Source organism: Streptomyces sp. GL_140 (assembly GCF_057834465.1).
The window spans coordinates 4,733,120-4,790,371 of record NZ_CM174404.1 but is presented as its reverse complement, the minus strand read 5'-3'; the positions used below and the strand labels follow the sequence as shown (position 1 = coordinate 4,790,371).

Here is a 57,252-nt window from a genome sequence, read left to right as displayed (position 1 = left end):
GGCGGGCTGCTCACCCTGCGGCGGCTGCTGCTGGTGCTGTGGACGGGACTGTTCACCCTGGTGACGGCCCTGGTGCTGGGGCTGGTGGCGGGTCCGGTCTGGGCCGCGGCCGGGGGGTTGTGGCTGCTGGTCCTGGTCTGGGGCTGGTGGCTGCTCGGCCGGAACTGGCGTTCCTGGCGCTACGCCGAACGCGCCGACGACCTGCTGATCACCCGGGGCGTGATGTGGCACGCCCAGACGGTGGTCCCCTACGGGCGGATGCAGCTGGTCGAGGTGACCTCGGGGCCGCTGGAGCGGCGCTTCAAGCTGGCTTCCCTCCAGCTGCACACGGCCGCCGCCGCGACCGACGCGAAGATCCCCGGGCTCGCGCCCGAGGAGGCCGAGCGGCTGCGCGACCGGCTGACCGAGCTCGGCGAGGCAAGGTCGGCGGGCCTGTGACCTCGGAGTCCGGAGCACCTGCGACGCCGCCCGCGGGGCTGGCGCCCGACAAAGCGGCCGAAGCGGCCGAAGCCGCCGCGTCGCCCGTCGAGCGGCGGCTGCACTTCCTCACGCCGCTGCGCCGCGCCTGGGTGCCGATCGCCGCGATACTCGGCGTCGCCGTCCAGCAGGGCGAGAACGTCACCGAGTGGGTCACCGCCCTCTCCCTGGCCCTGCGGGCCGTCGCACTGGTCTCGCTGATCCTCGTCTTCGGCGTGTACGGGTTCCTCAGCTGGTGGTTCACGCACTACGCCGTCACCGACACCGAACTGCGCATCCGCAGCGGGCTCCTCTTCCGCCGGACCGCGCACATCCGCCTGGACCGGATCCAGGCGATCGACGTCACCCGCCCGCTGCTGGCCCGCGTGGCCGGCGTGGCCAAGCTCCGCCTCGACGTCATCGGCACCGACGAGAAGGACGAGCTGTCCTTCCTGGGCGAGGACGACGCCGTCGCCCTGCGCGCCGAGCTGCTGGCCCGCGCGGCCGGTTTCACCCCGGCCGAGGCCGTGGTGCTGGGCGAGGCCCCCGAGCGGGAGCTGCTGCGCGTGACCCCGCGCGACCTCGCGGTGTCGATGACGCTCACCCTCTCCGCCTGGGCGGCCGTGCTCGGCGGACTCGCCGCCCCGGTCGCGGTGTGGTGGTTCAGCTCCAACCCCTGGGCCGCGGCCGCCGCCCTGCTGCCGATCCTGGGCGCGGTCTGGTCGGGCAGCGCGGGCCGTTTCCTCACGGAGTACGACTGGACCGTCGCCGAGTCCCCGGACGGGCTGCGCCTGGACCACGGGCTGCTGGACCGGGCCCACGAGACGGTCCCGCCGGGCCGCGTGCAGACCGTACGGATCGTCGAGCCGCTGCTGTGGCGGCGGCGCGGCTGGGTCCGGGTGGAGCTGGCGGTGGCCGGCTCGAAGAACGACGTCCTGGTCCCGATCGCCACCCGGGCCACCGCCCACGCCGTCGTCGCCCGCGTCCTGCCCGGCGTGGACCTCGCCGGGCTGGTCTTCACCCCGTCGCCCCGGCAGGGATCGCGCTGGGTGGTGCCGGTGTGGTGGAAGGGGTACGGCCTGGCCGTCTCCGAGGACGTGTTCGCGACCCGCCGGGGCCGCCTGTGCCGGCGTACGGAGATCGTCCCGCACGCCAAGGTGCAGAGCGTGCGCTACTCCCAGGGGCCGTGGGAGCGGGCCTGCGGCGTGGCCGACGTGCACGTGGACACCGGCGCGAACGGGACCGTCACGGCCCGCCTGCGCGGGGCGGCCGAGGCCGCCGGGCTGCTGCACGCCCAGGCGGCCCGCTCCCGTACCTCCAGGGCCGCGGCACGGCCGGACCGCTGGATGACCTGATGCGACCTGATGCCGTGACCTGATGCCGTGACCCGAATCCGTGCGGCCAGGGCCACGGCCAGGGCTACGGCTCTGGGCTACAGCGACCCGCCGCCGCCCGCGCGGACCAGGCCCGTCTCGTAGGCAAGGACCACGACCTGGACGCGGTCGCGCAGGCTCAGCTTGGTCAGGATGCGGCCCACGTGGGTCTTCACCGTGGCCTCCGACAGGACCAGCCGGGCGGCGATCTCGCCGTTCGACAGCCCCTGGGCGACCAGCAGCATGACCTCGCGCTCGCGCTCCGTCAGCCGCTCGACCTCCTTGTTCTGCGGCTCCGAGGAGGTCGAGGGCAGCATCGGCGCGAAGCGGTCCAGCAGCCGGCGCGTCGTGGACGGGGCCACGACCGCGTCCCCGCTGTGCACCGAGCGGATCGCGGCGAGCAGCTCGCCCGGCGGGACGTCCTTGAGCATGAACCCGCTCGCACCCGCCTTCAGACCCGAGAACGCGTACTCGTCGAGGTCGAAGGTGGTCAGGATGATGACCTTGGGATGCTCCTCGGGCTCACAGATGCGGCGCGTGGCCTCGACCCCGTCGAGCCGGGGCATGCGGACGTCCATCAGCACCACGTCCACCTTGGTGGCCCGCAGCACTTCCAGCGCCTCCAGGCCGTCGCCCGCCTCCGCGACGACCTCCATGTCGGGCTGTGCCGCGAGGACCATCCTGAAGCCGGTGCGCAGCAGCACCTGGTCGTCGACCAGCATCACGCGGATGGAGGGGCTGGAGGGGTAGGACATGATCACCTTTTCTTGAGCGGGAGCAGGGCACTGATCCGGAAGCCGCCACCGGGCCGGGGGCCCGTGTCCAGGGTCCCTCCGACCATACCGATGCGTTCCCGCATACCGATGAGTCCGTGTCCGGCGCCGTCCGCACCGCCGTCCTCGTACAGCTCGTGGGCCGCGCCCCGGCCGTCGTCCTCGACGAGCAGGCCGAGCCCGTCGTCGAAGTAGACGAGCCGCACGCTGGCCTTGGCGTCGGGGCCGCCGTGCTTGCGCGTGTTCGTCAGCGCCTCCTGCACGATGCGGTACGCCGTCAGCTCGACCCCGCTGGGCAGTTTGCGCGGGGCTCCCTCGACCTCGAAGTCCACCGTGAGCCCGGCCGCCCGCACCTGCTCCACCAGCACCTCGATCTGCTCGACGTCGGGCTGCGGCACGTAGTCCTCGGACTCCTGAGGCTCTCCGGTGCGCAGGACACCGAGCAGGCGGCGCATTTCGGCGAGCGCGAGGCGGCCGGTGGCGGAGATGGTCTGGAGGGCCTCCTTGGCCTGGTCCGGGGCCACGTCCATCACGTAGGCGGCGCCGTCGGCCTGGACCACCATCACGGAGACGTTGTGCGCGACGACGTCGTGCAGCTCGCGGGCGATCCGGGCGCGCTCGGCGGCGACGGCCACCTTGGCCTGGGCGGCGCGCTCGTTCTCCAGGCGCTGGTTCCGCTCGACGAGCTGGGCGTAGTAGGCGCGCCGGGTGCGCAGGGAGTCGCCCATCACCCAGGCGAGGGCGAAGGGGATCGCCAGGAACAGGACGAAGAAGACGCTGTTGGTGGCCGACTCGTCCTTGTCCACCCCGTGGATCAGGAAGTACAGGGGTGAGGCGAGCAGCCCCCAGCCGAGGGCGGTGCGCGAGACCCAGCGCGCCACGTCGGCGGCGGCGACCGTGAAGAGGATGACCAGCATCGCGAAGTCGTAGAGGCTCGCATCGGCTCCGATGGACAGCTGGAAGAGGCCTCCGGCAACCGTGAGCCAGAACATCGGCACGGTGTGCTTGCGGCGCAGGGCCACGGCGGTGCTCAGCGCGACCACGCACGGGACCACGATCAGGTTGTGGCGTCCGCTGTCGGGTTCCGAAGCCACGACAGCCATCGAGAACCCGAAGAGGATGACAGCCCAGAAGCTGTCGACGCCCGTCGGGTGTCTGCGGAGGAAATCGTAGAGGCGCTGCACGTAACCCAGAGTAGGGAAAGCCGATAGGTGCTGGAGTCAACCACAGGGGCGATCCGCATCCCGGACGAGTACTACCGGAGGTGGAGGCGACCATAACCTTTCTGCGATGAGCACTCAGGGTCAAGCCAGTGATTCGATGGATCCGGCACCGCGGCCCGTCCGCTGGCGGACGGCGATGGAGCGTGCGCTGTACGGGCCGGACGGGTTCTACGTACGCCCCGGCGAGCCCGGCCCCGCCGGGCATTTCCGCACCTCCGTGCACGCTTCGCCGCTCTACGCGCGGGCCGTTGCCCGGCTCCTGCTGTGGGTGGACAAGCAGCTCGGCCTTCCGGAGGAGCTGGACCTGGTCGACGTCGGGGCGGGCCGGGGAGAGCTGCTGACCGGGGTGCTGGCGGCGCTGCCGTCCGGGACGGCGGAGCGGGTGCGTCCGTACGGGGTGGAGCGCGCGGAACGGCCGGACGGGCTCGACCCGCGGATCCAATGGGTCCAGGAGCCGCCCGGCGGCACCAGGGGCCTGCTCTTCGCCAATGAATGGCTCGACAACGTACCGCTGGACCTCGCCGAGAACGGGCGTTACGTGGAGGTCGCGCGGGACGGTGCGCAGAGCGAGGGCGGCCCTGTGGACGGGCGGGACCTGGCCTGGCTGGAGCGGTGGTGGCCCGGCGCGGGCCCCGCCGAGATCGGCAGGCCGCGCGACGAGGCCTGGGCGGCGGCCGTCGCGACCGTGGAGCGGGGGCTCGCGGTGGCGGTGGACTACGCCCACACCCGGGACACCCGGCCCCCGTACGGCACGCTGACCGGGTTCCGGGCCGGCCGGGAGGTTCCGCCGGTCCCGGACGGCAGCTGCGACGTCACGGCCCACGTGGCACTGGATGCCTGCGCCGGCCCGGGCGCGGCCCTGCTGACGCAGCGCCAGGCCCTGTCCGCCCTGGGCGTCTCGGGGTCGCGCCCCCCGCTGGCCCTGGCTTCGACGGACCCGGCGGCCTACGTCCGCGCCCTGTCGGCGGCGGGCGAGGCGGCGGAACTCACCGCCCGCGGCGGCCTCGGCGACTTCGGCTGGCTGGTCCAGCCGGTCGGGATCGGGGCCTGGCCGCAGTGAGGCGGGGCGGCCCGACGGGGCTGCCGCGTAAGGGGGTTGGCCCCCGTAGCGGGGGTGGGGGCGGCCGGATGTCGGGGGCGCCGGGGCGACCGTAGCTTCGGAGCATGCCGAACACGACGCCGAGCAACCCGACGAACACCACGCCGAGCACCCCGCCGGGCACCCCGCAGGACAGGCAGCGGCACGGCCGTCGCCAGTGGCTGCGCCGCAGCGCCGCGGCCGTGGCCCTCACCGCCGTCCTCGGAGGCCTCGCCGCCCCGGCCTACGCCGCCACCGGCGCCCTCTCCGGCACCCACGCCGACGCCACCGCCTCCACCTCCGTCGGCACCGACGCCGCGCAGCGCGACCGCGGCCGCCTCATCTCCATCACCCCGGTGGAGACCCTGACCCGCGCCGAGGTCGTCTCCCGGCTCTCCGGGCTCGGCATCGACGGGTCCACCGTCCGCTACGGAATCACCGCCCACCGGCTGACGTACGCCACGGTGGACCCCCACGGCCGGCCCACCACCGCCACCGGGCTCCTGGTCCTGCCGCAGCGCGGGCCCGCCCGCCTCGACCTGGTCTCCGACACGCACGGCACGGTCGCGAGCCGTGCCTCCGCGCCCTCCGCCGGTCCCGGGGACAACCGGCTCACCCCGTACCTGCACGCCGCCTCGGGCCGTGCCGTCTCCGCCCCCGACTACCTCGGCCTGGGCGGCGGGCCCGGCAGCCACCCGTACATGGACACCGCGTCCGCCGTCACCGCGTCCGTGGACATGCTCAAGGCCACCCGCAGCGCCGCCGGGCGGCTCGGCAGGCCCGTCACCCGGGACGTGTACGCGACCGGCTTCTCCCAGGGCGGCCAGGTCGCCATGGCGCTGGGCCGCGAACTGTCCCGGGGCCGCGACGGCTTCCGGCTGCGCGCGCTCGCGCCCATGGCCGGGCCGTACGATCTGGCGGGCTCGGAGATCCCCGGAATCGTCGACGGCCGCGTAGAGCCGAGGACGGCCGTCTTCTACCTCTCCTACTTCCTCACCGCGCAGAACCGCCTGCACCCGCTCTACAAGGACCCGGCCGAGGTGTTCCGCGCACCGTATGCACAGGCTGTGGAAAACCTGTTCGACGGGAACCACACGGAGGAGGAGATCGTCGCGGGTCTCCCGGCCACCCCCGACGAGCTGCTCACCCCGCAGTGGGCCGCGAACCTCCGCGATCCGCGCGGAGCCTTCCGTACGGCCCTGACCGCGAACGACGGCAGCTGCGACTGGAAGCCCGCCGTCCCCGTGCGCCTCTACACGGGCGCGGGCGACACGGACGTCCCCATCGCCAACGCCCGCGCCTGCGCAGCCGATCTGGCCCGGCACGGGGTCCGCGCGACCGTCGTGGACCAGGGGGCCGACGCCACCCACGTGGTCACGGCCGTCCGCTCCGCCCCGCAGGCGGTCCGCTGGTTCGACAGCCTGCGCTGAGCCGACGGCCTAGGAGATCGCGGTCCGCAGCTGGACCACGTCGATCGGCTCCGTCTCGTCGTGGGCCGTCAGGTCGATGACCTGGCCCACGGCGCGGTGTTCGGCGGTGGCCGGCTTGAACTCCGGCTCCGCGCCCTGCGCGGACTCCGCCTTGTGCACCGCCAGGACCTCCGCGCCGACCACGTCGGCCAGGTCCTCGTTCTGTACGGACTCGATGACCGCGCGGGCCTGCGCCGCGGTCTTCGTGCCGAAGAAGTCGAAGCCGCCCTCGACGCGCGAGGCGGAGCGGCGCTGCTGGGAGTACGGGGCCACCGCGGCCGCGAGGCGCCGTGCGGGGACGGCGGCCGCCGGACCGGTGACCGCGGGCCGGGCGTGCGCCTCCGGAGAAGGCGCCGCGGAGGGCTCGGGCGCGGCGGAGCCCGCGGGGAGCTCCCGCGCCGACCCCTGCGTCCTGCGGTTCAGCGCCACCAGCGCGGCGTTGGCGCGGGCGAAGCCGACCGCGGTGGCCGCGCCGGCCGAGGTGCGCTCCTCGGAGACGGGGGGAAGTTCCTTGGGCGCCGCGGGGGCCGGTGCGGCGGCCTCGATGGCCAGCAGCCGGCGGCGCTCCAGGGCGCTCGCCCGCTCGGTCTCGGCGGTGGCGTACCGCCGCAACAGCGCCGCGTGCTCGCCGCGCAGACCGGCGAGTTCGACCCGCTTGGCCCGCAGCTTGGCGTCGAGCTTGCCGCGCAGCACCCGCGCCTCTTCGAGGTCGGACTCGAGCTCGGCTATCCGCTCCTCGGTGCGCCACTCGTCCTTGACCCGCTCGCGCCCGAGCTCCGCGACCCGGCGTCCGGCCGCGCGGTCCCAGGACCGCATGACGACGGCCCCGGCGACCCCGGCTGCCGCGGTGAACACGACGAGCAGCCGAAGCGCCATCGGTTCCGCGAGCAGCCAGGCCGCGCCCGCGCCGGCGGCGGACACACCGGCCACGGTCGTCGGCGTCAGCAGCCGGTGAAGAGGTTCGGGATTGCGGTGGCGTCCACGGGGCATGGCCTGAAATTTACAGGGCGTGGACAGGGTGTTGGGTAGCAGCCCGGCAATCTGTTTCCGAGCAGTTACCCGTTCCCCCTCTCGACTTTCCTCACCAAAGGCCCAACTCCTACTTCTTCACCAGTCCCTTGGAGTCCAGATAGGCCTTCGCGACATCCGCCGGCTTGGCGCGCTCGGCATCCACCTTCCGGTTCAACTCGACCAGGTCTGCGGTCGTCAGGGTCTTGGTGAGCTTTTCGAGGGCGGCCGCGAGCTCCGGGGTGCCGGCGTCCTTGGCATTGACGACCGGCAGGACGTTGTCGGCGTTCTGGAGCTTCTTGTCGTCCTCCAGCAGGACCAGGCCGAAGCTGTCGAGCGTGGCGTCCGTGGTGGTGGTGAGGACCAGTTGGTCCGCGCCGTCCTTGACCGCCTGCTTGGCCTGGGGGGTTCCGACGCCCTTCGGGTCAATACCGGAAACATCGATTCCGTATGTCTTCTGCAAGCCGGGTGCGCAGAAGGGCCGAACAGCGCATTCGTCGCCCGCCGCGATCTTCACCTTGAGACCCGACTTACCGAGGTCGGAAAGGGTCTTGAGATTGTTCTTCTGCGCGAATTCCTTGCTCACCGCGAAGGCGTTCTGGTCGACCGCCGGTCCGGCCGGCAGCGCCTTGAGGCCCAGCGGGGCCGCCAGCTTGTCCAGGGCCGCCACCGTGGCCGCCACGTCGCTCGACGCGACCGGCTTCTCGGTGGGCGCCTTGGCACCGTTCACCTTGGCGTTCAGGAACTCGGCGAGGGTGGCCGCGTACTCCGGGACCACGTCGATCTCGCCCTTCTCCAGCGAGGGCTCGTACAGCTCGCGGTTGTTGACCGTGGTGATCGAGGTCGAGTAACCGGCGTCCTTGAGGACCTGCGCGTACAGCTCGGCCAGGACGTTGGACTCGGTGAACCCGGCCGCGCCGATCACCAGCTTGCCGCCCTTGCCGGCCTCGGCCGAGGCGGCCGCGGAGGAACCGCCGTCCTTGGACTTCTCCAGGCTGTCACCGCCGCACGCGGTGAGCGAGGCGGTCAGGGCGACGGCCCCCAGGGCCGCGCCGAGGACGCGCGTGGACTTGCTCATATGTCTGCTCCTTCGAGGAAAACGGGGAAGTCGAGTCCGGTCGGCCGGCGGTCGGGGAGCCCGGGGTCGCAAAGCCGGCGGCCGGGAAGCCGGAGGTCGGGCACCGGACAGGGCGGGGGCACCGGGTCAGCGGGCGGCCGCGCCCGGCAGCAGCCGGTCCGCCGCCACCAGCGCGCCCTCCACCAGCAGCGCCAGCGCCGCGACCAGCAGGGCACCCGCGACGACCTGCGGGGTGTTGTACGTGTTGAAGCCGGCGGTGATGATCCGGCCGAGGCCGCCCTGGCCGACCATCGCGGCGATGGTGGCCGTGGCGATGACCTGGACGGCGCCCGAGCGCAGACCCGTCATCACCAGGGAGCGCGCGAGCGGCAGTTCCACCCGCCAGAAGAGCTGGCCGCCGGACATGCCCATGCCCCGTGCGGCCTCCACCACCGAGCGGTCGACCTCGCGCATGCCCACGTAGGCATTGGTCAGCAGCGGCGGGATCGCGAAGAGGACGAGCGCGGCGATGGTGGGCACGTACCCGGCGTTGCGCAGCGGGGAGACCATGAACAGGGCCAGCACCGCGAAGACCGGGACGGCCCGGCCGATGTTGGAGACGTTGACGGCGAGGCCGCCGCCCTTGCCGAGGTGCCCGAGCCACAGCCCCGTCGGGAGGGCCACCGCGCAGGCCAGGGCCAGGGCGATGCCGCTGACGTACACGTGCTCGCCCAGCCGGTGCCAGACCCCGCTCTCCCCGGCCCAGTTCGCGCCGTCCGCCAGCCAGTCCCAGGCCTGTCCCAGCACTCCCATCAGCCTTCCCCGTTCACGCGGGCCGCCCGCGTCCAGGGCGTGAGCAGCCGCTGGGCACCGAGCAGGGCCAGGTCGGCGACGAGCGCGAGCAGCACGCACAGCACCGAGGCGGTGAGCACCTGGGCCTTGAAGGAATTGTTCACGGCGGGTGCGATGAGATTGCCCAGGCCGCCCTTGCCCACGATGGAGCCGACGGTGGTCAGCGCGACCGTGGAGACGGTGGCGATCCGGACACCGGCCAGCAGCGCGGGCAGCGCCAGCGGCAGTTCAACCTGCCACAGCAGCCGGCCCGGCCCGTACCCCATCCCGCGCGCGGCTTCCCGTACCTCCTCGGGGACGGCTTCCAGGCCGGCCAGCACGTTGCGGACCAGGATGGTCAGCGAGTACAGGACCAGGCCGGTCACCACGAGGGCCGCCGAGAGGCCGAACACCGGCAGCAGCAGGGAGAACATGGCGAGCGAGGGGACCGTGTAGAGCAGGGTGGTGATGCCGAGGACGGGGGCCGCCCAGCGGCGGCCGCGGCGGGCCAGCAGGGCGAGCGGGACGGATACGGCCAGGCCGATCAGCACCGACACACCCGTGATCCAGACGTGTTCGAGGGTGGCGTCGGTGAGCTCCTGGGACCGGGAGGTGACGTACTCCCAGCAGATCCAGTCGTTCGCCACCAGGCAGCTCTGCCCGGCCATGCGCTCTTCACCCCCGGTCACCGAACGTACGTAGGAGCGACCATAACCCCCACCACCGTCAATGGCCGGAAACCTTCGCACTCGGGCAACACGCCCTTCACAAAGGGTCCGGGCGGGTAGGGAAGGATGGTGTTGTGATCCGATTCGAGCAAGTGACCAAGCGCTACCCAGACGGGACCACGGCCGTCGCGGACCTGTCCTTCGAGGTCGCGGAGGGCGAACTGGTCACCTTGGTGGGCCCGTCCGGCTGCGGCAAGACGACCACGATGAAAATGGTCAACCGGCTCATCGAGCCGACGTCCGGCCGGATCCTGCTGAACGGCGAGGACATCGCCGCCGCCGATCCGGTCGAGCTGCGCCGCCGCATCGGGTACGTCATCCAGCAGGTCGGGCTGTTCCCGCACAAGACGGTGCTGGAGAACACGGCCACCGTCCCGCAGCTGATCGGCACCCCCAAGGCCAAGGCCCGCGCGCGGGCGGCCGAGCTGCTCGAACTGGTGGGGCTGGATCCGGCCGTCTACGGGGGCCGCTACCCGGAGCAGCTGTCCGGCGGGCAGCGCCAGCGCGTCGGCGTGGCCCGGGCGCTCGCCGCGGATCCGCCGGTGCTGCTGATGGACGAGCCGTTCGGCGCGGTGGACCCGGTGGTGCGCGAACGGCTCCAGAACGAGTTCCTGACCCTCCAGAAGACGGTGCGCAAGACGATCCTGCTGGTCACGCACGATCTGGAGGAGGCGATCCGGCTCGGGGACCGCATCGCGGTCTACGGCTCGGGCACCATCGAGCAGTTCGCCCGCCCGGCGGAGGTGCTGGCCGCTCCGGCGACGGAGTACGTGGCCGGGTTCGTCGGCGCCGACCGGGGGCTCAAGCGGCTCTCCGTCACCCAGGTGGCGGCGGCCGACCTGAACTCCGCCGACGCCGGCCCCGACGCAAAGGCCCCCACCGCCGAAGTGGCGCTGGGGGCGACGCTGCGCGAGGCACTCGCGCTGCTGCTCCAGGAGGACTCGGGCCGGATCGGGGTCACGGATCCGGACTCCGGCGAGCTGATCGGCGTACTCACCCCGGAGGGGGTCCACCGGGCGCTGCGCCGGGCCGATCTGCAGGAGGCCTGAGAGCCGGGGCCGGGAGCGGGGCCGGGGCTGGGCCCGGCCCCCGGTCACGCCTCGATGCGGTTGCTCATCCACACCAGCATCGGCGGGATCTCGCGGCGCCACGTGTTGAAGTTGTGGCCGCCGCTGTCGAGGATGATCGACGAGACCCGGTCCGGGGACTTCACCAGCTTGACGAACTTCCTGGTGTCCGCCAGGTTCGGCTCGCCCTTCTCGCTGCTGGTGACGAGGAAGGACGTACCGGTCGGCTTCTTCGCCTTGATCGACTCCAGGACGTTCGCGCGCGCCTTCAGCTTCGCGTCCCCGAGGAACAGGTCACCGGTCGTCGCGTCGTCCGCGGCCTCGTAGTACGCGGACAGACCCGCGGCGGCGCCGAAGGTCTCCGGGTAGTGCGCGGCGATCTTCAGGGCGCAGTAGCCGCCGGTGGAGTTCCCGATGAAGCCCATGTTCTGCGGCTTCTTGCCGACCCGGAAGGTGTCCGTGATGGCCTGCGGGAGGTCCTGGGCGAAGAAGGTCTCCGTCTGCGGGCCGTCCGGGATGTCCACGCACTCGGTGTCGCGCGGCGGCGCCACCGTCGGACGGAGCATGACCAGGATCATCGGCTTCATCTTGCCCGCCTTGGCCTCCTTGAAGGCCGTCATCGGATAGTTCAGCCCTTTGATCAGGTTTTCGGCCGTTCCGGGGTAACCCGTGAGGACGATGGAGGCCGGGAAGTTCTGGTCCTTGTGCTGCGGCTGGAAGTACTCCGGCGGCAGCCACACGTACCCGGGGCTCGTTATCTTCGACTTCTGACCCGTTATGGCAACTTTGAGGATCTGCCCGGCGACCTGCGGCTTCGCGCCACCCGGGACGTCGAGCTTCTGCTTGTCGACGACCTTGATGTCGGCGCTGCTCATACCGCGGTCGACGACCTTGCCGATCGACGTCTCCTGGCCGAAGAGGTCGGCCCAGGACCCGTAGAACAGGAAGGACTTGTTGGCGGCGAGACCCACCGCCGAGAACAGCGCCAGCTGGGCCGCCAGCAGGAGGCCGATCCGGCCGAGGACCGCGCGCCAGGAGCGGCCCGCGAGCTTCGGCCAGAACCACACCGTGGCCGCGAAGAGCAGCACACCGGCGATGATGGCCAACGCCAGGACCGTATTACTGGTGAGACCCATGAGCAGTCAGTCGACTTTCTATGGCAGGACTAGTTTTTTTCTCGAGGATGAGTGAACCCGCTCCCCCTCGATGTCGTCCTAGGGGACGCACCACACTCCGGAGGCTGTCGCGGCCTTCGGCCACATGATCTCTCGCGGAGCAACGGGAAGCGATGTCTAGCAGGATAGATGGCGATAAGTCGGGACAGGTTCCGGAGCGGGTCCGCCGAATCTTCCAGGGGCCACGACCCGAGTCCGTCCCGGGTCTGGTGGGCACGGCCGTCATGGTCGTCGGCCTGCTCGACATCGCCGCGGGGGTCTTCCCCCGCTTCAGGCACAGCCGCATCCATGCCGTCACCGAGGTACTTCCGGGCTCCCTCGGCCCCTTCGCCGCGGCCCTGGCCATCAGCGCGGGCGTACTCATCCTGCTGCTGGCCCACGGCCTCAAGCGTCGCAAGCGCCGCGCCTGGAGGGCAGCAGTGGTGCTGCTCCCCGCCGGAGCCGCGGCACAGTTCGCGTACCGCCACTCCCTCATCGGCCTGGTCATCGCGGCCGTACTGCTGGCGCTCCTCCTGCGCCACCAGAATGAGTTCAAGGCGCTCCCGGACCCGCGCAGCCGCTGGAAGGCGCTCGCGAACTTCGTGCTGATGAGCGCGGGGTCCATCGGCCTCGGCCTGGTCATCGTCAACTCGCACCCCGGCAAGGTCGTCGGCAATCCGGGTGTTTATGAGCAGATCAGCCACGTCGTCTACGGGCTCTTCGGCTTCGAGGGTCCCGTCGACTACGCCGGCCGGGTCTCCTGGACCGTCGGCTACTCGCTCGGCGCCCTCGGCATGCTCACCGCCGTCACCACCATCTACCTGGCCTTCCGCCCCGAGCACCCGGCCGCCCGGCTCACCGCCGCCGACGAGACCAAGCTGCGCGAGCTGCTCGCCAAGCACGGCGGCCGCGACTCCCTGGGCCACTTCGCGCTCCGCCGCGACAAGGCCGTCGTCTTCTCTCCCAGCGGCAAGGCCGCCGTCACCTACCGCGTCGTGTCCGGCGTGATGCTCGCCTCCGGCGACCCCGTCGGCGACGTCGAGGCCTGGCCCGGCGCCATCGAGCGGTTCATGGAGGAGGCCAAGGCCCACTCCTGGACCCCCGCCGTCGTCGGCTGCAGCGAAACCGGCGGCGAGGTCTGGACCCGCGAGACCGGCCTGGACGCCCTGGAGCTCGGCGACGAGGCGATCGTCGACGTCAAAGACTTCTCCCTGGCCGGCCGACCCATGCGCAACGTCCGCCAGATGGTGAAGCGCATCGAGCGCAACGGCTACACCACCAAGGTCCGCCGGGTCAGCGAGCTCACCGAGGAGGAGCTGGAGCAGGTCCGCGGCGCGGCCGAGGCCTGGCGCGGCACCGACACCGAGCGCGGCTTCTCCATGGCCCTGGGCCGCGTCGGCGAGGAGGGCGACGGCGACTGCTTCATCGCCACCGCGCACCGCGTCGAGGAGGGCGACACCAGCCCGTACAAGGACCTCAAGGCCGTCCTGCACTTCGTCCCGTGGGGCAAGGACGGCATGTCGCTGGAGCTGATGCGCCGCGACCGCGCCGCCGACCCCGGCATGAACGAGCTGCTGATCGTCGCCTCCCTGGAGGCCTCCCCCGCGCTCGGCATCGAGAAGGTCTCGCTGAACTTCGCGATGTTCCGCGCGGCCCTGGCCCGCGGCGAGAAAATCGGCGCCGGCCCGGTGCTGCGGATGTGGCGCGGCCTGCTGGTCTTCCTGTCGCGCTGGTTCCAGATCGAGTCGCTGTACAAGTTCAACGAGAAGTTCCGCCCCCGCTGGGAGCCGCGCTTCATGGTCTACCGCAACAGCCGCGACCTGCCCCGCATCGGCTTCGCCGTGATGCAGGCCGAGGGCTTCGTCACGCTGGCCCTGCCCCGCCTGTTCGCCAGCCGCCGCCGGCCCAAGCCGGTCCGCACCTGCGCGCACGACCACCTGCACGCGGTGCCCGCCCAGACGGACCGCAAGGTCCGCGCCGCCTGAGCACCACCGGAGCCGTACCGAGCTCCCCGTACGGCGTAAAGGGCCCCCGCAGCCGCCCGGCTGCGGGGGCCCCGCCGCATCCAGGGCGGACGATCCAAGGCAAGCCATACCCTGGACCCATGAACACGAAGCACGCGGGCGACGGCCGGGGCCGGGTCCAAGGCCTGCCGGAATGGGACCGCTGCGGGGTCATGGGCGTGGTCAACGTCACCCCCGACTCCTTCTCCGACGGCGGCCGCTGGTTCGACACCACCGCGGCCGTCAAGCGCGGCCTCGACCTCGTCGCCCAGGGCGCCGACCTCGTGGACGTCGGCGGTGAATCCACCCGCCCCGGCGCCTCCCGCGTCGACGAGGAGGAGGAGCTGCGCCGGGTGGTCCCCGTCGTACGGGGCCTCGCCTCCGAGGGCGTCGCCGTCTCCGTGGACACCATGCGCGCCTCCGTCGCGGCCCAGGCCGTCGCCGCGGGCGCGGTCCTCGTCAACGACGTCAGCGGCGGGCTCGCCGACCCCGGCATGATCCCGGCCGTGGCCGCCGCCGAGGTGCCGTTCGTCGTCATGCACTGGCGCGGCTTCAGCGACGGCATGAACAGCCTCGCCGTCTACGAGGACGTCCTCGCCGAGGTCACCGCCGAGCTGCGCTCGCGCATCGACGCCGTGGTGTCCGGCGGGATCTCCCCCGGGCGGATCCTCGTCGACCCCGGTCTGGGCTTCGCCAAGAACGCCGAGCACGACCTGGCCCTCGTCGCCCACCTCGCCGAGCTGCGCGCGCTGGGCTTCCCGCTGCTCGTGGCCGCCTCGCGGAAGCGTTTCCTCGGCCGGGTCCTGGCCGGGACCGCCGACGCCTCCCCGCCGCCCGCCCGCGAGCGCGACGCCGCCACCGCGGCCATCACCGCGATCGCCGCCCACCAGGGCGCCTGGGCCGTACGGGTCCACGAGGTACGGGCGAGCGCCGACGCGGTTCGGGTGGCCCGCGCCGTGGAAGGGGCACTCCGTACGACCCGCGACACCGAGGAAGGGGAAAGGTGAGCCGCAGCGACATCGAAGCCGTCGAAGAGGTCAACACGGCCTTCTACGAGGCCATGGAACAGGGGGACTTCGACGCACTGTCGGCGCTCTGGCTCGAAGACGAGATCTCCTGCGTGCATCCGGGCTGGCCGGTGCTCTCGGGACGCGGCGAGGTGCTGCGCTCGTACGCGCTGATCATGTCCCACACCGAGTACATCCAGTTCTTCCTCACCGACACCAAGGTCGCCGTCATCGGCGACACCGCCCTGGTGACCTGCACGGAGAACATCCTCAGCGGCGGACCCGCCGAGGACAGCGGGGAACTGGGCCCGCTCGTCGGGCAGCTCGTCGTCGCCACGAATGTGTTCCGACGCACACCGGAGGGCTGGCGACTGTGGTCGCACCACGGTTCTCCCGTGCTCACGGACTCCGATGAGGACGACGAGGAGGAGTCCTCCTGACCCCTCCGTCGGGGGATCGGGTATTTCGCAGGTAAATTCGAAGATGGACGACGCCGACCGCACTCGGCGTAGGCCCATGGATCCGGGGAGTCCCGGACCGGAAGAACCTACGAAAAGCAGGAGTGATTCGCGTGGATCGTGTCGCGCTGCGCGGCCTCAAGGCTCGCGGGCACCACGGCGTCTTCCCCCGGGAGCGCGAGGAAGGCCAGACCTTCATCGTCGACCTGGTGCTGCACCTCGACACCCGCCCGGCGGCAGCCGGCGACGACCTGGCGAAGACCGTGCACTACGGGGTCGTCGCCGAAGAGGTGGTCCACGTGGTCCAGGGAGAGCCTGTCGACCTGATCGAGACCCTCGCCGAGCGGATCGCCCAGCAGTGCCTCAAGCACGAGGCCGTCGCACAGGTGGAGGTCGTCGTCCACAAACCGGACGCGCCGATCACCGTGCCCTTCGACGACGTGACCATCACGATCACCCGGAGCCGCGCATGAACAACGGAATGAACGCCCAGAGCGACCCCACCGTCCAGCCGGTACCCGCCTCCGTCGTCGAAGCCGTCGACGCCGCGGACATCACCCTGTCCAACCCCAAGTGGGCCGTCGTCGCGCTCGGCGCGAACCTCGGCAACCGGCTGGAGACCCTGCAGGGCGCCATCGACGCCCTCGGCGACACCCCGGGCCTGCGGGTCAAGGCCGTCTCCCCGGTCTACGAGACCGCGCCGTGGGGCGTGGCCCCGGACTCGCAGCCCTCGTACTTCAACGCCGTGATCTCGGTGAAGACCACCCTGCCGCCCAGCTCCCTGCTGGAGCGCGGCCACGCCATCGAAGAGGCCTTCGACCGCGTCCGCGAGGAGCGCTGGGGACCGCGCACGATCGACGTCGACATCATCGCGTACGCCGACGTCGTCTCCGGCGACCCGGTCCTCACCCTCCCGCACCCGCGCGCCCACCAGCGCGCCTTCGTGCTGGCCCCCTGGCACGACATCGACCCCGAGGCGCAGATCCCGGGCCACGGGCCGGTGGCGGAGCTCCTGGCCGCCGTGGGCCTGACCGGTGTCGCGCGCCGTCCGGACCTGGAACTGCGGCTCCCCGAGTAACCGGCCCCCGCAGGGCCGAACGCTTAAGATCGCCTGGTACGTACGGAGAGCGGGGAGAGGCGCACGTGAAGCAACTGAGGCCGGCGGTCCTGGCGGGAATCTTCGCGGTCGCCGGGGTTCTGTCGTGGGCCGGCGCACGATTGTGGAACTCCTACGGCTCTCTGCCCGGCGTCCCCCTCGCCGCGCCCATCGTGCTCGGCGCCATCGCGGTGGTCCTGCTGGCCACGGCCCTGTCCCTGCGCGCCCGCCTGAAGGCCCAGCGCGAGCGGGTGCCGGGCGCCAAGGGCGTGGATCCGCTGATGGCGGCCCGCGCGGTGGTCTTCGGCCAGTCCAGCGCCCTGGTCGCGGCCCTGGTCGCGGGCGGCTACGGCGGCGTCGGGGTCTTCCTCCTGACCGACGCCCTGGACGTCCCGGCCCGCCGCGACCAGGCCTGGTACGCGGGCTTCTCGGTCCTGACGGGCGCGGCGGTCATCGCCGCGGCCCTCTTCCTGGAACACGTCCTCAAACTCCCGGACGACGAAGACCCCACCAAGGCCACCGCAGGCGCCTGAGCCGAACGGAACATTGGCGCTGGAGGAAGCCCGACGGCCTCGTGACGGCCCCCAGCCGGGAGGGAAGGCCGGTCACCGCCGTCAGACGCTCCGCGTACCTGGCTGCGAAACCCTCCTCAGCCGGTCGCCCACGCCCACGGTTCTCGCCTGAGCCTGCCCGCCCACCCCGTTCACCATCTGCTTGCTCGGCAGCCCGCCCATCCCGCCCCCTGGCCAAGTGGGATCACCTGGCCAAGGACGTTATCGGGCGGGTCTGACAATCCGGCTAGCGCGCGATGATCAGCGACATCGCCTCGTTGCGGGTCGCAGGATCACGGAGCTGGCCGCGGACCGCGGACGTGATGGTCTTGGCTCCCGGCTTACGGATGCCACGGACCGACATGCACATGTGCTCCGCTTCGACCACGACGATGGCGCCCCGAGCATCAAGGATCTGCATCAAGGAGTCGGCTATCTGCGTAGTGAGACGTTCCTGCACCTGCGGGCGGCGGGCAAAGACGTCCACGAGGCGGGCCAGCTTCGACAGACCGGTGATCTTGCCGTTCTCCGACGGGATGTAGCCGACGTGGGCGACACCGTGGAACGGCAGCAGATGATGCTCGCACAAAGATACGATTTCGATGTCCTTCACGAGGACCAACTCATCGTGCCCCAGATCGAACACCGTCGTCAGGACGTCCTCGGGCTCCTGCCGCAGACCGGCCAGAATCTCCTTGTACGCCCGCGCCACGCGCCCCGGCGTCTCCCGCAGCCCCTCGCGGTCCGGGTCCTCGCCGACCGCGATCAGGAGCTCGCGAACGGCCGCCTCGGCGCGCTTCTCGTCGAACTCGCCGATCGTGCCCTCGCCACCGGTCAGGGTCACTGGGTCGGTCATCTCTTCCTCGTTCCTGTGTGCCTGCGCGCAGGCATATGAAAGTGCCGCGCCCCCAGGCTAGAACCTGGGGGGCGCGGCATCCATTCCGGGAGGGATCACGCCTCCGGGCGCTCCTCCGGGGAGGGCTCCGGGGACTTCTCCACCGACACGGCCGGTGCGGCCGAGGCGGCCGCCGTGCCGTTCGCCGAGTTCGTCAGCTGGAGCTCCTTGGGAGAGAGCACCGGCGGGCGGGTCGACGGGGTGCGGTGCGAGGAGCCGGTCCACGCCGGGCGGGCCGGGCGCTTGACGATCGTCGAGAAGACCTCGGCGATCTGCTCCTTGTTGAGCGTTTCCTTCTCGAGGAGCGCGAGGACCAGGTTGTCGAGGACGTCGCGGTTCTCGACCAGGATTTCCCAGGCCTCGTTGTGCGCGGTCTCGATGAGCTTCTTGACCTCTTCGTCGACCAGCGCCGCGACCTCTTCCGAGTAGTCCCGCGGGTGCGACATCTCGCGGCCCAGGAACGGCTCGGTGTTGTCCCCGCCGAACTTGATCGCGCCGAGGCGCTCGGTCATGCCGTACTGGGTGACCATCGCGCGGGCCGTTGCCGTGGCCTTCTCGATGTCGTTCGCGGCGCCCGTGGTCGGGTCGTGGAAGACCAGCTCCTCGGCCGCGCGCCCACCCAGCATGTACGCCAGCTGGTCGAGCATCTCGTTGCGCGTGGTCGAGTACTTGTCCTCGTCGGGCAGGACCATGGTGTAACCCAGGGCCCGACCGCGGGACAGGATCGTGATCTTGTGGACCGGGTCGGAATTCGGGGAAGCCGCCGCGACCAGGGCGTGGCCGCCCTCGTGGTACGCGGTGATCTTCTTTTCCCGGTCCGACATGATCCGGGTCCGCTTCTGCGGACCCGCCACGACGCGGTCGATCGCCTCGTCCAGCGCGTGGTTGTCGATCAGCTTCCCGTCGGAGCGGGCCGTGAGCAGCGCGGCCTCGTTCAGCACGTTGGCGAGATCGGCACCCGTGAAGCCGGGCGTACGACGGGCCACCGCACCCAGGTCGACGTCCGGGGCGACCGGCTTGCCCTTCTGGTGGACCTTGAGGATCTCCAGACGGCCCTGCATGTCCGGACGGTCGACCGCGATCTGGCGGTCGAAGCGGCCGGGGCGCAGGAGGGCCGGGTCGAGGATGTCGGGACGGTTCGTGGCGGCGATCAGGATGACCCCGCCCTTCACGTCGAAGCCGTCCATCTCGACGAGCAGCTGGTTGAGGGTCTGCTCGCGCTCGTCGTGACCGCCGCCGAGGCCCGCACCGCGGTGCCGGCCGACGGCGTCGATCTCGTCGACGAAGACGATCGCCGGCGCGTTGGCCTTGGCCTGCTCGAACAGGTCGCGGACACGCGAGGCACCGACACCGACGAACATCTCGACGAAGTCGGAACCGGAGATCGAGTAGAAGGGGACACCGGCCTCGCCCGCGACGGCACGCGCGAGCAGGGTCTTTCCGGTGCCGGGCGGGCCGTAGAGCAGCACGCCCTTGGGGATCTTGGCGCCGACGGCCTGGAACTTCGCCGGCTCCTGGAGGAACTCCTTGATCTCGTGGAGTTCCTCGACGGCCTCGTCCGAGCCCGCGACGTCCGCGAACGTCGTCTTCGGGGTGTCCTTGGTGATGAGCTTGGCCTTGGACTTCCCGAACTGCATGACCCGGGAGCCGCCACCCTGCATCTGGTTCATCAGGAACAGGAAGACGACGACGATGAGGACGAAGGGCAGCAGCGAGAGCAGCACGCTGAGGAACGGGCTGGTCTTGTCCGGAGTGACGGAGTACCCGTCAGGGATCTGACCGGCTTCGTACTTGGTCTGGAGGTTCTGGGCGAGCTGGACGCCCTGGTCCCCGATGTAGTTGGCCTGGAACTTGGAGCCGGAGTTGTCTCCGAGCTTCTGGTCCTTCTTGAGGTCGATCTTGACCATCTGGCTGTCGCCGGTGGTCAGGCGCGCCTGCTGCACCTGGCCGCTGTTGATCGCCTTGATGACCTCGCTCGTGTCCACCGACTTGTAGCCGCCGCCGGAGCCGACCACATTCATCAACACGACCACGGCGAGGACGGCCAGCACGATCCACATGACCGGCCCACGGAAGTATCGCTTCACGTCCATCCATACGGGGCGCCAGGCACCCCGTCCCTCCTGCCCGTAGGTAAATGCTGCTGTGAGTAAAGACTGTTCTTCGGAATGTACCCCTGTATTGTCACCCGCTGCCTCATGGGACGGCTGACAGACCCGCCTTTCCATGCTCCAACGGCGGGAATCGCTCCAGGGTTCCCCTGCCCGGACGTTTGGTCCGGGTCGGGGTCAGCCTCCGTAGACGTGCGGGGCGAGCGTGCCCACGAACGGCAGGTTGCGGTACTTCTCCGCGTAGTCCAGGCCGTAGCCCACGACGAACTCGTTCGGGATGTCGAAGCCGACCCACTTCACGTCGATCGCGACCTTCGCGGCGTCGGGCTTGCGCAGCAGCGTGACGACCTCGAGGGAGGCCGGCTCGCGCGAGCCCAGGTTCGACAGCAGCCACGACAGGGTCAGACCCGAGTCGATGATGTCCTCGACGATCAGGACGTGCTTGCCCTTGATGTCGGTGTCCAGGTCCTTGAGGATCCGGACCACGCCCGAGGACTGGGTCCCGGCGCCGTACGAGGACACCGCCATCCAGTCCATGGTGAGCGGGGTGGACAAGGCGCGTGCCAGGTCCGCCATCACCATCACCGCGCCCTTGAGGACGCCGACGATGAGCAGGTCCTTGCCCGCGTACTCCGCGTCGATCTTCGCGGCCAGCTCGGCCAGCTTCGCGTCGATCTCTTCTTTGGTGATGAGCACCGACTGGAGGTCGCTGCCCATGTCCTTCTCGTCCACCCGCATCACTTTCGTTTGCGGCCGGGGCTCCGGGGAGTGACCCCGGAGGACTCAGCCGTGTTTCAGCACCAATCAGCCCTGCCGGATGACCAGTCTGCCACCCTGCCGCTGGGCCTCGACCCGGCCGGGCAGGTTGATGGCTCCTTGACCGCGCCATCCGGTGATGAGCCGGTCGACTTCCTCGATGTGGCGGGCGAAGAGGGAACCGGCCGGAGAGCCGGCCGCGACGACGGCCCGGCGCAGTACCCGGCGGCGGACGGCCGGGGGCAGCGCGAACAGCTTGGCGCACTCCAGGCGGCCGTCCTCGTCCCGTACGCGGCCCTCCGCCTCGGCGGCCCAGGCGTCCAGGGCGTCGGCGTCGTCGCGGGAGAGCTGGGCGGTGCGGGCGAGCGCTTCCACGACTCCCTTGCCGAGCGCCTTCTCCAGGGCGGGCAGTCCCTCGTGGCGCAGCCGGGAGCGGGTGTAGGCGGGGTCCGCGTTGTGCGGGTCGTCCCAGACGGCGAGGGACTGGACCATGCAGGCCTTGCGGGCGGTCTGCCGGTCGACTTGCAGGAAGGGCCGGCGGTAGCGGTGGCGGCGGCCGCCGACGCCCGGTCCTCCGGAAACCTCGGGCATGCCGGAGAGCGAGCGGATTCCGGAGCCGCGGGCGAGGCCCAGCAGGACGGTTTCGGCTTGGTCGTCGCGGGTGTGGCCGAGCAGCACGGCGGCGGCGCCGAGACGGTCGGCGGCCTCGTCCAGGGCCGCGTAGCGGGCGTCGCGGGCGGCGGCCTCGGGTCCGCCTTCACGGCCGACGCGCACGGCGACGGCCTCGACCGGGTCGAGGCGCAGGGCGGCCATGCGGGTGACCACCTCGGCGGCGCGCAGGTCGGAGCCGGCCTGGAGCCCGTGGTCGACGGTGATGCCGCCGGCCCGGATGCCGAGTTTGGGGGCCTCGAAGGCGAGGGCGGAGGCGAGCGCCATGGAGTCGGCGCCGCCTGAGCAGGCGACGAGGACGAGCGGCGCGGTATCGGGGAGGCCGTACCCCTCTTCGGCCCCGAGGGGTCCGAGGGCGCCGAGCGGCCCGAAGGCCTCCAGGTCGCCGAGGGCGCGGCCGGGGCGGCCCGCACGGGACCGGGGAGGGGCCGCGGGGGCGGGACGGTCGGCGGGACGGTCGGTGAGGTCGGTGAGGACGTCGTGGAGTACGCGGCGGACCGCCAGGCGTATCGCCGCGACCGCAGGATGGGGACCCATGTCCGGTGCCCTTCGGTGGAGTTCGGATGCCTCGTCAGGCGCTGGGGAGGCGTTGGAGGGGGTGGTGCGCTGGGGTGCTGTCCGGCCACCCCCGCGAACGGGGGTTGTCACTCAGAGTGCGTTGATGGTGACAGAGCCGAGCCGTTCCCCGAGCATCGCACGCCCTTCCACGCCCCACGGTCCCTCGGACGGGTGACGCTGTTTCCCCCAGAGGGACATCTTCACGCCTCTTGAGCCACTCCTGTTGAGCCTTCCCTCCCGGGTCACGCGTCCCGGGTCACAGCTCCCAGGTCACGCCTCTTCTGCCGCCCCTCCCCGGTCGCGCGTCCGCGGTCACCGCTCCCCCGTCATGCCTCCCGTCGCTCGCTCGGTTCGCTCCCCTTGCGGTGCACCCGGGCCACCCAGTCCGACGGCTTGGCGATCTCCGCCTTGGTGGGGAGGGTGTTCGGCGAGGTCCACACCCGGTTGAAGCCCTCCATGCCGACCTGGCCGACGACTCCGCGCACGAACCGCTCGCCGTCGCGGTACTGGCGCATCTTCGCGTCGAGGCCGAGCAGCTTGCGCAGGGCGGCGTCGAGGCGGCCGGCGCCGCTGGCCCGGCGCTGCTGGAACTTCTCCCTGATCTCGGCGACCGAGGGCACCACCGCGGGCCCGACCCCGTCCATGACGAAGTCGGCGTGGCCCTCCAGCAGGGACATCACGGCCGTGAGCCGGGCCAGCACCTCGCGCTGTTCGGGGGTCTGGACGAGCTCGACCAGCGAGCGGCCCTCGTCGCCGCGCTCCGCTTCGGGCCGGGCCCCGGCGAAGGTCTGGGCGGCTTCGCGCAGCCGCTCCAGGACGGTCGTCGGGTCGATCTCGGTGGCGCCGAGGAACGTCTGGATCTCGCCCTCGATGTGTTCGCGGAGCCACGGGACGGCGGTGAACTGGGTACGGTGCGTCTCCTCGTGCAGGCAGACCCAGAGCCGGAAGTCGTGCGGGTCCACCTCCAGCTCCCGCTCCACGTGCACGATGTTCGGCGCGACGAGCAGCAGCCGGCCGCCGCCTGCCGGGCCCGGCAGGTCGAGGGTCGGGGGCGCGAAGGTCTCGTACTGGCCGAGCACGCGGGAGGCCAGGAAGCTCAGCAGCATGCCCAGTTCCACGCCGGTGACCTTGCCGCCGACGGCGCCGAGGACGGCGGAGCCGGGGGTGCCCGCGCGGCGGTCCTGCATCCTGGTGAGCAGCGGGGCCAGCAGCTCGCGGAAGCCGGCCACGTTGGCCTTGACCCAGCCGGCCCGGTCCACGACGAGGACGGGGGTGTCGGGCGGGGTCATGCCCTCCGGCATCATCCGGGTGAACTCGCGCACGTGCCGTTCGGAGGTCTTGGCGTGCCTGCGCAGTTCCGCGACCACGGCCCGCGCCTCGTCCCGGCTGACCTCCGGGCCGGGCCGCACCAGTCGGGTCGCGGTCGCCACCGCGAGGTTCCAGTCGACCATCTCCGCACCACCGATGCTCGTCATGCGTCAACCGTACGTGGACTCGCGCGTCGGCGGAGCCCCCGGGAGACGTCCGGGAAGCCGCGTCGAGGCCGCAGGGAAGCCCTCTCGACGCTGCCTCGATGCCGCTTCGAGGCCGTCGGAATCCCGCCGGGAGCCCGCCCGGGGCCCGTCGCGGTCCCGCTACGAGGCTTCGGCCACCGCCGCCGCGAGCCGGTCGAGGCCCTTCTCGGCGGCGCCCGGATCGGCGGCGTTCGCGGTCAGGAACGCGAAGGCCAGCAGTCGGCCGGAGGAGTCCACGACGGTCCCGGAGAGGGAGTTCACGCCGGTCAGGGTGCCCGTCTTGGCCCGGAGCAGGCCTGCCGCCGGGGAGGTTCCGGCGTTGCGGGTGCGCAGGGTCCCGGTGAATCCGGCGACGGGCAGTCCGGTGAGGACCGGCCGCAGCTGCGGCTGCCGCGGGTCGGCGGCCTTGGCGAGGAGGGCGGTCAGCAGCCCGGCGCTGACCTTGTCGGCGCGGTTCAGGCCGCTGCCGTCGGCGAAGCGGGAGCCCGAGGTGTCGATGCCGAGCGAGGCGAGCTTGGCGCCGAGGGCCTTCTCCACGCCTTCGAAGCTGGCGGGCTGCCCCGCGGCGAGCGCGGTGTGGCGGGCCAGGGCCTCGGCGATGTCGTTGTCGCTGTTGGTCAGCATCCGCTCGACGAGCCCGGCGAGCGGGGTCGAGAGGGTGACGGCGAGCGGGGCCGCGCCCGCCGGGGCCTTGGCCTTGGCGGGCTCGCCCGTCACCTGGATCCCGCGGTCCTTGAGGAGGGCGGCGAAGGCGCGGGCGGTGTCCCTGGAGGGGTCGTCGGAGCGTGGGACCGGTCCGGAGAAGGAGTCGTCGGAGCGGCCTTCGTCGGCGGTCAGGGCGGTGACCGGGGCGATGTTGTCGTTGGCGCCGATCGGGTGGCGGACCGGGCCGGTGTAGAGGGAGTCGTCGTAGCCGAGGACCACCGACTCGGTGCCTGCGGCCTTGAGCGCCTGGGCGGTGTCGGCCGCCAGGGCGACGAGGCTGCCGCCGGAGCCGGCGGGGGCCTTCTTCCTGACGGTGAGCGAGGGGTCTCCGCCGCCGACCAGGACGATCTGGCCGGGGCCCGCTCCGGAGGCCACGGTGGTGGGGATGCGGTGGTCGGGCCCGAGGGCGGCGAGTGCGGCCGAGGCCGTGGCGATCTTGATGGTGGAGGCGGGGGTCATTGCCTGCCCGGCTCCGGACTCGTACAGCACCCGGCCGGTGGCGGTGTCGATCACCGAGGCGGTGCGGACGGTCCCGAGCGCGGGGTCGGCGAGCAGCGGCCGCAGCACGGCGCCCAGCGGCCCGGGGTCGGCCGTCGCGGCCTGACCGTCGGAGCCGGCGCCGGAGCCGCTGTCGGAGCTGCCGGAGCGGACCGCGGGGAGCACTCCGGGGGCGCTGGGGGCGGCCTGCGGCAGGGCGCGGGCCCCGTCCCCACCGTGATCTGCACCACCCGTACGGCTCCAGGAGGCGGCTCTGTCCCGCTCGGCCTTACGCTGGCCGGAGTCCCAGGGACCGGCGGCGGCAACCGTCGCGGCCGACAGGGCCAGGCCGGTAACGGCCGACACCGCAATGAGCTGCCACGTCTTGACCAATGGCACCTCGGACCAGCCCCTTTCGCGATCACACATATGCGTGAGGGACACTTAACCACTGCGTCTTGCCGCGAGCATGGCACCCCACCCGACAGGGCTGGGCCTGACGCGCACGCGGTTGGATCAACTGAGTCAACGCAGTCCCGAAGCAATGAAGCTGATCATGGAGGAGCAGGACGTGGAGTTCGACGTCACCATCGAGATCCCCAAGGGTTCGCGGAACAAGTACGAGGTGGACCACGAGACCGGCCGGATCCGCCTGGACCGTCGCCTCTTCACCTCGACCAGCTACCCGGCCGACTACGGCTTCGTCGAGAACACCCTCGGCGAGGACGGCGACCCGCTGGACGCGCTGGTCATCCTTGACGAGCCGACCTTCCCCGGTTGCCTGATCAAGTGCCGCGCCATCGGCATGTTCAACATGACGGACGAGGCGGGCGGCGACGCCAAGCTGCTGTGCGTGCCGGCCTCCGACCCGCGTGTCGAGCACCTGCGCGACATCCACCACGTGTCCGAGTTCGACCGCCTGGAGATCCAGCACTTCTTCGAGGTCTACAAGGACCTGGAGCCGGGCAAGTCCGTCGAGGGCGCGAACTGGGTCGGCCGCACCGAGGCCGAGGCCGAGATCGAGGCCTCGTTCAAGCGCCTGGAGGCGCAGGGCGGCCACCACTGACCTCCGGGTCGGTGACGGGTGAGCGGGACTTCCCGCCGCCCCTGTGACACCACGGGCGGTATCCCTTCGGGGGTGCCGCCCGTTGTCGTGCGCGGTGCGGGTCCGTTGCACGGGGGCCAGCCCCCGGACCCCCGCGCCTCAATCGCCGGCGGGGCTGGATCTGACTTCGCCGTGGATCCGTGCGTTCCGCATACTGATACCCCGGGTGATCACGGACTGGAGGACGCGTGGCGGAGGCCGATGGGGCAGAGGACAGGAAGCCCCAGTCCGACGAGGCGCGCAGCGCCTTCACGCCACCGCCCGGGATGGAGCCCGACGTCCCCGAGGAGGATCAGCCCACCTCGGAATTCGCCCGTCCGGCAGGCGCGGAGCCGGTGCAGCCCGAGCCCGAGGGTTCCGCCTTCGCGACCCCGCACACCTACAGCGCCTCGCACTCCCCGCCGGCCTACACCGGCGCCGGGTTCCCCGTCACCCGGATGAAGGAGTCCCTGTGGCAGGACCGGATGCGCACCGTGCTGCGCATGCCGGTCGACGTCCGGCCGGTCCCGGAGGTCTCGCAGAAGCAGGCGGTGGAGACAGGGCCCGCCGTGGGCCGTGTGCTCGACCTGACGCTGCGCATCGGCGAGCTGCTGCTCGCGGGCGGTGAGGCGGCCGAGGACGTGGAGGCCGCGATGTTCGCGGTCTCGCGCAGCTACGGCCTGGACCGCTGCGAGCCGACCGTCACCTTCACCATGCTGTCGATCACCCACCAGCCCTCGCTGGTGGACGACCCGGTCTCGGCGAACCGCACGGTCCGCCGCCGGGGCACCGACTACAACCGGCTCTCGGCTGTCTTCCGGCTCGTCAACGACATCAGCGCGCACGAGGTCGACATCTCGCTGGAGGACGCGTACCGCCGCCTCGCCGAGATCCGCCGCAACCGGCACCCGTACCCCGGCTGGATGCTCACCGCCGCCGCCGGACTGCTCGCCGGGGCGGCCTCCACGCTGGTCGGCGGTGGGGTCCTCGTGTTCTTCGCAGCCGCACTCGGCGCGGTCCTCGGCGACCGGCTGGCCTGGCTCTGCGCGGGTCGCGGGCTGCCGGAGTTCTACCAGTTCGTGGTCGCGGCGATGCCGCCGGCCGCGATGGGCGTGGCCCTGAAGCTGACCGACCTCGACGTGCGCTCCTCCGCCGTGATCACCGGCGGACTGTTCGCGCTGCTGCCGGGGCGGGCCCTGGTCGCGGCCGTGCAGGACGGTCTGACCGGCTACTACATCACCGCTTCCGCCCGGCTGCTGGAGGTGATGTACCTCTTCATCGGCATCATCATGGGCGTGCTGGTGATGCTCTACATGGGTCTCCAGTTCGGCTCCAATCCGCAGCCGGAGGACGTGCTGCAGATCGAGCAGCGGCCGCTGCTCCAGATCGCCGCCTCGATGGTTCTGGTGTTCACGTTCGCGATCCTGCTCCAGCAGGAACGTTCCACCGTGTGGATCGTGACCCTCAACGGCGGGGTCGCCTGGGTGGTCTACGGGGCCCTGCACTACGCGGGCAACATCCCCCCGGTGCCCTCCACCGCGATCGCGGCCGGCCTGGTCGGCCTCTTCGGGCAGCTTCTCTCCCGCCACCGCATCTCCTCGGCCCTGCCCTTCGTCACGGCGGCCATCGGCCCGCTGCTCCCGGGCTCGGCGACGTACTACGGACTGCTGCTGATCGCCGAGAACCGGCTCAACGAGGGGCTGGCCTCGCTGACGAACGCCGCGGCCATCGCCCTGGCCATCGCCATCGGCGTCAACCTCGGCTCGGAGGTGTCCCGGCTGTTCATGCGGATCCCGGGCGCGGCCAGCTCCGCGAAGCGCCGCTCGGCGAAGCGCACCCGCGGCTTCTAGCACCCCCGGCCCGGCCGCAGGCGCCAACGCGGACGCCCCGCGGACCGGTCGGGTCCGCGGGGCGTCCGCGTCTGTACGGGGCCTACGGGGCTCCGTAGGCCGGCGGCTAGCGCTTCGCGTGGCGGCCGCCGCGCGGGCCCGGGGCCTGCGGGTCCTGGCCGGCGGCGGCCTCGGAGTGCTCCGCGGACCCGGTCGCCGACTTCTTCTCCTTGCGGGCCTTGAGGACCTCGAGGATGACCGGGATGACGGAGATCAGGACGATGCCGATGAAGATCGGTTCGACGTTGTTCTTGATGAACTCGAACTGGCCGAGCTGGTAGCCCAGGATCGTGACGCCCGCGCCCCACAGGACGCCGCCGATGATGTTGAACATCAGGAAGGTGCGGTACTTCATCGCGGTCGCGCCCGCGACCATCGGCGCGAAGGTGCGGATGATCGGCACGAAGCGGGCGAGCACGATGGCCTTGGGGCCGTGCTTCTCCATGAAGTCGTGCGCGGCGTCGAGGTTCTCGCGCTTGAAGAGCTTGGAGTTCGGCTTGTTGAAGATCTTCGGGCCGAAGACCTTGCCGATCATGTATCCGACCTGGTCACCGACGATCGCGGCGACCGCGATCAGGGTGCAGACCAGCCACAGCGGCTGCTTGATGGTGCCGCTCGCGACGAACAGGCCCGCCGTGAAGAGCAGCGAGTCGCCGGGCAGGAACGCGAAGAGGCCCGATTCCGCGAAGACGATGACCAGGATGCCGATGAGGCCGAAATGCCCGATCAGGTACTCCGGGGAAATCCACTCAGGGCCGAGCGCGAGCATGTTCACGAGTTCCGGGCTCTCCTGGATCTGGGGGGTGTCCGTCCAATTATGAACGCACACCACCCCCGCCTGGTTCCAGGGAATGTTCCGGGGAACAGCGGCTACGCCTTGCGCACCGCGTTGGCCGTGATCGAGTCCCGCAGGTGCTCGGCGAGGCCCGGGCGCATGGAGTCGTAGAACTCCTTGAACCTCTCGTCCGCGACGTACATCTCGCCGAGGCCCGTGTGCATCTCGTACGAGCAGTCGTAGTACCGCGTCACGATGTGCTGTCGGTGCTCCTCGGCCATGTCCATGGCCGCTTCGCCGTCGGCGGGCTCACCGGCCTCCATCAGGGCCGCGTAACGGGCGCTCCAGTCGGCGACCTCGTCCTGGATCTGCTTCCAGTCGTCCTTGGTGTAGCCGGCCACCCGCCGCTGCGACTGCGCGTAGGCCTCGGTGTTGCCCCAGCGCTGCTCCGCCTCCTGCGCGTACTTCTCGGGGTCCTTGTCCCCGAACACTTCGAACTTCTCCTCGGGCGTGAGGTTGATGCCCATCTTCTTGGCCTCCATGGCGTGCTCCACGGCCGCGGCCATCTGCTGGAGCCTTGCGATCCGGTCGGACAGGAGGGCGTGCTGCCTGCGCAGGTGCTCCCTCGGGTCCGATTCCGGGTCGTCCAGCAGGACCGCGACCTCGTCGAGCGGGAAGCCGAGCTCCCGGTAGAACAGGATCCGCTGCAGCCGGTCGAGGTCGGCGTCGTCGTACCGCCGGTGTCCCGCCCGGCTGCGGCCGCTCGGGGAGAGCAGCCCGATCTCGTCGTAGTGGTGCAGGGTGCGCACCGTGACTCCGGCGAAGGTGGCGACCTGGCCCACGGAGTAGCTCATCTTTCCCGCTCCTCTTGGTTGGGTACGCCCTTCACTGTGGTCCCTCACGTGGCGTGAGGTGCAAGCCCGCGGTGTCCGCCGGGCCCGCCGCCACCGCTATCCCATGGCCTTGGTGCCGTCCAGGGTCTCCCGGATGACGTCCGCGTGGCCCGCGTGCCGGGCGAACTCCTCCACCAGGTGCAGCAGCATCCAGCGCATCGAGACCTTGCCGTCCTTGGGGAACCAGGGGGCCTCGGGCAGCGGGAAGGTGTCGTCCAGGCTGGGGACGGCGGCGATGAGGGCCTCGGTCTGCGCCGCCACCTCGTCCCAGAGGGCCAGGACGGCCGGGATCGTCTCCCCGTCGGTCAGCCGGAAGGAGTCGCCCCAGGTCTCCATGGAGCGCTGGTACGGGTTCGGCTCCTGCCGGGCCATGTACTGCCAGTTGCGCTCGCACTCGGCAGCGTGCTTGAGCAGGCCCGACAGGGACAGCTCGCTCGCGCTCGGGCGGCTCGCGGCCTGCTCCTCGCTGAGGCCCTGCACCGTTTCGCGCAGCGCGGTGCGCTGGGCCTCGACGAAGGAGAGGAGCGTGCCGCGCTCGTCGCCGGGGACCTCTGTGGAAATCTGAGCCATGACCGACCGCCTGCTTTCGGTGGGGTTCTTCTCCTGCTGACGAGAACCACGTTACGGAGCCTTGCGGTCAGTTCCTGTCCGCAATCGCCGGGCGCCTACTGGTCTTCTTGGCGGGCCGGCGGCAGCTCCGTCTGCGGCTTGGGGAGGAGGGCCTTCGACAGGTCCTGGTTGCCCTTCTCGTCCAGGCCGTACATGGCCTCGTAGATCTTGCGGACGGCCGGGCCCGAGGCTCCGGAGCCGGTGCCGCCCTGGGAGATGGTCATGACGATCGAGTAGTCCTCGGTGTAGGAGGCGAACCACGAGGTGGTCTGCTTGCCCTGGACCTCGGCCGTACCGGTCTTCGCGTGCATCGGGATCTGCTTCTGCGGCCAGCCGCCGAAGCGCCAGGCCGCGCTGCCGGTGGTGGCCACGGCCGCGAGCGCGCCGTCGATGTCGTCGCGGAGCTCGGCGTCCATCGGGAGCTTGCCCTGCACCTTCGGCGCGATCTCCTTCACCGAGGAGCCGTCGGCGCTGACCACTGCCTTGCCGATGGCGGGCTGGTGGAGGGTGCCGCCGTTGGCGATGGCCGCGTAGATGGAGGCCATCTGGATCGGGGTGACGAGGGTGTCGCCCTGCCCGATGGAGTAGTTGATCGCGTCGCCCTCGCGCAGCTGGTTGCCCTGGCGGCAGTTCTCGTAGGCGATCTTCTCGGCGTACGAGCCGTCCTTCTTGCCGTCGCGGCACCAGGCGGCCTTGTTCGCCTCGAAGAAGTCCTTCTTCCACTGGCGGTCGGGGACCCGGCCCGGGACCTCGCTGGGCAGGTCGATGCCGGTGGGCTTGCCGAGGCCGAACTCGTGGGCGGTCTTGAAGAAGATGTCGCCCGGCTGCGCCTTGGGCTTGATCCCGCCGTCCTTCTTCCACTCCTTGTCGGCGATGCCGTAGTAGACGGTGTCGCAGGAGACTTCCAGGGCCTTGCCGATGGTGATGTCGCCGTAGCCCTGGGACTCGAAGTTGGTGAAGGTCTGGTTGCCCACCGAGTACGAGCTCGGGCAGCCGTAGCGGCCGTTGAAGGGGTAGCCGGCGTTGACCGCCGCCGTGGAGGAGACCACCTTGAAGATCGAGCCGGGGGCCGCCTGGCCCTGGATGGCCCGGTTCAGCAGCGGGTAGTTCGACTCCTTGTCGGTCAGGGAGGCGTAGTCCTTCGCGGAGATGCCGCCGACCCAGGCGTTCGGGTCGTAGGTCGGGTTGGAGGCCATGGCGACGACCCGGCCGGTCTTGGCCTCCATGACCACGACGGCGCCCGAGTCGGCCTCGTAGTTGCGGTGCGTGTTCTTGTCGAAGCCCTTGCGGGCCTCGATCATCGCGTTGTTCAGCTCGCGCTCGGCCACCGCCTGCACGCGCGAGTCGATCGAGGTCACGATGTTCGCGCCGGGCTGCGCCTTGTCGCTGACGCCCTCGCCGAGGATCCGGCCGAGGTTGTCCACCTCGTAGCGGGTGATGCCCGCCTTGCCGCGCAGCTCCTTGTCGTAGGTGCGCTCCAGGCCGCTGCGGCCCACCTGGTCGGAGCGCAGGTACGGGGAGTCGGAGCTCTTGGCCTTGGTGATCTCGGAGTCGGTCACCGGGGAGAGGTAGCCGAGCACCTGGGAGGTGTTGGCGCCGTCGGGGCCGGCGTAGCGGCGCACGGCGGTGGGCTCGGCGGTGATGCCGGGGAACTGCTCGGCGTGTTCCCGTATCTCCAGGACCTGGTCGGTGGTCGCCTCGTCGGTGATGGGGATCGGCTGGTACGGGGAGCCGTTCCAGCAGGGCTTGGGGGTCTTGGCGTCGCACAGCCGGACGCCGTTGACCACGTCCTCGGGCTTGAGGCCCAGCACCTCGGCGAGGTGCGTCAGGACGCCCTTGCCGCGGTCCTTCATCTTGGACAGGTCGGTGCGGCTGGCGGAGACCACCATGCGGGTCTCGTTGTCGGCGAGTGGGATCCCGCGGGAGTCGAGGATCGCGCCGCGCACGGCCGGCTGGACCACCTGCTGGGTGTTGTTGTTCTTCGCCTCGTCCGTGTATTCCTGGCCGTTGCGGATCTGGAGGTACCAGAGCCGGCCGCCGAGCGTGAGCAGCAGCGAGAACACCACGATCTGGATCATGATGAGCCGGTGCTGGACCCGGGGTGTGCGCCCGGTCTCCGGTATGTTGCTCAACTCGGCTCTCCCCCGGACGCGTCCTCGCCTGACGCGTCCGAGTCTAGGTCTCCCGGGCCACTAGAACGGGAACTGGGTCCGGCCGTGCTGGACCGAGATCCACTTCTGCGTGGTGAACGCCTCGATCGTGGCCTCGCCGTTCAGCCGTCCGAGCCCCGAGGCCTTCTCCCCGCCGAACGCGGCCAGCGGCTCGTCGCCGATGGTGGAGTCGTTGACGTGGATCATCCCGGTCTCGATGCGCTGCGCGAAGCGGACCCCGCGCTCGACGTCGCGGGTGTGGACGGCGCCGCTGAGTCCGTACGGGGTCGCGTTGGTGAGGCGGACCGCCTCGTCCTCGCCGTCGAAGACCACGAGCAGCGCGACGGGTCCGAAGATCTCCTGGCCGAGCAGCGGGGAGTCCTCGGGCAGCCCGGCCAGGACGGTCGGCTCGACCAGGTTGCCGCGCGTAGAGCCGCGTACGAGGGCCTGCGCGCCGGACTCGACGGCGCGGTCGACGAGCGCGGTGAGGGCGTCGGCCTGGAAGGAGTTGATCAGGGGGCCGATGTGGGTGTCGGCCTCGTGCGGGTCGCCGGTCTTCAGGCCGCGCACGCGGGTGGTGAACTTCTCGGTGAACTCCTCCGCGACCGAGGCGTCGACCAGGATCCGGTTGGCGGCCATGCAGACCTGGCCCTGGTAGACGAAGCGGCTGAAGACGGCCGCGTCCACCGCGTAGTCGAGGTCGGCGTCGTCGAGGACGACGAGCGCGCTGTTGCCGCTGAGTTCCAGGACCGTCCGCTTGAAGTGGCGGGCGGCGACGGCGCCGACGTGCCGGCCGACCCGGTCGGAACCGGCGAAGGAGATGACCTTGGGGACGGGGTGGGTCAGGAGCGCGTCGCCTATCTCGGCTATGTCCGTGACCAGGACGTTGAGCAGCCCGGCCGGGAGCCCGGCCTCCTCGAAGATCTTGGCGATGACCCCTCCGCCGACCACAGGCGCGTTCTGGTTCGGCTTGATCACGACCGCGTTGCCCAGTGCCAGGGCGGGAGCCACCGACTTGAGGGTGACGAGGAAGGGGAAGTTGAACGGGCTGATCACGGCGACGACCCCGACGGGCAGCCGCTGGACCCGGTTCTCCTTGCCCTCGACCGGCGAGGGCAGAATGCGGCCCTCGGGCCGGACGGCCAGCTGCATGGCCTCGCGGATGAACTCCTTGGCGAGGTGGACCTCGTACTCGGCCTTGGGACGGGTCCCGCCGAGCTCGTCGATCATCGCCTCGACGATCTCCTTCTCGCGCTCCTCGGTGATCCGCAGGGCGCGTTCCAGGACGGCGCGTCTGGCGTACGGGCTGGTGGCGGCCCATTCCTTCTGGGCACGCTCGGCGGCGCGGTAGGCGCGGTCGACCTGCTCGACGGTGGCCACGGTGATGGCCGCGAGCTTCTCCCCGTTGTACGGGTTGACGTCGATGATGTCCCACGAACCGGTACCGGCCAGCCATTCGCCGTCGATGTACTGGTGAGCCACGTCGTCGAATATGGACATGCCATCCCTTACTGCGAGCGCGCACCCTTGCGCTGCACCGGAGCCCGACCGGCCGCCATGCACCGATCGGTCGTCATACGCTGAGCCGCCGTCATACTACGTGCGGATTAAGACAGTTGGAGCAATCCACGAAGGAGATCCCTGGTCTGGCCGGGGTCGGGGCAGTCCGCCTGGAGCCGGAGCATCGCCCTTTCGTACTGCCGTACTTCCTCTTCCTTGTCGAGGTAGAGGGCGCTGGTGAGCTGTTCCAGGTAGACGACATCCTGGAGGTCGGACTCGGGGAAGCGCAGCAGGGTGAAGGCCCCGCTCTCGCCGGAGTGGCCGCCGAAGGAGAAGGGCATCACCTGGAGCTGCACGTTCGGGCGCTGCGAGATCTCGATGAGGTGCTCCAGCTGACCGCGCATCACGTCCCGGTCGCCGTACGGGCGGCGCAGGGCGGCCTCGTCGAGGACGGCGTGGAAGACGGGCGCGTTCTCGGAGACCAGGACCTTCTGGCGCTCCAGGCGCAGCGCGACGCGGCGGTCGATCTCGGCGCGCCCGGCGCCGGGCATGCCGCGGCTGACGACCGCCTGGGCGTAGGCCTCGGTCTGCAACAGGCCGTGCACGAACTGGACTTCGTAGATGCGGATGAGGGAGGCGGCGCCTTCCAGTCCGATGTACGTCTGGAACCAGCCCGGCAGGACGTCGCCGTAGCTGTGCCACCAGCCGGCCACATTGGCCTCGCGGACCAGCCCCAGGAGGGACTCCCGCTCGGCGCCGTCCGTGACCCCGTAGAGCGTGAGGAGGTCCTCGACGTCCCTGGCCTTGAAGCTCACCCTTCCCAACTCCAAGCGGCTGATCTTCGATTCGGATGCGCGGATCGAGTAGCCGGCCGCCTCACGGGTGATGCCGCGGGACTCTCGGAGCCTCCTGAGCTGTGAGCCCAGGAGTATGCGGCGCACCACAGAACCACTGGCTTCTGCGGTCACTAGTCCTGCCCTCCCCAGTCTGCGATGGGTACACGTTTCGGATGGCTGCGTCGCAGGGGCCCCCGCGCCCCTCAAGGGCCGCAGTCTGCCACCAAAACGCATCGGCCCGTACTCGTTCTGTAACGGAATCCGGCCCGCCGCAAAAGAAGTCCGTAAGTATGCGTAGGAAGAAATGAGCAAGAACCGTCACGGGAGGGGACAGGTCCGGCGCGTGCACGTGCATCTGCCCTTGCATCCGGCTTCTGCATTCGGAACCATGGTCCCGCGCACCTGCGTGCCCCGCAGTTCTTTCGAATCCCGGGAGTGCCTCGCATGGGGACGAATGGATCGACCATGCTCGAGCCGTTACGGCAGGGGCTTCCCCCGGTCGACCCCACGGCTGTCTCCGGGTCCGCGTCATGCGCGCTGCCCGCCCGGTACGACGCGGTACGCGGAGCACGCACCTTCACGCGTTCCACGCTCGCCCAGTGGGGCCTCGACGACCGCTTCGACGATGTCGCGCTGGTCGTCTCCGAACTGGTCACCAACGCGCTGCGCCATGCCCTCCCGGACGATTCCCGGCAGGGTGCGGGCGAGGCGGAGCCGCCGGTGCGGCTGCACCTGATGCGGTGGAGCACCCGGCTGGTGTGCGCGGTGCGGGACCCCAGCGAGGACCGGCCCGGCGGGAGTTTCGCGCCGGAGGCGACCGAGGCCAACTGCGACCTGGAGTCGGGGCGCGGGCTCTTCCTCGTCGACTCCTACAGCGACAGCTGGGGCTGGCACCCACTGGCGGGGCGACTGACCGGCAAAGTGGTCTGGGCGCTGTTCACGCTCCAGGACTGAACCGGCTCCCGTGCGGGAGCGAACCGGGACGAACACGGCAACTGGCCGGGATTGATCATTGCGATCAGTCCCGGCCAATGCACGTGCATGGCTTGAATCTCGGTGCCGCGCCGGTCGTTTGTGGGTTCAGCTGATCAGGTGATCGAACTCGCCGTCCTTGACGCCCAGCAGCAGCGCTTCTATCTCGGCCGGCGTGTACACCAGCGCCGGTCCGTCCGGAAACCGTGAGTTGCGCATGGCAACTTCACCTCCCGGCAGTTTGGCGAACTCCACACAGGAACCTTGAGAGTTGCTGTGTCTGCTCTTCTGCCAGGTCACTCCGTCAAGCTCTGCAGCTGCCATCCCGTTGTACGCGTGGTCCACAGGAAGCCCCCGATAGTGCAGATGTCAACTGCACTGGATCATAGCTGTGTTCAAGAGTGGCTGCATGGGCAGATGCACGTGCACGAGCGGAGCCCCGGGCGCCGCTAAGCGGTGAGCGCCTCGGAGACCTCGTCCAGCGAGTCCAGCAACTGCTCCGCCGCGCCCCTCAGCACCCCCGACTCCGGTGCGTCCCAGTCGGCCAGCACCGACCGGACCCCGTCCCATCGGGGCACCTTGCGTTCCCGGACCGCCTTGGCCCCCGCCTCCGTCGCCGTGCGCAGCTCCCGGGCCAGGGCGGCGGCTCCCGGGTCCGGGGGGTGTGTCCGGTCCGGGAAGTGCGCCTCCAGGAGCATCGCGTGGCGGCCCATCGCCGCCAGGGCGTGGCCCGCGTCCTCGGCCGCCGCGCGCGAGATCCCGCGGTGGCGCACCGGCTCCCCGGCGGCCCTGGCCACCGCGTCCTGCCAGGCCACCCGGGCGTCGCGGGCCGCCAGCAGCGCCTCGCGCACATCGCTGCGACGGGCTCCGGCCGGATCGGCGTACTGCCCGAGCACGGCTGCCGCGTACCGCCCGTCCGCCGCCACCCAGTCGGCCAGGCGGGTCCGCAGTCGTGGGGTCTCCCAGGCCGGGTAGACGGCGTAGGCCGCCATCGCGAGGACTCCGCCGACCAGGGTGAGGCTGACCCGGTCGGGCACCGTCTGGTCCCAGCGCAGACCGCCCATGCCGAGCAGGAAGACGACGTAGGCCGAGACGAAGACCATCGCCACGGCGTACCCGGTGCGCATGAGCGTGTACATCAGGCCCGCGCTGATCACGGCGAGGAGCCCGGACACCCACATCCCCGGGTGCGCGAGCTGCACGACCGCGGTGGCCACCGCCACCCCGACCAGGGTGCCGCCGAACCGGGCGACGGCCCGGGTGTAGGTCTGGGTGAAGTCGGGCCGCATGACCATCACGGAGGCCATCGGGGCCCAGTAGGCGTGGCCGAGCGGCAGCGCGTGGCCGATGACGTAGCCGGAGCAGGCGACCGCGGTGACGCGCACGGCGTGCCGCAGGATCGGGGATCCGGGCCGCAGCTCGGCCCGTACGGTGGCCAGCACCTTCGGCACGAGCTGCACCAGCGTGGGCCGCAGCATCGACTCCTGGGGGTCGGCGATGCGCCCGGAGCGCGGCTCTGCGGTTTCGATCACGTCGTCCAGCAGGGCGGCGAGGCGCCGCGCGGCCCGCAGCGGCGCCCCCTGGAACAGGTCCGCGGTGTCGGGCGCCTTGAGCAGCGCCAGCTCCGGCGAAGGCAGCCGTACGGGGTCCCCGTGCCGGATCGCCTGCGCCGCGGCGTCCAGCACCGACCCGGCGGCGGCGAGCAGTTCCCGTACCCGGTCCCGCGCCGGCCCCTCGGCCGGAGCCCCGACCGCGGGGTCCGCGAGCGAGGCCAGCACCGGGCGGATGCGCTCCGCGAGCCCCCGCGCCCCGTGCAGCTCGGCGGGGCGGCTGCGGGCCTGGCGGGCGGTCACGGTCGCCGCGGCCCGCGCCGTCATCAGCGGCTGCGGGTCGAAGGAGGCCACGGGGTCGTGGCGCAGTCGGCGCGCGTAGTCGGCCTCGGCGGCGAGCGCGTCGGCGAGGGCGTCGCGCTGGGCGCCCCAGCGGCGGACCGGGAAGAGGACGATCAGCAGGGCCTGGACCACACCCCCGGCGGCGATCAGCCCGGCGTGCCCGGCGGCCTGCGGTACGGAGGTCGGCAGGGTGACGGTGACCAGCATGATCGCGACGTTGCCGGAGGCGATCATCCCGGCGGTGGGCCCCGCCGCCCACATCAGGCCCGCCACGAAGCACCAGACGGCAAGCAGCAGCATGAAGGCGAGGGTGTGCGAGGAGCCGACGAGATAGCCGACGAAGGTGGACACGGCCAGCGTCAGCCCGGCGGCGAGCGCGAGGACGGGACGCGGACGCCAGCTCTTCTGGAAGGTGGCGACGGCGGCCATGTACGCGCCGAAGGCGGAGCTGGCGGCGGCGCCCGGACCGAGGAGCGCGAGACTCACGCCGATGACGACGGCCAGCCCGGCGGCGGCGCGGACGGCGATCATGGGTTCCAGGCGGGTCCGCTCGACCCTCATCCCGGATCGGGCGGTGTCCTTCAGCGCCCGGACCCAGCTCATGGCACCGAGCGTAGCCCGTCGCCCCCTCTTCAGGTCTTCTTCAGACATCGCCCGATCTATGGCGCCGTCGCCCGAAACCGCCGATCATCGGCCCGTCGGTGTGGTTCGGTGCTGCTCCGGCATCCGTCCCGGCAGCCTTCGGAAGGTGGGTACACGCATGCTCAGGAACGGCCTGGAACCTTGGCACGTGGCCATCGTCGTGATCGTCTGTCTGATGCTGTTCGGCTCGAAGAAGCTGCCCGAGATGGCGCGGGGGCTGGGCAAGTCCGCGCGCATCCTGAAGGCGGAGGCCCGTGCGCTGCGCGAGGAGACGGACCCGCCGGCGCCCGCCGCGGCCGCTGCCGCCCCGGCCCCCGCTCCAGCCGCCGCCCAGGCGCCCGCACCCGCGGCCGCACAGGTACACGTACCCACCCCGCTGCCCACGGAGCGCTGAGCGCGACCTCTGCCTCTGCCTCTGCCTCTGCGCGACGCGGACGCGGGCTCACTTCCGCAGGGACCGACGGCTGCCGTCCGCCATGTGCGCGCGGTCGGCCGCGGCCGTGCCGTCCTCCCACCCCGCGAGGTCGGTGGCCCCGCGCAGCCGGGTCGTGGTGGTGCGCGGGAACATCTCGTCGGCGCGCGAGGTGACAGCCACGTCCCGGGCGACCAGGGCGGGCAGGTTGTCGGGGGCTTCGGCCGCCGTGTGCTCGGCCGTCTCGGCGAGACGCTGGCCGAGCCGGCTCGCGTAGGCCAGCAGGAAGGACTGCCGGAAGGTCTTGGTGCGCTTGCGCCCGCCCGCCCGCTGCCCGGCCTCGGCGCGGGTCATGGCTGCGGTGCCCTGGACGAGCAGCGAGGTGTAGAGCAGCTCCACCGCCTCCAGGTCGCTCTCGAAGCCGACGACGGTGGAGAACTCGTAGCCGCTGTTCCACACGGAGCGGCAGCGGTTCGCCGTCGACACGGCGTCGAGCAGCACCGCCTTGGCCTCCTCGTACGGCGCCTCGACCCCGATCCGGCAGGCGCCGGGAATCTGCTTCGTGCCCGTCCGGACCGCGAGCAGCGCCTCGTCCACGGTGTGCCGGGCCATCAGCTCCTGCGCCTTCGCGCTGAGCGCCTCGGCCTCCTCGGGGAAGGTGGTCGCCTCGGCCTTCGCGAGCAGGGCCCGGATCCGTCCGAGCATCCGGGGTTCGATGTGCGCGTGCTCCAGCAGTGCGCCGCTCTCGTCTCCGGGCAGGGGCCCGACCGGCTCGATGGACGGGAGCCGGATCAGCAGCCGGAAGACCTCCAGGACGGCTCCGGCCAGGGTGAACCGGTCGGTCCGCTCCCGCTGGACGAGCCGCTCCCCGTAGCCGGTGTCCTCCCCCCACCAGGCTTCGGCCTCGGTCCACCGCTCGGGCAGCCGTGCGTAGCGCCGGGCCTCGGCGGCTATCAGGTCCTCGCAGACGCGCACGTGCGTCTGCTCCAGGTCCCGCCGTACGAGCCGCAGTACGTCGGCGGGCTGCCAGCCCCGCTCCCAGGCCTGGCGTACGTAGCCCTCCCCGCGCGCGAGCAGCGCCTGCCCGACCCCTGCCCACCGCTCCCCCTCGGCGACGAGCATCGACGCCCCGGCATCCAGCCCGGCGTCCTCCTGGGTGTACAGCGCGGCCTCGCAGGCCCGCTCGACGATGTCTCTCACACCCTCCAGCTTGGCATGTCCGCCGACCTGCCCAGCCGCACCGTCCAGCCTCGCCGGCTCCATCCAGCCCCGCCGGCGTTTGAGGCGCGGGGTCCGGGGCGGAGCCCCGGGTCTTTCGGGTCCGGGCAGAGCCCGGGGAACGGTGGAAGGGCGGGGAGGGGCGGGCCCCGCGCAGCGGCACACCCGCACCGCGCGGCAGCCACCGCCGCTGTCAGCCCCCGGTGGGACACTCGCAAACATGACCGACCAACCGCCCCGGTGGGCCCTCGCCGAAGACGGCGACGGCCAGTGGCACGCCACGCCACTGCCCCCCACCGCGGGCGGCCCCCGCATCACGACCACCGACCCCGCCGAGGCGATCCGCGCAGCCCCCGCAGGGACCCGCTGGGTCTGGGCCTCCACCCCGGCCGTCTACCCCCGCCTCCTCACCGGAGGTGCCCGCGTGGACCGCTGCCACGACATCGAGGACGCCGAGCTCCTCCTCCTCGCCCACGAGGGCCGCCTCGGCGAACCCCGTTCCGCGGCCGCCGCCTGGGCCCGTCTCACGAACGCCCCCGTACCGCCCGATCCTCCGCAGCGCGCCGCGGCCCCCGGCGCCCAGGACTCGCTGTTCAATCCCCAGCCCCCGCCCGTCCCCCTCGACGCCCTCGTCGCCGTTCACGCCGACCAGCTGAAACGGATCGAAGCCACCGCCCACCCCGCCCGGATGCGGCTGCTCATCGCCTCGGAGTCCGCCGCGTTCCTCGTGGCCGCCGAGATGAACCGGGCGGGCCTGCCCTGGCGGGCCGACGTACACCGGGCGCTGCTCACCGAGCTGCTCGGCGAGCGGTACGCGGGCGGCGGGCAGCCCCGCCGGCTGGCCGAGCTCGCCGACGCCGTCTCCACCGCGTTCGGCCGGCGCGTGCGGCCCGAGCTGCCCGCCGACGTCATCAAGGCCTTCGCGGGGGCCGGGATCAAGCTGAAGTCCACCCGCCGCTGGGAGATCCAGGAGCTCGACCACCCGGCGGTGGCCCCGCTCCTCGAATTCAAGAAGCTGTACCGGATCTACACCGCCCACGGCTGGAGCTGGCTCGCGGACTGGGTCCACGAGGGCCGTTTCCGCCCCGAGTTCATCCCGGGCGGCACCTACACCGGCCGCTGGGTCACCAACGGCGGCGGAGCCCTGCAGATCCCGAAGGTGATCCGCAGGGCCGTGGTCGCGGATCCGGGATGGCGGCTGGTGGTTGCGGACGCGGACCAGATGGAGCCTCGGGTGCTCGCCGCGATCTCCCGGGACCCGGCCTTCATGGAGGTGGCCGGCCGCCCGGAGGACCTGTACACCTCCATCTCCCGCCAGGGTTTCTCCGGCGACCGCGACATGGCCAAGCTGGCCGTACTGGGCGCGGTGTACGGGCAGACGTCGGGGGACGGCCTGAAGAACCTGGCCGCGCTCCGCCGCCGGTTCCCCGAGGCGGTGGCCTACGTGGACGAAGCGGCGAAGGCGGGTGAGGAGGGACGGCTCGTACGGACCTGGCTGGGCCGCACCTGTCCCCCGCCGGCCGAGCCGGCCGAGCCCGGGGAGGACGGGGAGGCAGGGCCCACCGGGCAGTCCCCCGACGCCTGGACCCCGAGCTACGCCTCGACCGACGCGCGGGCGCGGGGCCGCTTCACCCGCAATTTCGTGGTGCAGGGCAGCGCCGCGGACTGGGCGCTGCTGCTGCTCGCGGCCCTGCGCCAGTCGCTCGCGGCGGCCGGGATGCGGGCCGAGCTGGTCTTCTTCCAGCACGACGAGGTCATCGTGCACTGTCCGCAGGAGGAGGCGGAGGCGGTGGCCGCGGCGATCCGCGCGGCGGGTGATCTGGCGGGCCGCATCACCTTCGGCGAGACCCCGGTGCGCTTCCCGTTCACCACCGCGGTGGTCGAGTGCTACGCGGACGCGAAGTAGCGGACGGGGGCACCGGAACCCGGCACCCGTACCGGCGCTAGTACCCGTACCCGGCCCACTTGGGGTCCGTCGCCATGTCCCCCAACTGCTTCATGCTCAGCACGGGTTCCTTGCGGGTCGGCGCCCCTCGCACCACCTTGGTGTTGAAGGCCGACACGATCACGCGGGTGCCGTTCGTCCGCAGGACCTCCGTTTCCCACACGACGGACCCGGGGGTCTCGCCACCCCGTTTGCGGGAGAGGATCTTCGTTCCGTCCGGCAGTGTCTGCGCGCTCGTGAACAGGTCCGCCCACATGCCCGGCCGGTTCTTGCTGTCGGGCTGGATCTGGAGGCTGACCAGGGACTGGCCCTTGGCGTCGTCGAGCACGATGTAGGCCAGGTCGTCGCCGATCATTTCCTTGCTCAGGACCGGCATCTTGTAGTCGCGCAGCAGATCGCCCAGCACGTCCGCGGGCGTGGGCCCCTGCGGGGTCGGCGACGTCGGCCCCGTCTCCGCGGCCGGCAGGTCCTTCAGGGCGGGCAGCCACAGCGGGGAGGTGGTGAAGGTCTTCAGCTGCGCGAGCGTCAGCGGCGGCGAGCTCCGCGTGGTGCCCTTGCCCTTCTCGGCCGCCGAGTTGTACTCCTGAACGTCGATCAGGTAGCCCTGCGGGGTGAGCAGCGTCGCCCGCCAGTTCTTCGTGTCGACCCGGCGGTCGGGGTACTCGTAGCCCTGGAAGAGCAGGAGCGTCGAGCCGTCCGCGAGCTTCTCGGAAGTGCAACCGTCGTAGTTGAGCAAGGTCTTGGACGGGCACTTGACCATCTCGGCGGAGGACTGGCCCTTCGGGTCCACGCGCTGGAGTCCGACCTGGATGGCGCCCGCGCCCTTGCCGTCGTCGTAGACCCCGCTCACCATCGGGCCGGTCTCCTCGGCCGTGCCCCGCGCCTCGGTCCCGGTGACCTTTCCACCCGGCAGCAGCTGCTTGAACACTTCGATGAGCTGCGTGGCGGAGACGGCTCCGCTGCCGGTACGGCCCTTCCCCGCCTGGCTCCCCGACTGTCCGGGCGATGGCGCGGCGGGGGGTGACGAGGACGGGACCGCGGCCACGTTCGGCGGGCCGTCGGAGCCCGAGCCTCCCGCGCCGAGCAGCCCGTCCGTGTAGGCGCCGGCCGCTCCGATCACCACCAGCGCGAGCGCCGAGCCGCCGACCACGGCGGCCCGGCGTCGGGCCACCAGCCGCCGGCCGCGCCGTTCCCCCGCCTCGACGAGGTCGAGGCCGTCGGCCGTGAACCCGTCCCCCGTCCGCCGGAGGGCTTCACCGAGCTCGTCTTCAAAAGGCATGCGGAATCAAACCTTCCGTCCAGGGGTGTCATGGGGCGAGGGTCGAGGAAGGGAAAGAGAAAGGGAGGGGCTCAGAGTTCGGCGAACTCCGCGAGCGAGCCGCCCAGTTGCTCCCTGAGCCTGCTCAACGCCCGCGAACTGCGGGTACGTACGGCCGCCGTGCTGACGTTCATCGCGTCGGCGGTCTCCTCGACGCTGCGGTCCTCCCAGTACCGCAGCACCAGGACCACCCGGTCCTTGGGCGGCAGCCCGCCCAGCGCCTGCAGCAGGGTCAGGCGCAGCACCGGATCCCCGCCGCCCACCGCCGCTGCGCCCGGTTCGGGGAATTCCCCGACCGGGCGCTCCCCCGAGGAGCGGCGGCGCTGGTGCGTCAGGAAGGTTCGCACCAGCACGGTTTGAGCGTAGGCGGCGGGGTTGTCGATCCGGTTGATCCGTCCCCAGAGGAGGTACATCCGCCCCAGGGTCTCCTGTACGAGATCCTCCGCGAGATGGGTGTCACCACTCGTCAGCAGGCAGGCGGACCGGTACAAATGTGCCGATCTGCCTTCCGCGAATTCGCGGAACCCATCTCTGCGCCCCTGCCGCATCCGTCCCCCCTCACACCCGTCTCACCTCAATGACGCGGTGGGCACGGAAGAATGTTTCAGCCTTCCTGGGACGACTTCGCCGAGGCCTCGGAGAGGTCGTGGAAGTAGGCGTGGAACTCCTCGCGGACGAACCCCTCCGCCTCGTAGAGCCCCTGCGCGATGTGGTTGTCGTACGCCGTCTCCAGCTGTACGCCCGCCACCCCGGCCTCCCGCGCCCGGCGCAGCACCTCGCGCAGCAGCGCGCGGCCCGCGCCCGTACGGCGGCCGGACGGGGCGACGTACAGGTCGCCCAGCAGCCATGCCGTCCGCATGGAGAGCGAGGAGTGCATCGGATAGACCTGGGTGAAGCCGACCGTTCCCGCGCCCGGGACCTCGGCGAGCAGTACGAAGGAGTCGCCGCCCGCCAGCCGCTCGGCCAGGAAGGCGCGCGGGCGCCGCGGGTCCTCGACCTCCACCTCGTAGAAGTCGAGGTAGCCGCGGAACAGCTCGGCCGCGATGTCCAGATCCGCCTCGTCCGCCTGCCGCAGGACCACTCCGGACCCGTCCGGGGCGTCCTGCGCCGCGTCCGCTCCGAGCTGCGTCGACCGACCGTTCATAGTGCTCTCCCTAGTCCACTCCCACGCGCCGAAGCCATTGTGCGCGGAAGGGACGGCTCCGGGAGCGGCGGCCCCGCGAACGCTCAGCTCTTCCCGGTCACGGGCTGGGCCGGCAGTGTGAACACGTGGTGCGGGGTGATCGCCCGGGTGATCGCCTCGCCGAACACGGTGCTCGGCTCGGAGCCCTCGTAGGAGATGTCGGTGTTGAGCAGCACGACCATGGTGGCCTTGGACTCCGGCAGGTAGACGGTCAGCGCCCCGTAGCCGGGCAGGGAGCCGTTGTGCCCGATCCAGCCGGCGACATTGAAGATGCCGAGGCCGTAGCCGGCGTCGGGGAGCGCCTGGATGACCTTGAGCCGCTGGGCCTGGGTCGCCGGGGTCAGCAGCTCACCGGTGGCCAGCACCCTGGCCCACGTCCGCAGGTCGGCGAGGTCGGAGATCATCGCCCCGGCGGCCCAGCCCCAGGAGGGGTCCCAGTCGGCCGAGTCCTCGACCTTCCCGCTGGCCGTCTGGTCCGTGTAGCCCTGGGCGTGCGGGCTCGGGAACTCGGCGCCGGCCGGGAAGAGGGTGTGCTTGAGCCCGGCGGGTTCGAGGACCTCCTTGGTGATGTTGTCGGCCAAGGACTGCCCGCTGATCTTCTCCACCACGAGCCCGAGCAGGATCAGGTTGGTGTTGCAGTAGTAGAACTTCGCGCCGGGCTCGAAGAGCACCGGGTGCTTGAAGGCGTACCCGAGCAGTTCCTGCGGGGTGAACGGCCTGCGCGGATCGCTGGTCAGAGCCTTGTAGAAGCCCTCGTCGGCGGAGTAGTTGAACAACCCGCTCCGCATCTCGGCCAGCTGGCGCAAGGTGATCCGGTCGCCGCCCGGCACCCCGGCCACGTACTTCGCGATGGGGTCGTCGAGCCCGATCTTCCCGGCGTCCACCAGCTTCAGCAGGGCCGTCACGGTGAAGGTCTTGGTCACGCTGCCGATCCTCATGTACATGCCGTCGGTCATCGGCTGCCCGGTCGCCTTGTCGGCGACCCCGAAGGCCCGTACGTACTCGCCCTTGCCCGGCGCCGACAGCGACACCTGCACCCCGGGCACCTTGGTCTCGGCCAGGACCTTGCGGACGACCTCGTCGAGCTTGCGCGCCACATCGGGCGTGAGCTGCGGAAACTCGTCCGAGGCGGCCGACTCCGCGGCCACCGGAGGTGCGGGCGCGTCCCACGCGTACCCGACACCGGCCCCCACGGGCACCATCAGGAGCCCCACCGCGGCCACTCCCACCGCCGCCCTGCGCAACCGTGTCGTGCTCACCCATTCAACCTAGCCCCGGCCCCGCGGCGGGGCGACCGGGGGCGGGGCCGGGGTCGGGGCCGGGGCGGCGAACCGGGTGGATATCGGACGACGATCCGTCGTAGATCCGGTCCGGGGAGCATCTGGCTGCAGGGGAACCGGCCCGATGGCCGCACGACCCCGCTGGGGTTGTCTGCGGACGGATAGGGGAACGGCATGGACGGCGGTCAACCGGTATCGAGTTTTGGGGAGCTGCTCAAGGTCCGGCGCGAGCGGGCCGGGCTGACGCAGCAGAGCCTGGCCGACTACGCGACCTTGAGCGTGCGGGCGGTCCGGGACATGGAGACGGGGCGGGTGCGCCGACCCCGGCACGAGACGGTCCGGCTGCTCGCCGACGCGCTGCGGATCGAGGGCCGGATCCGGTCCGAGTTCGAGGCGGCCGCACGGCAGCGGGAATTCGCCCAGGAGCCCGCCGCACCGCCGGCCGCCCGCAATGCGATCGTGGCGCGCGAGACGGAGACCGAGGCGCTCTTCGACGCCCTCACGGTGCACGGCGACCGGCTCGTGTCGGTCGTCGGCCTCGGCGGGGTGGGCAAGACCCGGCTGGCCCTGGAAGTGGCGTGGCGGGTCCACGACACCGTCCGCTGGTCGGTGCGGTGGATGCCCTGCGGTGACCGGGAGCTGGTCGGCGCCGGCTCCGCCTTCGCCGACGTGGTGCGCGCCCCGGCCTCCTCGGGCCGCTTCGACGGGCTGGCGGAGCTGATCCACGACCGGCCGACCCTGCTGGTGCTGGACGGGGCCGACGGCGGCGTCCACCCGGCGATGCTGGACGAGCTGTTCCACCGCTGCTCGGGGCTGCGCGTCCTGATCACCTCCCGCTCCCCGCAGGGGCTCGACGGCGAGCAGGTGATTCCGCTGGCTCCGCTGGAGATGCCGGAGCCGGGCCTGGAGGCCGACGTACGGGCGCTGGGCACGGTCGGGTCGGTGCGGCTGCTGGTGTCCCACATGCGCAGGCTCCGGCCCGGCTTCGTGCTGGGGCCCGACGAGGCTCCGGTGATCGCCGATCTGTGCAGGCATCTCGACGGGCTGCCCCGCGCGTTGGAGTTCGCGGCGGGCTGGACGTCCGTGCAGTCTCCGGCGCAGCTGATGGAACGGTTGTCGGCCAGCCCGTTCGCCCTGTCCGCGCCGCCGGTGACCTCCTGCGAGCGCGGCGACGTCCGCGAGTCCCTGAGCGGCGCCCTGCTGATGCTGACTCCACGCCAACGCGCCCTGCTGGTGCGGATGTCCGACGAGGAGGGGTGCTGGTCGGTGGAGGAGGCGGTGTCGGCGAGCGGCTGGTCGCCGCGGGAGTGCCTGGAGGCCGTGCACGAGCTGTTCTCCCGGGGCCTGATCCGGGTGGCGGCGGGGGCGGGTCGCAGCGGTGTCCGCTTCGACGTGCTCAACCTCTTCCGCCTGGTCTGCCGGGAGGAACGCGACCGGTGGCTCGCGGAGCCGGCCGCCCGGTTCCCGGCGCTCGCGACCGCGGCGCTGGCCGGCTGACCGATTTCCCTGCCTGACGATCTGACGACCTAATGACGAGGGTTTTCGTGGAGCACGAAAGTTTTGAATATCCGGGACTGGACATCGTGGTGACATCCATGGTCTCGGATTCCCACACCTGGAATCTGGTGTTCTTGCAATTGCTGTTGGAGGAGCTCGGCCACCGGGTGACCAATTTGGGAGCCTGCGTTCCCGACGGCCTCCTCGTAGCCGAATGCCGGCGCCTCGATCCCGACCTGGTCGTCGTCAGCAGCGTCAACGGGCACGGCTTCAACGACGGCATGCGGCTGATCGGCGCCCTGCGGTCCTGCCCCGGCCTCCTCGCGACACCGGTGGTGATCGGCGGGAAGCTGGGCATCGCCGGAGCGGGCGACGGGGCCCCGGCCAGGGCGCTGCTCGCCGCGGGGTTCGACGGGGTCTTCGAGGAGGGCGGCTCGGTGGAGGCGTTCCTGGAGTTCCTGCAGTCGCTGTCCGCGCGGGTCCTGCTGTGACGGCGGGCGCGACCGGATCCGCGACCGGGTTCGGCGGCTTCGTCGCACGGGCCGCCGCGGCGGGCGACCTGGTCGTGCAGCCGCGGATGGGCATGAGCGATCCCGGCGCGATGCGGGCGGGCCTGCTCGCCACCCGGCGGGCGGCGGCCGCCACGGTCGGCACGATCACCCTCGACAGCTACACGAGGACGGGCGAGATCGCGGCGGCCCGGCGGGCCGTCGCCGAGGGCGTCGGCCTCAACGGCTATCCGATCGTCGGCCACGGGCCCGAGGTGACCCGGGCGGTCCTGCACGGGATCGCCGACGCCGGGTTCCCGGTCCAGGTCAGGCACGGCTCGGCCCGCCCCGAAGCAATCTTCTCGGCGCTGCTCGCGGCCGGGCTGGACGCCACCGAGGGCGGCCCGGTCTCGTACTGCCTGCCCTACAGCCGGGCTCCGCTGCACGAGGCGGTGGCCAGCTGGGAGCGGTGCTGCGAACTGCTGGCCGCGGCCCGGGACACCGGCAGGGAGCCGCATCTGGAGACCTTCGGCGGCTGCATGATGGGCCAGCTCTGCCCGCCGAGCCTGCTGGTCGCGATCAGCGTCCTGGAAGGGCTGTTCTTCCGGCAGCACGGGCTGCGCAGCATCTCGCTCAGCTACGCGCAGCAGGCCAATCTCCGCCAGGACGAGGACGCGGTGGCGGCGCTCACCCGGATCGCCGGCGAACTGCTGCCCGACATCGACTGGCACGTGGTCGTCTACGCCTACATGGGCGTGTACCCGCAGTCCCCGGGCGGCGCCCAGCTGTTGCTCGACGAGGCCGCCCGGCTGTCGGTGCGGACCGGGGCGGCCCGGCTGATCGTGAAGACCACGGCCGAGGCGCACCGCATCCCGACCGTCGGGGAGAACGTGCGGGCGCTGGAGACCGCGGCCGCCGTCGCCGCCGAGGAGCGGCGCGGGGCGGCGTACGCCCGGGTCCCCGACTCCGGGGTCTACGAGGAGGCCCGCCTGCTGGTCGACGCGGTGCTCGAACTCGACACCGATGTCGGGCGGGCTCTCGTACGAGCCTTCGCCAAGGGCTACTTGGACGTCCCCTACTGCCTGCACCCGGACAACGCGGGGCGCTCCCGCAGCCGGCTGGACGACCGGGGGCGGCTGCACTGGGCCGGTGCCGGGTCGATGCCGATCGCCGGGCTGGTCGAGAAGGGGCGGGGACCGGTGCTCGGCTCCGCGGAGCTGCTGGGCGCCCTGAATTACGTACAGAGGACTTTCGACCAGCGGGCTTTCGAGTCGCCGGCCGGTGCGGCAACCGCAGTTCCACGATGATCCACGACGAAAGATTGGGAAGAGACACCATGACTGAGGATGGGCCCACGCAGCCGGGAGACCCCCGCGCGCACCTGTCGTCCCCGGCCACGCGCAGCACCCTGCGCATCCAGAACCAGCTGCTCGCCGCCGCGCGGGAGTACCTGACCTCGGCCGGGTTCACCGAAATGCTGCCGCCGGTCATCGGCCCGGTCACCGACCCCGGGGGCCGTGGTTCGAAGCAGGTCGACATCGACTTCTACGGCCACCGGTACAAGCTCATGACCAGCGCGATCCTCTACAAGCAGGCTTCGCTCCTGGCCTTCGACAAGATCTTCTGCATCGCGCCGAACGTCCGGCTGGAGCCGTTGGAGACCGCCAACACCAGCCGCCACCTGGCCGAGTTCCACCAGCTCGACGTGGAGGTGGCGGGCGCCTCGCGGGAGCAGATCACCCAGCTCGTCGAGGACCTCGTCGTGCACATGGTCCGCTCCGCCGTCGAGCGGCTGCCCGGGGAGTTCGCGGAGCTCGGCCGGGACGTGGACGCCTTCACCGAGCTGGTCCAGGGAATGTTCGGCCGGATCACCCACGCCGAGGCGGTGGCCGACCTGCACGCGGTGGGCCACGAGCAGAGCCCGGACGCCGAGATCGACTGGGAGGGCGAGGCGCTGCTGTCGTCGAAGTCGGCGCGGCCGTTCTTCATCACCGACTACCCGAAGGGGTCCAGGGGCTTCTACGACCGCGAGTCGCGGACCGAGCCCGGGGTGCTGCGCAACTTCGACCTCATCGCGCCGGAGGGCTTCGGCGAGCTGTGCAGCGGCAGCGAGCGGACGAACGACTACGCGGAGATCGTCACCCGGATGCGGGAGACGGGCGAGAACCCGCAGAAGTACCGCTGGTACCTGGACCTGGTGCGGGAGGGCATTCCGGCCAGTGCGGGCTTCGGCATCGGCGTCGAGCGCCTGACCCGGTACGTCGCCGGGCTGGACGCGGTGTGGCAGGCGAACGCCTTCCCGAAGCTTCCCGGGGTGGTCTCGCCGTGAGCGACCTGACGGCGCCGGGGTTCCCCGGCGATGCGGTCCGGCTGCGGGCCAGGACGGGCGCGGCCGCCGCGTTCCCGTCGGCCGGGGAGTACGGACGGGTGCTGTTCGGGGCGGAGTCCGACGCGGACGAACAGCACGGCGGCGGTGGCGCGGGCGGCGGCCCGCAGCGGGACCGGCTGGACGGGATGCGGCTGGTGCCCCCGGTGTTCATGCCGCGCAGGCTCGCGAAGCTGATCGACCTCGGCCGTGAGCCGGTGTACCAGGACGTCGTGCTGGACACCGTCATCGGCGGCTTCCGCTCGCCGCTGCCGGTGTACGTGTCCGCGCTGGGCTCGACCCGGGCCGCCGGCGGCGACCTCGGCCTCGCGCTCAGCAGGCAGGCCGGGGCGCTCGGGATTCCCATGGTGATCGGCGAGAACGTCGTACCGCTGAACGGGTACGGGCGGACGGACGGGTACGGGCGGACGGACGCCGAATCCGGCGGGGACGCCGGCGGAGACGCCGACGCCGGCCGGTCGCTGCTCGGGCGCCTGACCGCGTACGCGCAGCACCTCCCGGAGGGGCCGTACGGCGGTGTGGCGGTGCAGCAGAGCACCGAGGACGCCGACGCCGAGGTCTGGAACCTCGTCTACAGCGATCCCGCGGCCCGCCCGCTGCTCGACTCGGGGCGCCTCGCCTTCGAGCTCAAGGTGGGCCAGGGAGCCAAGCCGGGCCTGGGCGGCATGACGGTGCTCGGCGCCGAGGCGGGCGCCCGCGTCGAGGGGCAGTACGGGATCGACCCGGTCTTCGACGGGGAGCGGGTGCTGCGTTCCAGCAGCCCCGGCACCTTCACGGCGGAGATCCTGCGGCAGCAGATCCGGCTGATGCGCAACAACTTCCCCAAGGCGAAGGTCTGGGTGAAGCTCTTCCCCGGCCGGGACGTGGCCGAAGCGGTGCGCGTGGCGGCGGAGGCCGGCGCGGACGCCGTGACGGTGGACGGCGCGGAGGGCGGCACGGGCTGGGCACCCTCGGCGTTCCCCCGGCACGTGGGGCTTCCGCTCGCCGAGTGCCTGCGGCGCATCGGCGACCCGCCCCCGTGCCTGCTCGTCTCGGGGCGGATGTGGGAGGGCAGCAGGGCGGTCAAGAGCCTGGCACTCGGCGCGACCGCCGTGGGCCTGGGCCGGGCGGCGCTGCTCGCGGTGGCCGAGGACGGGCAGGACGGCCTGATCCGTTTCGCCGAATGCCTTTCGATGGAAATGCGCCTGCTCGTTTCGGCGCTCGGAAAATATTCACCGGGTGAGCTTTCCCCGGACGATGTCTGGTCGCCGTAAGTCGGCAGCCGCAAATCGGCAGTCGCAAACCGGCGTTCGATACTGCCGTTCTTCTGCCTGTTCCTCTGCCGTCTCGCACATCCGAGTGCGTCCTATCGTCGGCATATTGCATCGGTGTCGTTAATCCAGCGGGGTTGAATCATGTCCTCAAGCGGTATCCCTTTCGAATCGATGGCGCGCTGCCATCCGGCACGGCCCGCGGTGCGCCGGGCCGGCCGGACCGTCACCTACCAAGAGCTCGACGAGCAGAGCGGCGCGCTCGCCGGACGGATCGCCCCCGGCCAGGTCGTCGCCGTGTCCGGCCGCGACCGGGTCGACTACGTCATCGGGATGCTGGCCGTCTTCAAGGCCGGTGGCGTCTACCTTCCGCTGGACACCGAAGCACCCGCGGACCGCAATGAGTTCATCGTCGAGGACGCCGGTGCGACGGTCCTGCTGACGGACGGCGTGCTCACCGAGCGCGCCCCGCACACGGCGGCCGAACCCCGCGCCGGCTACCTCATCTACACCTCGGGCACGACCGGGCGCCCCAAGGGCGTCCTGGTGACCCTCGACGCCCTGTCGGTCCACATCGGGGCGGCCGTGGCGCTGTTCGGCGTGACCCCGGACGACGTCGTCCTGCACCTCGCCCGGCCGACCGTCGACGTGGCCGTCGAGCAGGTCCTCACCGCGCTGGCCGCGGGTGCCTGCCTGGTCGTGCCCGAGAAGCCGCTGCTGGCGCCCGCGGAGCTGCTGGACCTGCTGGACACGCAGGGCGTGACGGTCGCCAACCTGTCCGCCGGGTACTTCCAGGAATTCGTCACCGCGCTGCGCGACCACGGCTCCGTACCCGGCACGCTGCGCCTGATGATCTCCGGCAGCGACCGGCTCTACCCGGCCGCCGTCGACGCCTGGCGCGAGCTCACCGGCGTACCGCTGTTCAACGCCTACGGCCCCACCGAGACGGTGATCACCTCGACCGTCCAGGACCTCTCGGCGGGCACCGGCTCCGATGTGGTGCCGATCGGCCTGGCCGTCGGCCCGCGCACCCTGCACGTCCTGGACGAGCGGCTGCGGCCGTGCCCGGCGGGCACCGCGGGCGAGCTGTACATCGGCGGGCCGACCGTCGCCCGCGGCTACTGGGGCCGGACGGCGGCGACCGCCGAGCGGTTCGTGGCCGACCCGTTCGCCTCCGTGCCAGGGGCGCGCATGTACCGCACCGGGGACGTGGTCCGCCGGGCGGCGGAGGGCGCCGCGCTGGAGTTCGTCGGGCGCGTCGACCACCAGGTGAAGATCCGCGGGTTCCGCGTCGAGCTCGGCGAGATCGAGGAGACGCTGGCCGCCCACCCCGACGTGGCCGCGTGCGTGGTCGTCGCCCACGAGGGGCGCCTGGCGGCGTACGCCACGGGGACCGACGGAAGCCGCCCGCAGTACGACGGGGTCAGGGCCTTCCTCGCGGAGCGCCTCCCGGAGCACATGGTCCCGGCGGGCCTCACCGTGCTGGAGGAGTTCCCGCTGACCGCGGGCGGCAAGGTCGACCGCTCCGCGCTCCCGGTACCCGGAGCCCAGGCGGCCCCGCGGCGCGGATACCTGCCGCCGCGGACCCCCGCCGAGCAGCTGATCGCCGCGGTGTGGTCCGACATCCTGGGAGTGCCCGAGGTCGGCGCCAACGACAACTTCTTCCACCTCGGCGGGGATTCGCTCACCGCGGTGCGGGTGGTCGGGCGCGTCTTCGACGTCTTCGGCATGGTCTCCCCGTACACGATCTTCGACGCGCCGACGCTCTCGGAGTTCGCCGCGGCCGTGACCGACGCGGAGGGCGGTGAGCGGGCGCCGCTGACGCGGGCCGGCCTGCGCGAGGCCCCGCTGTCGAAGTTCCAGCGCGGTCTGTGGACCCTGGAGCAGTGGAACCCCGGCTCCGCCACCTACAACGTCCCGTGGGTGTTCCGCTTCGAGGGCCCGGCCGATCCGGAGCGGCTGCACGCGGCCCTGGAGGTCATCACCTCCCGGCACGAGACCCTGCGCACCACCTTCCTCCTCTCCGACGCCGGGCCGCTGCAGATCATCCACGACCGGATGCCGGTGCCCTTCGAGATCACGGACGCCACCGAGGAGCAGGTCGGCGCGCTGGTCGAGGCCACGGCACTGGAGCCGTTCGACCTGGAGACCGGCCCGCTGATGCGGGCCCGTGCGATCCGCACCCCGGACGGCCGCCTCGCCCTGGTGCTGGTCATGCACCACATCACCTGGGACGAGGGCTCGCTGCCGGTCCTGGAGAACGAGCTCCAGGAGATCTACGAGGCCCTGGGCGAGGGAAGGCCCCACACCCTGCCCGAACTCCCCGCGCAGTACGCGGACTACAGCGCCCGGCAGTACGCGGCGGACGGCCCCGACGGCGCCGACAGCGCCGAGCTGAGCGCGGCGGCCGCCCAGCTGGAGTACTGGGCCGAGCACCTGCGCGAGGTCCCGAAGGCGCCGGCGCTGCCCACCGACCACCCGCGCCCGGATTTCCCGGAGTTCCGCGGCTCCCACCACTCCTTCGCCATGGCGACCCCGGTGGCGCGTGCGGTGCGCGAGTTCGCGCGCAGCGAGGACGCCACGCCGTTCATGGTGCTGTTGGCCGGTCTCGCGCTGACCCTGCACCGCCGCTCGGGCGAGGAGGAGATGGTCCTCGGGGCGCCCGTGAGCGTCCGGGGCCGCACCGAACTGTCGGGCATGATCGGCTACTTCATCAATCTGCTGCCGCTGCGGCTGAAGGTCGAGCCGGGCGCCTCCTTCCGTGAGCTCGTGCGCCATGTCCGCGAGGTCTCGATCGGCGGCTACCGGCACCAGGACGCCCCGTACGACGAGATCACGAGCCTGGTCCTGGCCGACCGCCTCGAAGACCGCGAACCGCTGTGCCAGGTCCTGCTGGAGCTGCACCCGCTGGACACCCGCCCACTGACCATCGACGGCACCACCGTCACCCGTGCGATCCACAGCAACGACGTGTCGCGCTTCGACCTGTCGATCTCCGTCGACGACCGGGGCACGGACTTCACCGGGCGCTTCGAGTACGACTGCGACCTGTTCGAGCGGGAGACGATGGCGGAGCTCTGCGACAGCTGGATGTCGACGCTGGCCGTCGCGGTCGAGGCGCCCGCGCACGGCCTGTTCGAGGCGCAGGCCGCGCGGACCCCGGAGTCGACCGCCCTGGTGTCCGGCGAGTCGACGCTGACCTATGCGGAGCTGAACGCGCGGGCCAACCGCCTCGCGCACTTCCTCGCGGCCCGCGGCGTAAGCCGGGGCTCGGTCGTGGCGATCCTCGTCGAACGGGGCTTCGACCTGGTCGTCGGGCTGCTCGCGGTGCTGAAGACCGGCGCCGGCTACACCCTGCTCGACCCGGACTTCCCGGCCGAGCGGCTCGCCGGGGCGGTGGCCGACTGCGGCGCCGAACTGGTGCTCACCCACCGCGACCGGACCCCGCCCTTCCACGGCCCCGAGTTCCTGGACCTGGACGGGGCGGCCGCGGAGATCGCCCGCCGCTCCGACCTGGACCCCGGCCTCGCGGCCGGCGGCGACGACCTGGCCTGCGTCATGTTCACCTCGGGAACCACCGGCCGCCCCAAGGGCGTCGCCGTGCCGCACCGCGCGCTGACCACCACGTACCTGGGCCAGGACTACGCGCGCTTCGGCCCCGACGAGGTGTGGCTCCAGTGCTCCCCGGTCTCCTGGGACGCCTTCGCGCTGGAGCTCTACGGGGCCCTGCTCTTCGGCGGCGTCTGCGTGCTCCAGCCGGGGCAGCGGCCCGACCCGGAGACGATCTCCGAGCTGACCCGGCGGCACGGGGTCACCCAGCTCCAGCTCTCGGCGAGCCTGTTCAACTTCCTGCTGGAGGAGTTCCCCGCGACCTTCGAGGGCCTCAAGGCCGCCTACACCGCGGGCGAGCGGGCCTCCGTCACCCATGTCGCCAAGGCGCTGGAGGCCTACCCGGGCCTTCGGGTGGGCAACGGGTACGGCCCCGTGGAGAGCCTGGGCTTCACCACCTGCCACACCGTCACCGCCGCCGACACCATCGCGCCGTCGATCCCCATCGGCATCCCGCTGGCCGGCAAGGACGTCCAGGTCCTGGACGCGGACCTGAGGCCCGTCGCGCCCGGGGTGACGGGTGAGCTCTACGCGGCCGGCGGCGGCCTGGCGTACGGGTACGTCGGCCAGCCGGGCCTCACCGCCGGACGGTTCGTCGCCCATCCGCACGGCCGGCCCGGGGAGCGGCTCTACCGCACCGGGGACCTCGGCCACCGGACCGAGGACGGCACGCTGGAGATCACCGGGCGGATCGACGACCAGTTCAAGATCCGCGGGTTCCGCGTCGAGCCGGGCGAGATCGAGGACATCCTCAACCGCCACGTGGACGTGCGCGAGTGCGTGGTCGCCGTCCACGAGCCGACCCCCGGCGACCGGCGGCTCGCCGCCTACATCACGACGGGACCCGAGCCGGTGGCCGTGGACGCCATCCTCGACTGCCTGTCCCAACGGCTGCCCGAATACATGGTCCCGGCCACGATCGACGTCCTCGACGCGCTGCCGCTGAACGCCAACGGCAAGGTCGACCGCCGCGCCCTGCCCGCACCGGCGCACGAGCGGCGTCCGGCCGCCGGGGAGGAGTCGCTGGCCGGGGCCGAGCGGCTGGTGGCGGAGGCGATGCGCGAGGTGCTCGGCATCGACCAGGTCGGCAGGGACGACCACTTCTTCCGGATCGGCGGCAACTCCCTGGCCGCCGTCCGGGTCGCGATGCGGCTGTCGCGGGAGACCGGCAACCGGGTCCCCCCGCACCTGGTGTTCCGGGCGAAGACGGTGAGCGCGATCGCGGAGCGGCTGATGGCGCTGTGAGGGGCGGCCCCGCGCCAGGGGCGGACGCGACGCGACACCGCGCGGCAGCGCGCGACACCGAAGGCAGCAAGGAAGGCAGAAGGACATTGACCGCATCTGGATCTGGTGACGTGACCCGGGTCGCCCCGGTCTCGGGGCTGCAACGGGGACTGTGGTTCCTCGACCGCTGGAACCCCGGGGCAGCGACCTACAACATCCCGTGGATCTTCGAACTGGTGGGGCCGCTCGACCTGGGGCTCCTGGAGCGCTCCCTCGGCGCCGTCGTCGCACGGCACGAGGCGCTGCGGACGACCTTCGCCCTGCACACCGGGGGTCCGCAGCAGCTGGTCCACGCGCCGGCGGCCGCCTCCCTCGCCGTCACCGACCTGCGCGACCTGCCCGAGGCCGAACGCCGCGAGCGGGCCGAGGCGATCGTCGCCGCCGAGGCGGCCGCGCCGTTCGACCTGGAGCGGGGGCCGCTCCTGCGGGCGTCCGCCCTGCGCCACGGCGAGGAGGCCACGACCGTGGTCATCGTCGTCCACCACATCGTGTGGGACGGCTGGTCGGCGGGCGTGTTCGAGCGCGAGCTGGCCGAGATCTACACCGCGTCGGTCGAGGGCCGCACGCCCGTACTGCCTGAACTCACCGCCCAGTACCCGGACTACGCCGCCGAGGAGGAGGCCACCTCCTTCGAGGAGCACCTGACGCACTGGAAGCGCGAGCTCGACGGCGCCCCGATGCTGCTGGAACTCCCCGGCGACCGCCCCCGCCCCTCCACCCGGAGCCACCGGGGCCACACCGAGCACTTCGGTCTGCCCACCGGCCTCGCGGGACGGGTGCGGGAGCTCGCCGAGGCGGAGGGCGTGACCCCGTACACGGTGCAGCTCGCCGCCTTCGCGGTGCTGCTCAACCGCTACACCGGCGCCCAGGACATGGTCATCGGCACGCCCGTGACGACCAGGAACCGCCCCGAACTGGAAGACCTGGTCGGCTACTTCGTCAACCTGCTGCCGCTGCGGGTGCGGCTCGACGCGACGACGACCTTCCGCGACCTGCTCCAGCGCGTCCAGGACACCGCCTTCGACGCCTTCGCCTACCTGGACGTCCCCTTCGACCAGATCGTCGACCAGCTGGCACTGGACCGCTCGGCCCAGCACCCGCCGCTCGTCCAGGTCGTGTTCGG

At 71.6% G+C, this 57,252-nt stretch carries 49 protein-coding genes (2 of these 49 only partly in view); 23 read left to right on the top strand and 26 right to left on the bottom strand.

All coding sequences use genetic code 11. The features are described from left to right. Together AC3IYJ_RS22230 and AC3IYJ_RS22225 are read left to right on the top strand one after the other, a co-directional pair. On the top strand, window positions 1-438 hold the 3' portion of the coding sequence (locus AC3IYJ_RS22230) for a PH domain-containing protein (protein WP_489396534.1). It extends 54 nt beyond the left edge of the window; only the last 438 of its 492 coding nucleotides appear in the window; the start codon falls outside the window, past its left edge; it ends in the stop codon at window positions 436-438. Next, the gene (locus AC3IYJ_RS22225) at window positions 435-1,811 is read left to right on the top strand and encodes a PH domain-containing protein (protein WP_489396533.1); all 1,377 of its coding nucleotides are present in this window, start codon (window positions 435-437) and stop codon (window positions 1,809-1,811) included. The genes AC3IYJ_RS22230 and AC3IYJ_RS22225 overlap by 4 nt, the downstream gene beginning before the upstream one ends. 77 nt (window positions 1,812-1,888) lie before the next feature. On the opposite strand, the gene AC3IYJ_RS22220 is transcribed toward AC3IYJ_RS22225, so the two are convergent. Both AC3IYJ_RS22220 and AC3IYJ_RS22215 read right to left on the bottom strand, forming a co-directional pair. Beyond that, window positions 1,889-2,584, bottom strand: coding sequence for a response regulator transcription factor (locus AC3IYJ_RS22220; protein ID WP_489396532.1), 696 nt, complete (start codon window positions 2,582-2,584; stop codon window positions 1,889-1,891). 2 nt (window positions 2,585-2,586) lie between these two features. Beyond that, the gene (locus AC3IYJ_RS22215) at window positions 2,587-3,786 is read right to left on the bottom strand and encodes a sensor histidine kinase (RefSeq protein ID WP_489396531.1); all 1,200 of its coding nucleotides are present in this window, start codon (window positions 3,784-3,786) and stop codon (window positions 2,587-2,589) included. Between the two features lie 106 nt (window positions 3,787-3,892). Here AC3IYJ_RS22215 and AC3IYJ_RS22210 point away from each other — a divergent pair, with 106 nt between their 5' ends. Next, entirely contained in the window at window positions 3,893-4,885 is a 993-nt protein-coding gene (locus tag AC3IYJ_RS22210; protein WP_489396530.1) for an SAM-dependent methyltransferase, read from the top strand. Window positions 4,886-4,989: 104 nt separating this feature from the next. Beyond that, a complete protein-coding gene (locus AC3IYJ_RS22205; RefSeq protein WP_489396529.1) occupies window positions 4,990-6,333 on the top strand; it encodes a lipase family protein in 1,344 nt (447 codons plus the stop codon). A 9-nt stretch (window positions 6,334-6,342) separates the two neighbouring features. Here AC3IYJ_RS22205 and AC3IYJ_RS22200 read toward each other — a convergent pair whose 3' ends face one another. From AC3IYJ_RS22200 to AC3IYJ_RS22185, 4 genes are all read right to left on the bottom strand, one after another. After that, window positions 6,343-7,362 (bottom strand): coiled-coil domain-containing protein, encoded by a 1,020-nt coding sequence (locus AC3IYJ_RS22200; protein WP_489396528.1) that lies wholly within the window; start codon window positions 7,360-7,362, stop codon window positions 6,343-6,345. Window positions 7,363-7,471: 109 nt separating this feature from the next. Further along, entirely contained in the window at window positions 7,472-8,458 is a 987-nt protein-coding gene (locus tag AC3IYJ_RS22195) for an ABC transporter substrate-binding protein (protein ID WP_489396527.1), read from the bottom strand. Window positions 8,459-8,584: 126 nt separating this feature from the next. Continuing rightward, on the bottom strand, window positions 8,585-9,250 hold the full coding sequence (locus AC3IYJ_RS22190; RefSeq protein WP_489396526.1) for an ABC transporter permease: 666 nt from the start codon (window positions 9,248-9,250) through the stop codon (window positions 8,585-8,587). Then, window positions 9,250-9,936, bottom strand: coding sequence for an ABC transporter permease (locus AC3IYJ_RS22185; RefSeq protein WP_489402884.1), 687 nt, complete (start codon window positions 9,934-9,936; stop codon window positions 9,250-9,252). The genes AC3IYJ_RS22190 and AC3IYJ_RS22185 overlap by 1 nt, the downstream gene beginning before the upstream one ends. 134 nt (window positions 9,937-10,070) lie before the next feature. On the opposite strand from AC3IYJ_RS22185, the gene AC3IYJ_RS22180 reads away from it, so the two are divergent. Beyond that, on the top strand, window positions 10,071-11,045 hold the full coding sequence (locus AC3IYJ_RS22180) for an ABC transporter ATP-binding protein (RefSeq protein WP_489396525.1): 975 nt from the start codon (window positions 10,071-10,073) through the stop codon (window positions 11,043-11,045). A 44-nt stretch (window positions 11,046-11,089) separates the two neighbouring features. Here the strand turns inward: AC3IYJ_RS22180 and AC3IYJ_RS22175 are convergent, their stop codons facing one another. Then, complete coding sequence (locus AC3IYJ_RS22175; protein ID WP_489396524.1) at window positions 11,090-12,199, bottom strand: alpha/beta hydrolase; 1,110 nt, start codon at window positions 12,197-12,199, stop codon at window positions 11,090-11,092. Between the two features lie 152 nt (window positions 12,200-12,351). Here AC3IYJ_RS22175 and AC3IYJ_RS22170 point away from each other — a divergent pair, with 152 nt between their 5' ends. From AC3IYJ_RS22170 to AC3IYJ_RS22145, 6 genes are all read left to right on the top strand, one after another. After that, on the top strand, window positions 12,352-14,202 hold the full coding sequence (locus AC3IYJ_RS22170) for a phosphatidylglycerol lysyltransferase domain-containing protein (RefSeq protein WP_489396523.1): 1,851 nt from the start codon (window positions 12,352-12,354) through the stop codon (window positions 14,200-14,202). 119 nt (window positions 14,203-14,321) lie between these two features. Next, window positions 14,322-15,227 carry a dihydropteroate synthase gene (gene folP, locus AC3IYJ_RS22165; RefSeq protein ID WP_489396522.1) on the top strand — a complete coding sequence of 302 codons (906 nt, stop codon included), beginning with the start codon at window positions 14,322-14,324 and terminating at the stop codon, window positions 15,225-15,227. Next, window positions 15,224-15,667 carry a nuclear transport factor 2 family protein gene (locus tag AC3IYJ_RS22160; RefSeq protein ID WP_489396521.1) on the top strand — a complete coding sequence of 148 codons (444 nt, stop codon included), beginning with the start codon at window positions 15,224-15,226 and terminating at the stop codon, window positions 15,665-15,667. Before folP ends, AC3IYJ_RS22160 begins: the two co-directional genes overlap by 4 nt. Window positions 15,668-15,798: 131 nt before the next feature. Continuing rightward, window positions 15,799-16,158, top strand: coding sequence for a dihydroneopterin aldolase (gene folB / locus AC3IYJ_RS22155; protein ID WP_330297854.1), 360 nt, complete (start codon window positions 15,799-15,801; stop codon window positions 16,156-16,158). Then, window positions 16,155-16,763: a 2-amino-4-hydroxy-6-hydroxymethyldihydropteridine diphosphokinase gene (gene folK, locus AC3IYJ_RS22150; protein WP_489396520.1), complete on the top strand. Its 609-nt coding sequence runs from the start codon at window positions 16,155-16,157 to the stop codon at window positions 16,761-16,763. The genes folB and folK overlap by 4 nt, the downstream gene beginning before the upstream one ends. Before the next feature lie 65 nt (window positions 16,764-16,828). Then, a complete protein-coding gene (locus AC3IYJ_RS22145; RefSeq protein ID WP_489396519.1) occupies window positions 16,829-17,314 on the top strand; it encodes a DUF3180 domain-containing protein in 486 nt (161 codons plus the stop codon). Window positions 17,315-17,579: 265 nt separating this feature from the next. On the opposite strand, the gene folE is transcribed toward AC3IYJ_RS22145, so the two are convergent. The 6 genes from folE to dacB all read right to left on the bottom strand — a co-directional run bounded on the left by folE (window position 17,580) and on the right by dacB (window position 25,416). After that, window positions 17,580-18,188 (bottom strand): GTP cyclohydrolase I FolE, encoded by a 609-nt coding sequence (folE, locus tag AC3IYJ_RS22140; RefSeq protein ID WP_489396518.1) that lies wholly within the window; start codon window positions 18,186-18,188, stop codon window positions 17,580-17,582. A gap of 95 nt (window positions 18,189-18,283) precedes the next feature. Next, a complete protein-coding gene (ftsH, locus tag AC3IYJ_RS22135; protein WP_489396517.1) occupies window positions 18,284-20,320 on the bottom strand; it encodes an ATP-dependent zinc metalloprotease FtsH in 2,037 nt (678 codons plus the stop codon). Between the two features lie 195 nt (window positions 20,321-20,515). Beyond that, on the bottom strand, window positions 20,516-21,076 hold the full coding sequence (gene hpt, locus AC3IYJ_RS22130) for a hypoxanthine phosphoribosyltransferase (RefSeq protein WP_330297848.1): 561 nt from the start codon (window positions 21,074-21,076) through the stop codon (window positions 20,516-20,518). A gap of 66 nt (window positions 21,077-21,142) precedes the next feature. Next, on the bottom strand, window positions 21,143-22,300 hold the full coding sequence (gene tilS, locus AC3IYJ_RS22125; RefSeq protein WP_489396516.1) for a tRNA lysidine(34) synthetase TilS: 1,158 nt from the start codon (window positions 22,298-22,300) through the stop codon (window positions 21,143-21,145). 347 nt (window positions 22,301-22,647) lie between these two features. Further along, entirely contained in the window at window positions 22,648-23,796 is a 1,149-nt protein-coding gene (locus AC3IYJ_RS22120; protein WP_489396515.1) for a zinc-dependent metalloprotease, read from the bottom strand. A gap of 159 nt (window positions 23,797-23,955) precedes the next feature. After that, complete coding sequence (dacB, locus tag AC3IYJ_RS22115; protein ID WP_489396514.1) at window positions 23,956-25,416, bottom strand: D-alanyl-D-alanine carboxypeptidase/D-alanyl-D-alanine endopeptidase; 1,461 nt, start codon at window positions 25,414-25,416, stop codon at window positions 23,956-23,958. A 172-nt stretch (window positions 25,417-25,588) separates the two neighbouring features. Here dacB and AC3IYJ_RS22110 point away from each other — a divergent pair, with 172 nt between their 5' ends. Beyond that, window positions 25,589-26,083 carry an inorganic diphosphatase gene (locus tag AC3IYJ_RS22110; protein ID WP_030756147.1) on the top strand — a complete coding sequence of 165 codons (495 nt, stop codon included), beginning with the start codon at window positions 25,589-25,591 and terminating at the stop codon, window positions 26,081-26,083. 227 nt (window positions 26,084-26,310) lie between these two features. Beyond that, a complete protein-coding gene (locus AC3IYJ_RS22105) occupies window positions 26,311-27,951 on the top strand; it encodes a threonine/serine exporter family protein (protein WP_489396513.1) in 1,641 nt (546 codons plus the stop codon). Window positions 27,952-28,057: 106 nt separating this feature from the next. Here AC3IYJ_RS22105 and AC3IYJ_RS22100 read toward each other — a convergent pair whose 3' ends face one another. From AC3IYJ_RS22100 to AC3IYJ_RS22075, 6 genes are all read right to left on the bottom strand, one after another. Beyond that, window positions 28,058-28,819 (bottom strand): DedA family protein, encoded by a 762-nt coding sequence (locus AC3IYJ_RS22100; protein WP_489396512.1) that lies wholly within the window; start codon window positions 28,817-28,819, stop codon window positions 28,058-28,060. Window positions 28,820-28,860: 41 nt separating this feature from the next. Next, window positions 28,861-29,619 carry a MerR family transcriptional regulator gene (locus AC3IYJ_RS22095; RefSeq protein WP_489396511.1) on the bottom strand — a complete coding sequence of 253 codons (759 nt, stop codon included), beginning with the start codon at window positions 29,617-29,619 and terminating at the stop codon, window positions 28,861-28,863. A gap of 96 nt (window positions 29,620-29,715) precedes the next feature. Next, window positions 29,716-30,228, bottom strand: coding sequence for a DinB family protein (locus AC3IYJ_RS22090; RefSeq protein WP_489396510.1), 513 nt, complete (start codon window positions 30,226-30,228; stop codon window positions 29,716-29,718). 95 nt (window positions 30,229-30,323) lie between these two features. Continuing rightward, window positions 30,324-32,399 carry a penicillin-binding protein 2 gene (gene mrdA / locus AC3IYJ_RS22085; RefSeq protein WP_489396509.1) on the bottom strand — a complete coding sequence of 692 codons (2,076 nt, stop codon included), beginning with the start codon at window positions 32,397-32,399 and terminating at the stop codon, window positions 30,324-30,326. 60 nt (window positions 32,400-32,459) lie between these two features. After that, entirely contained in the window at window positions 32,460-33,917 is a 1,458-nt protein-coding gene (locus AC3IYJ_RS22080; RefSeq protein WP_489396508.1) for an aldehyde dehydrogenase family protein, read from the bottom strand. A gap of 107 nt (window positions 33,918-34,024) precedes the next feature. Further along, window positions 34,025-34,861 (bottom strand): helix-turn-helix domain-containing protein, encoded by an 837-nt coding sequence (locus tag AC3IYJ_RS22075; RefSeq protein ID WP_489402883.1) that lies wholly within the window; start codon window positions 34,859-34,861, stop codon window positions 34,025-34,027. 357 nt (window positions 34,862-35,218) lie between these two features. On the opposite strand from AC3IYJ_RS22075, the gene AC3IYJ_RS22070 reads away from it, so the two are divergent. Next, on the top strand, window positions 35,219-35,707 hold the full coding sequence (locus tag AC3IYJ_RS22070) for an ATP-binding protein (protein ID WP_489396507.1): 489 nt from the start codon (window positions 35,219-35,221) through the stop codon (window positions 35,705-35,707). 126 nt (window positions 35,708-35,833) lie between these two features. Here AC3IYJ_RS22070 and AC3IYJ_RS22065 read toward each other — a convergent pair whose 3' ends face one another. After that, the gene (locus AC3IYJ_RS22065) at window positions 35,834-36,070 is read right to left on the bottom strand and encodes a DUF397 domain-containing protein (RefSeq protein WP_328300083.1); all 237 of its coding nucleotides are present in this window, start codon (window positions 36,068-36,070) and stop codon (window positions 35,834-35,836) included. A gap of 104 nt (window positions 36,071-36,174) precedes the next feature. Then, a complete protein-coding gene (locus tag AC3IYJ_RS22060; RefSeq protein ID WP_489396506.1) occupies window positions 36,175-38,220 on the bottom strand; it encodes an FUSC family protein in 2,046 nt (681 codons plus the stop codon). A 157-nt stretch (window positions 38,221-38,377) separates the two neighbouring features. Here AC3IYJ_RS22060 and tatA point away from each other — a divergent pair, with 157 nt between their 5' ends. After that, window positions 38,378-38,653, top strand: a complete 276-nt coding sequence (tatA, locus tag AC3IYJ_RS22055; protein ID WP_489396505.1) for a Sec-independent protein translocase subunit TatA — start codon at window positions 38,378-38,380, stop codon at window positions 38,651-38,653. A gap of 48 nt (window positions 38,654-38,701) precedes the next feature. On the opposite strand, the gene AC3IYJ_RS22050 is transcribed toward tatA, so the two are convergent. Next, window positions 38,702-39,871, bottom strand: coding sequence for a DUF2786 domain-containing protein (locus AC3IYJ_RS22050; RefSeq protein WP_489396504.1), 1,170 nt, complete (start codon window positions 39,869-39,871; stop codon window positions 38,702-38,704). Between the two features lie 238 nt (window positions 39,872-40,109). Here AC3IYJ_RS22050 and AC3IYJ_RS22045 point away from each other — a divergent pair, with 238 nt between their 5' ends. Then, window positions 40,110-41,795 carry a bifunctional 3'-5' exonuclease/DNA polymerase gene (locus tag AC3IYJ_RS22045; protein ID WP_489396503.1) on the top strand — a complete coding sequence of 562 codons (1,686 nt, stop codon included), beginning with the start codon at window positions 40,110-40,112 and terminating at the stop codon, window positions 41,793-41,795. A 37-nt stretch (window positions 41,796-41,832) separates the two neighbouring features. On the opposite strand, the gene AC3IYJ_RS22040 is transcribed toward AC3IYJ_RS22045, so the two are convergent. The 4 genes from AC3IYJ_RS22040 to AC3IYJ_RS22025 all read right to left on the bottom strand — a co-directional run bounded on the left by AC3IYJ_RS22040 (window position 41,833) and on the right by AC3IYJ_RS22025 (window position 45,537). Further along, complete coding sequence (locus tag AC3IYJ_RS22040) at window positions 41,833-43,113, bottom strand: hypothetical protein (protein ID WP_489396502.1); 1,281 nt, start codon at window positions 43,111-43,113, stop codon at window positions 41,833-41,835. 71 nt (window positions 43,114-43,184) lie between these two features. Next, complete coding sequence (locus AC3IYJ_RS22035; protein WP_489396501.1) at window positions 43,185-43,700, bottom strand: SigE family RNA polymerase sigma factor; 516 nt, start codon at window positions 43,698-43,700, stop codon at window positions 43,185-43,187. A gap of 56 nt (window positions 43,701-43,756) precedes the next feature. After that, the gene (locus tag AC3IYJ_RS22030; RefSeq protein ID WP_489396500.1) at window positions 43,757-44,296 is read right to left on the bottom strand and encodes a GNAT family N-acetyltransferase; all 540 of its coding nucleotides are present in this window, start codon (window positions 44,294-44,296) and stop codon (window positions 43,757-43,759) included. An 83-nt stretch (window positions 44,297-44,379) separates the two neighbouring features. Continuing rightward, on the bottom strand, window positions 44,380-45,537 hold the full coding sequence (locus AC3IYJ_RS22025) for a serine hydrolase domain-containing protein (protein WP_489402882.1): 1,158 nt from the start codon (window positions 45,535-45,537) through the stop codon (window positions 44,380-44,382). Window positions 45,538-45,789: 252 nt separating this feature from the next. Between AC3IYJ_RS22025 and AC3IYJ_RS22020 the strand changes: the two genes are divergently transcribed. The 7 genes from AC3IYJ_RS22020 to AC3IYJ_RS21990 form a co-directional block, all read left to right on the top strand. Then, the gene (locus AC3IYJ_RS22020; protein WP_489396499.1) at window positions 45,790-47,112 is read left to right on the top strand and encodes a helix-turn-helix domain-containing protein; all 1,323 of its coding nucleotides are present in this window, start codon (window positions 45,790-45,792) and stop codon (window positions 47,110-47,112) included. 32 nt (window positions 47,113-47,144) lie between these two features. Beyond that, window positions 47,145-47,603, top strand: coding sequence for a cobalamin B12-binding domain-containing protein (locus tag AC3IYJ_RS22015; RefSeq protein WP_489396498.1), 459 nt, complete (start codon window positions 47,145-47,147; stop codon window positions 47,601-47,603). Beyond that, window positions 47,600-48,907 carry a methylaspartate mutase gene (locus AC3IYJ_RS22010; protein ID WP_489396497.1) on the top strand — a complete coding sequence of 436 codons (1,308 nt, stop codon included), beginning with the start codon at window positions 47,600-47,602 and terminating at the stop codon, window positions 48,905-48,907. Before AC3IYJ_RS22015 ends, AC3IYJ_RS22010 begins: the two co-directional genes overlap by 4 nt. Window positions 48,908-48,936: 29 nt before the next feature. Then, on the top strand, window positions 48,937-49,929 hold the full coding sequence (locus AC3IYJ_RS22005; protein ID WP_489396496.1) for an asparagine synthetase A: 993 nt from the start codon (window positions 48,937-48,939) through the stop codon (window positions 49,927-49,929). After that, complete coding sequence (locus AC3IYJ_RS22000) at window positions 49,926-51,239, top strand: glutamate synthase-related protein (RefSeq protein ID WP_489396495.1); 1,314 nt, start codon at window positions 49,926-49,928, stop codon at window positions 51,237-51,239. The genes AC3IYJ_RS22005 and AC3IYJ_RS22000 overlap by 4 nt, the downstream gene beginning before the upstream one ends. Before the next feature lie 171 nt (window positions 51,240-51,410). Continuing rightward, window positions 51,411-56,090, top strand: a complete 4,680-nt coding sequence (locus tag AC3IYJ_RS21995) for an amino acid adenylation domain-containing protein (RefSeq protein WP_489396494.1) — start codon at window positions 51,411-51,413, stop codon at window positions 56,088-56,090. Between the two features lie 110 nt (window positions 56,091-56,200). After that, window positions 56,201-57,252: the 5' portion of an amino acid adenylation domain-containing protein gene (locus AC3IYJ_RS21990; protein WP_489396493.1), read on the top strand. 3,490 nt of this gene lie beyond the right edge of the window; only the first 1,052 of its 4,542 coding nucleotides appear in the window; its start codon is at window positions 56,201-56,203; its stop codon lies beyond the right edge, outside the window.

Bases quoted from the DNA above. Each gene is read 5' to 3' on its own strand.
- AC3IYJ_RS22220 (WP_489396532.1), bottom strand. From the start codon at position 2,584: ATGTCCTACCCCTCCAGCCCCTCCATCCGCGTGATGCTGGTCGACGAC.
- AC3IYJ_RS22210 (WP_489396530.1), top strand. From the start codon at position 3,893: ATGAGCACTCAGGGTCAAGCCAGTGATTCGATGGATCCGGCACCGCGG.
- AC3IYJ_RS22205 (WP_489396529.1), top strand. From the start codon at position 4,990: ATGCCGAACACGACGCCGAGCAACCCGACGAACACCACGCCGAGCACC.
- AC3IYJ_RS22200 (WP_489396528.1), bottom strand. From the start codon at position 7,362: ATGCCCCGTGGACGCCACCGCAATCCCGAACCTCTTCACCGGCTGCTG.
- AC3IYJ_RS22195 (WP_489396527.1), bottom strand. From the start codon at position 8,458: ATGAGCAAGTCCACGCGCGTCCTCGGCGCGGCCCTGGGGGCCGTCGCC.
- AC3IYJ_RS22190 (WP_489396526.1), bottom strand. From the start codon at position 9,250: ATGGGAGTGCTGGGACAGGCCTGGGACTGGCTGGCGGACGGCGCGAAC.
- AC3IYJ_RS22185 (WP_489402884.1), bottom strand. From the start codon at position 9,936: ATGGCCGGGCAGAGCTGCCTGGTGGCGAACGACTGGATCTGCTGGGAG.
- AC3IYJ_RS22175 (WP_489396524.1), bottom strand. From the start codon at position 12,199: ATGGGTCTCACCAGTAATACGGTCCTGGCGTTGGCCATCATCGCCGGT.
- AC3IYJ_RS22170 (WP_489396523.1), top strand. From the start codon at position 12,352: ATGTCTAGCAGGATAGATGGCGATAAGTCGGGACAGGTTCCGGAGCGG.
- folP (WP_489396522.1), top strand. From the start codon at position 14,322: ATGAACACGAAGCACGCGGGCGACGGCCGGGGCCGGGTCCAAGGCCTG.
- folK (WP_489396520.1), top strand. From the start codon at position 16,155: ATGAACAACGGAATGAACGCCCAGAGCGACCCCACCGTCCAGCCGGTA.
- folE (WP_489396518.1), bottom strand. From the start codon at position 18,188: ATGACCGACCCAGTGACCCTGACCGGTGGCGAGGGCACGATCGGCGAG.
- ftsH (WP_489396517.1), bottom strand. From the start codon at position 20,320: ATGGACGTGAAGCGATACTTCCGTGGGCCGGTCATGTGGATCGTGCTG.
- hpt (WP_330297848.1), bottom strand. From the start codon at position 21,076: ATGCGGGTGGACGAGAAGGACATGGGCAGCGACCTCCAGTCGGTGCTC.
- tilS (WP_489396516.1), bottom strand. From the start codon at position 22,300: ATGGGTCCCCATCCTGCGGTCGCGGCGATACGCCTGGCGGTCCGCCGC.
- AC3IYJ_RS22120 (WP_489396515.1), bottom strand. From the start codon at position 23,796: ATGACGAGCATCGGTGGTGCGGAGATGGTCGACTGGAACCTCGCGGTG.
- AC3IYJ_RS22095 (WP_489396511.1), bottom strand. From the start codon at position 29,619: ATGAGCTACTCCGTGGGCCAGGTCGCCACCTTCGCCGGAGTCACGGTG.
- AC3IYJ_RS22090 (WP_489396510.1), bottom strand. From the start codon at position 30,228: ATGGCTCAGATTTCCACAGAGGTCCCCGGCGACGAGCGCGGCACGCTC.
- AC3IYJ_RS22080 (WP_489396508.1), bottom strand. From the start codon at position 33,917: ATGTCCATATTCGACGACGTGGCTCACCAGTACATCGACGGCGAATGG.
- AC3IYJ_RS22070 (WP_489396507.1), top strand. From the start codon at position 35,219: ATGCTCGAGCCGTTACGGCAGGGGCTTCCCCCGGTCGACCCCACGGCT.
- AC3IYJ_RS22060 (WP_489396506.1), bottom strand. From the start codon at position 38,220: ATGAGCTGGGTCCGGGCGCTGAAGGACACCGCCCGATCCGGGATGAGG.
- tatA (WP_489396505.1), top strand. From the start codon at position 38,378: ATGCTCAGGAACGGCCTGGAACCTTGGCACGTGGCCATCGTCGTGATC.
- AC3IYJ_RS22045 (WP_489396503.1), top strand. From the start codon at position 40,110: ATGACCGACCAACCGCCCCGGTGGGCCCTCGCCGAAGACGGCGACGGC.
- AC3IYJ_RS22040 (WP_489396502.1), bottom strand. From the start codon at position 43,113: ATGCCTTTTGAAGACGAGCTCGGTGAAGCCCTCCGGCGGACGGGGGAC.
- AC3IYJ_RS22035 (WP_489396501.1), bottom strand. From the start codon at position 43,700: ATGCGGCAGGGGCGCAGAGATGGGTTCCGCGAATTCGCGGAAGGCAGA.
- AC3IYJ_RS22030 (WP_489396500.1), bottom strand. From the start codon at position 44,296: ATGAACGGTCGGTCGACGCAGCTCGGAGCGGACGCGGCGCAGGACGCC.
- AC3IYJ_RS22025 (WP_489402882.1), bottom strand. From the start codon at position 45,537: ATGGTGCCCGTGGGGGCCGGTGTCGGGTACGCGTGGGACGCGCCCGCA.
- AC3IYJ_RS22020 (WP_489396499.1), top strand. From the start codon at position 45,790: ATGGACGGCGGTCAACCGGTATCGAGTTTTGGGGAGCTGCTCAAGGTC.
- AC3IYJ_RS22015 (WP_489396498.1), top strand. From the start codon at position 47,145: ATGACGAGGGTTTTCGTGGAGCACGAAAGTTTTGAATATCCGGGACTG.
- AC3IYJ_RS22005 (WP_489396496.1), top strand. From the start codon at position 48,937: ATGACTGAGGATGGGCCCACGCAGCCGGGAGACCCCCGCGCGCACCTG.
- AC3IYJ_RS21995 (WP_489396494.1), top strand. From the start codon at position 51,411: ATGGCGCGCTGCCATCCGGCACGGCCCGCGGTGCGCCGGGCCGGCCGG.